Here is a 56,704-nt window from a genome sequence, read left to right on the forward strand (position 1 = left end):
ATGAAAATGGACGCAGATAGGCGTGAATTTAGATTATCTAAACAAAATACTATTGAAAAAATCAGTTATTGAAAATACGACTTGATCAAATGTATGAATCAAGAAATTATTATGGAATTTTTCATCTGCAAAAATATGTGAATGTGATTCTATAAGATCTATAGTTGCATGAGGATGACCATCTGCAACAAAATTAAACAAATGTTCACATGTACCACCTTGGCATTTTTATTTCACAGTAACGAGTATTCAATGGGTAGTAATCAACTAGTAAAAACATCCATGTGTAAATACTGATGTTGGAACCAGAACATAGAGTTATCATGAGATAACTACTTGGTTTTGATTACTATCTGTATTTACATAAAATTTCTAAACTCTTTGTTTTTCAAACTATTTTTGAAGAAAAATCAAACAAACGTTTGAAATTTTCATAATACGCTCTTGTATTAGTATGACATAGTTGTATCATGGTATATTCTAATGCATTGTATTTTGCATCACAGTTTGACAAATTGACTGAAGAAATACTCTTCACTTTTAGTGAAAAGCAGAAATCGCAAAAAAATATTAATTTAGATAAACTCAGATTAGACAAAATTTTGTTTACCCTGCGTAAAAAAGGGGATTTGAAAGAATTTGACTAGGACATTTCGGAGAAGGGATATAAAATTTCCAACAAGGGATGGAGACAGTAATCCCGTATGTAGAGATCCAAAATGCAAGGATTGCAACTAAAGGATGGATATTGGAGTAATTCTAAAAATTAGAAATCGTGCCTAAAAATTATTTTGGATTAAAATGTTGATTTTAACCATAAAATGTTCTGAATCAGAGACGAACATTACAACATGCATGAAAAATACAATTTTGGTTTAAATTATAACTTTATTCAAAAACAGTGAAAAGAATTAACAAATATTCAATATTTTTTAAATGACTTTTTATTCCAGGATTACATTATTAGTGTAGGTAGTAGTCAAGTAATGCCAAACATCACATGATTGAAAGGTGTTGTGATGAATTGTTGTCAATGGATAACAATGTGGTTTTGATTACTATCTAACATTTTTCAATTTAAGAATTACCAGTAAAATAACAATCCTTATTGAACTAAAAAGATTTTGAGTTTTTTGCTAAAATCAAAAGATTGCATTTTAATTTATTTTTCATCGTTCTGTGAAATTACAATATTTTCTCAAGTAAAATCTAAGACTTCTCCCTTCTCTAGTCTTTCCTTAAATTTTTCTTTGAATTTTTTTCTAGCTATTTCCTCATCATTTTCTTGTATTTTCTTCAACACGTTACCTTATGGTAATTATCAAATTTATTGTAGCTAGCTAGAATTCTTAAAACATGTTAAAAATTAATTAAATTTTTAAACAACTTGTTAGAAGGTGAAACACCGCGATTTGATTACTTAGATTGATAGTAACGCCTAGTATTACATAATATACTATCATCTCAGGTTCTGTTATAGATGGTTTAAAATTATCAATAAACTAAATTGTCATATAATGAATTTTTTTAAATTTTTTCCATAATCTTTACAATTATTAAGAAATTCATGAATTAAGGTTATTTTTAGGCTAGTGTTTTAAGAATTAATGAGAAATTTTGACAATTTTTATTCAGACAGTTATTTGAAATTTATTCAATTGGACGAATAAAAAATTATGAATTACACAAAACTTTGTTCATTAGTTTCAGGTTTAGAACCTGCTATTAGAGGGGTTTTTGTTTATCATTTTAGTGGGGAATTGTTAGCAGGAGGTATGTTAGAGGATGTTAAGTCATATCTACCCAATGAAGAAATTACAAAATCTATTCGCAACACTATCTCACGCTGGAAATCCCGTGAATCTCTTTATCCTTTTTTAGGTACTGGAAAATACTCTATCACTGAATATGAGAAAATAAAAAGAATCACGTTTCTTTTAGAAACACATGTTATTCTTGTTATAAGTATGGAGGTTGAAGTTGATCATGATCTTGTAATTAAAAAAGTACTTCAATTAATTAAGCAAAAAATATGAAATTACTGATTTTTTATATTGAAATTAAACATATGTTCATTATTTTTACAATATAATTTTTATTCCATATTAATACACAATATCTAGTAGTAATCAACTGAATGAAAACGTGGATACGCCAAGAATTATCAACGTGCAAGAGTTATGACCTTGTGTAAGTTTTCAGAAGATTACTACATCATAATTTATACATATAAAATATTATTTGTGATGATGACTATAATCAATTATGGGTGAAGAATCATCTAAAGAAATTGATGAAATTATGTTTGAGACGAATTATAAAATTATGACAATTGTAGATGAAATGAGGTTGTTCAAATTCTCAAAAATGGATGAGGGGGAAAAGCAGACCAAATATGATGCATTAAGAAAAGAATTTGAAAAAACTATGTACTTAGAAGAAGAAAAAGTCAAAAAAATCATGGAAGGTTTTCCTTAAATTTCAATATAGAAACTAGACACAAGATATATCAAAAACAAGAAATTTGTTTGATGAAATTCTAAAAAATGAATAAATTTTTACTTCTACTGTATTCTACTTTATTGGTAACAAAGTCATAATTACATCACATTGAATATTTACGATACAAAATCTCTTGTATGCTCTATTTGTAAAGAGGTGATTGGAGAGGTAGATTATGATGCGGAGATCATTCGTCCAAAATGTGGCCAGTGTTCAAATCCTACTCCTCATGTCAAAGATAAAATGCCTTATTTGGTCCCTCATTAGAAATTGTCTGATAGTAATGTATATGAAAATAGTTATAATTGTTTAATTTTTTATATATAATCTTAATATTTTTAAATATTTAATAGAGTTTTACTTAAATATTTTTTTGACATTTTTTGACTGTGGAAACTGCATATGTTTTAGTTAATTGCAAATTAGGTTCTGAGGAGAGTATTCTTGATTCTTTAAAATACTTGGAATCAGTCAAAGAAGTACAGGGAACATTTGGAGTATATGACATTATAGCAAAGATAGAAAATTCAGATAAAGACAAACTTCGAGAAACTGTCACTTGGGGAATACGCAAACTTGAAAATGTACGATCTACGCTTACACTAATGGGAATTGAAGGTCAAAATTAGGAGAACGTATGGACAAAGCATATGTTCTAATTGTTAATGAATCTGGAAAAGAAGATTCTGTAATATCTAATCTAAAAAATATCCCTAGCATAACAAATGCTTTTGGCACGTTTGGCTCATATGATATTTTGACAAAGCTAGAATCATCAAGTGAACAAAATATTCAAAATGATATTTCAAAAGGAATTAGAAAAATTTCAAACATAAGGGCAACACTCACATTATTGGTAGATAAAAACCCAGGAATAATAAAAACGAATGAAATTGAACGAGAAGTGTTAGACACTTACATGGCTCAAGCTTTTGTTACAATTCATTGTTTAAGATCATATGAATCAAAAATATTAGAATCACTAGAAAACATACCTGAGATAATAGAAGCTGACAGATTAATTGGAAATTATGAGATAATCTGTAAGATTGCAGCTCCTACGTATAATGAAATCTCTGAAATTATTAGCAAAAAGATTAGAAAGATACCTGGAATTAAATCTACAATTACAATGAACATAGTAAACAATCAAGGATTTAGCAGGCAGTCGTTTCTAAGTTAAATGATACTTTAGATTATTTACTGTTTTTTTGATTATTTCAGCCATTTTTTCATACATCTCCATGGTCTCCTTATCTACAAAAAGATCTTTTTGGAGTTTCCACTTTGATTGAATAATAATTTTTGAATTTGTCATAATTGTGTTTGACTCATGTCTTGGTTCATATCTGGAAACAGTGATTATTCTTTCTCCAAGCAAACATTTAATCATCAATTGTCTTAATCTTTTGTTCTGATCTAGGGGTTCAACTACATTGTCTCGCACTAAGCCTGGAGGTAATGTTGTGAGTTTTGGATAACCATTCCACATAAAATCCTCGATTTCTGAATGAAAAAGTCCTTTTTTAATAGTAGAAATTGTTCCTATATCAAATGGACCTATATGAATAGAATCTGCAAATGCTAGAAAAAAATTCATTTTCCACCAAGAATGTTTATGAATGCCCATTCCAACATGACTACCTACAGCAAAATCACAGTTTGCGTATTCTTGTTTTTTGATAATCTGAATATAATCAATAGGTGAATTTTCTAGTTTTAATGCCCCAACATTCCCAATACCATCTTTACCACCTAAAAGAGAGATATCTAAATAATCCGATTCAAAATCTAATTCTTTTTCAGATATTGTAGATTTTATTCCATATTTCATCAGATGGGTTTGAATCTTCTCTAATATCGGATCATAAGATAGTAATTGTTTCATTGTATATAATTACAAATAGATGATTATAAGGTATATTGCTATTTAACATTACATTTGTATGTAAAATATTAATATTCTTAAATATTTGTACAATTAATTTGTAATATGGAAATTGATGATAAAGATCTTCAAATTCTAAAACATCTTCTAGTTGATGCAAGACAATCTGCAAGACAACTCTCTCAAAGATTAGATGTATCTACAGTTACAATGATTTCCAGAATAAAAAAACTCGAAGAAAAAAAAATAATCAAAGGATATTCTGCTCGTCTTGATCATGATTTGTTAGGATATGACATCACTGCAATAATTGAAATTAAAACTAGTCAAGGAAAAATGTTGGAAGTTGAAGATATTATTGCAAAAGAGGACAATGTGATTTCTGTGTACGATATAACAGGAGATGCAGATACTTTGGTGATTGCAAAATTCAAAAATAGAAAGAATCTGAGTAATTTTGTAAAAAAATTATCAGCTATACCAAATATTGAAAATACTGTAACTCATATTGTACTAAATACGATAAAAGAAGACAGTAGATTAATCTGAGATTGATCATATAGATATGTACAAGTTCATCTTGCCAATCTTTCTTTGTTGATAATTTCACCTGAACGATTATCTACTTCCATTGCAATTTCCAAGTAATCATTACTTACAATAACACTAGTAATGTTTGGAGTATTTAGGGAGACTATTGACTTTAATTCAAAATTATTAAAACCGTCTTTATCTAATTCTTCTTTAATGATATCTAGTATTTTTTCATCATCAAATAATTTTGTTTTATCTTTTGATGCTCTTATTCCAAGTCCAATTAAAATTAGAATCAAAAGCAAACCAAATCCTACTTGAAACCAAAAAAGTATTGACATAGTCCACCAATTTCAATTATCTTAAATCGCTCCATTTAATTGGCTTTAAATTACATCTACAATTCTCTCTTTTGCCACATTTAGGACAATTACAATCACATAACAATAATGATGCATTACAACTAATGCATTTTGTATATTCTGCAAAATCTTCCTTCATCTCAACGTCGTATTGCAACATTATGAAAATTAAATGTTAAATTATTTTACTTAAAATTTATTCAAAATGGAATAATTTTTCTTTAAATTTTTCAACCTCCTGTTGCAGCATCAAACAATGCACATTCACAATCATCACGTTTTCCACAATAAGGACACTTACAATGACAATGTGGTAAGGGGTTATGACATGCATGGCAATCAGTATAATCATCAAATTCTTGAATGGATGTTTTTTGAGTCATAATGTTTTATCACCCTAATTTTTCATTCCTGTTGGTGTAAATGTAGTTTTGAGAGAAGGCAAACTTTTGATTTTACATGGAATGTCTTCTTGAAGAACATCAAGATAATTATTTGTCTCTTCTATAATGATTTCAAGAGATCCATGTACTTTTACGGATTTGATATTTTGTAATGAATGTAAAATATCATCTTCTTTTCCTAAATTACAATTAATTAATACATATGCTTTTTCCATAATCGTTGTTAAATTAAATCATATTTTAATTCGGTCAAAAAATTCTTTAAATATTTTTGAAAATTGAAAAATAATTTTATGAATTTACATTAAATTTTTGCCATACTTTTGTATGATTTTGTTTAAATAATCTTATGTCTGTGACAAAATCTGAAAAATATCATAAACTTTATGAAACGATTCAAAATCTTGATTCAAAAATTAGATTTGTAACTATAATTGATTATTCGGGTCGATTGCTATTTGGGGGTCAAAGAGAAGGTGTAACAGACTATCTAAAACCAGATTTACAAAAAGAATCTCTAAGACATGCCATGGACGCATGGAAACTTCGAAATAAATTTTCTGATTTTATTGGAAGAGGAAAATATGCAATTGCAGAATATGAAAAGCTAAAAAGAATTACCATCCCGTTAGAGCAAGATAAGTTGATTTACATTACATGTGAACCTCAAACTAATCATGATATGTTAATTAAATCGATTCTTAAATTAATTGAATAGACATTTTATTACAAAGAAATAGGATTAGTCAGAAAATATTGTCCTAATTTTTGCTTGATTTTTGTTAGAATATTAAAAATTTAATCTTCATCATCGTAATCTTCTTCAGGCTCATCATCTAAATCATTATCTTCCTTTTCTGAGGATTGTTCTTCTAAGGGTTTTTTCTGTTCAGGTATTACATCAGGTTCTATTTCACGCAAGTCTGACTTTACATCCTCAGATTCAGTTGGAATAAGAGTCAGTGTAGAATTAACATCATCTAGTTTTCGGATTTGATCAGAAATAATATTTTCAAGTTGGGATTTATCATCAGATTCTATTCTTGCTACAATATCATAAACACCATATGTTCCTTGAACATCAACTACATTTTTCATTTCCCTTAATTGCTTGAGAATAGAGGGTTCTTTACCAGGTTCACAATTAATTAAAACAAAAGCCTTGTCCATGATAATAATAAAGCATTATCAAATTTCTTCTTTGTGGTTAAACAGCAATTAATCTAAAATCATATAATCACGTACATGGAAAATTCACTGTGGTAACAGGCATACAGTTAATGGAAAAAGTTTTGTTTAAAATAGCAAAACAATGGATAGCAGGAAATTCCATAGATGATGCTCTAGTATCAGCAAAAGAAGCATACCAATTAGGACGATATGCAATTATCAATAAACTTGGAGAATATCATACTTCAAAAAAACAGATTTCATCAACAATAGATGAATATCAAAAAATCATAAACTCATTTAGAAAATGGAAGGTGCGTGGAGCAATATCAGTCAAACCAACACAGATAGGTCTTTCAATTAGTCAGAAAGAATGTTATCGCAATTTTGAGAAAATCATACAAAAGGCTCGTGATGCTCATGTCTTTGTTTGGTTGGACATGGAATCTTCTGAGCATACAGATGAGACAATAGAGATTTACAATACGTACTTTACAAAATATGAAAGGCTTGGAATTGCTCTGCAAGCAAATCTCAAGAGAACAGAAGATGATCTGATTAACTTGTTACAAATCGGTGCAAAGATACGTCTGGTGAAAGGCGCTTACAGAGAAAAGGCAAGTGTATCTTTCAAATCGAAAGAAGATGTGGATAAAAATTACATAAAACTTATGAGAACACTGTTCAAGAACGGTAATGAGTTTGCAATAGCATCACATGATGGAAAAATCATACAAAAGGCAGAAAACCTATCAAAAAAATATCCCAAAAAATTTGAATTTCAGATGCTAAAAGGAATAAGAGAAGAGCTAAAGCCAGAATTGATTAAAAAGAAGTTTGTTGTTTCAGATTACATCCCTTATGGCGCAAATTGGTTGCCATATTCAGTTCGACGAATCAAGGAAAGAAAAAGAAACATTTTATTGCTCGGGAGTTCGTGGATTCAATCACAACGAGTCTGAGTCTGACTGTGCATGAACTGTTGCAAATAGTTTTCACCACCTGCCCCTTTTCCAGTGGAGCCTGAATGTTTCCATCCAACAAAGGGCTGACTAGAAACTAATGCTGCAGTTGTTGCACTTGCAAAACGATTAGCATACACAACGCCTGCTTGAATTTTTGAAAAGAATTCTTCTAACTGTTTATCATCATTACTGAAAATTCCTGCAGTCAGTCCATATTCTGTCTTGTTTGCAAGTTTTATGGCATCATCAAAGGTATCATATCTTTGAATGCACAAAAAGGGCAAAAACAATTCTTCTTTGACAAGTTTGTGATCATCTGGTAATTTTGTAACTATTGTGGGTTCAACAAAATAACCATTCTCAAATTCTGAAGAAGACAGAACATTTCCTCCTGTAAGAACCTCTCCATCTTGTTTTGCAAGAGTTACGGCATTCTCAAATTTTGTTTTTGCACCCTTGTTAATTACAGGACCCAAGAATACATCCTGTTTCCAAGGCATTCCAATTCGTAGTTTCTTTGTCTTCTCAACAATCTTTGAAATGAATTGATCCGCAACATCATTTTGAACATAAACTCTAGAGCATGCACTGCATTTTTGTCCAGCAAATCCAAATGCCGCATTCATTATTCCATCAGTAGCTTTGTTCAAATCAGCATGCTTAGTAACAATCGCGGGATTTTTTCCGCCCATTTCAGAGATGAAAGGTTTTGCAGTCTCTTTTGTAAATTCTTGAAATCCTTTCATGCCAACCTCATAAGATCCAGTGAATGCTATACCATCAACGTCTTTGCTTTCAATGATGGTTTTTCCAACTGTTCCTCCAGAACCTGTAACAAAATTAATCGCACCATTGGGAATTTCAGAATAAATAATTTTTGCAAACTGAAATGAAGACAGTGGGGCATCACTTGCAGGTTTTAGAACAGCGGTATTTCCTGTAATTAGTGCTGCAGTAGTCATTCCTATCGCAATTGCAGAAGGAAAGTTAAATGGGGCAATTATTCCCCACACACCAAAAGGCTTCATTATAGTTTGAGTTTTCTCATAAGGGTTTGGATGAGTGGTTTGCTTGCAGAACCCTTGGTTTTTTTCTAGTTGTAGTGCATAAAATCGCATAAAGTCTATTGTTTCATCAATATCACCCATGGCTTCAAGGCGATTTTTTCCATTCTCAAATGTCATTAATGCGGACAAAAAGAATTTTTGTTTGGAAAACACATCAGCACAATTCCTGAAAATTTCAACTCTTTTTTGGTATGTAGTGCTACTCCACTTTTCAAATGAGTTTTTTGCACTAGATATGGCATTTTCGGTGTCATGAATAGATGTTTTTGGAAATTTTGCCACAACAATTCTAGTATCAGAAGGAGATCTTACTGTAAAGCAATCATCATAATAGATTTCTTGTCCATTAATGATTATAGGATATTTTTTGCCAAGTTCATCTCGGACTTTGTCAATTGCCTTGTCAAAATTTTCTTGGAATTTTTCAGTAGAATTACTTGCAACAGCCTTACCCCAAGTGTATTCATTTTGAAATTCAGACAAGTTATGTTTCTCCTGACGAATAAAGAGCCTCAGAGATTATTCGAGAAGCCAAGTGAGATGTCCTATCTTTTACATCAAAACTAGGACAAACTTCCATCATATCCATACCTACAATACCTTTCTTTACTATCTCTTTTAACAGATAGACGGCATCTGTACTGTTCAAACCCACAGGTACAGGAACAGAAACACCAGGAGCAAATGCTGGATCAATGCAATCCATATCAAATGAAATGTACACTTTATCACCTAATCTGCTTGTAACAGAGTTTGCCACTTGTTTGATTCCTTGTTCTCTTATGTCAAAAGGCGTAATCACTTTTAGATCGAATTTTTTAATATTGTCCAATTCCTCTTGTTCAGGGGCTCTAATTCCTATTTGAACACTAGAGGAAATTTCAATATTTGAAAGAATATCATTGACTACTGAGCCATAATAGTTTGTAGTAGAACTTACAAAGTCAGGATGAGCATCAAAATATACCAAAGAAATTTTCCCGTATCTTTTTGTTATTGTATTAATTATTTGTCGGGTAATAGAATGATCACCTCCAATCGAGATTGGGATTTTTGAAGATGCAGATATTTCATCATAGGTATTTTCAATCTGTTCTCGGTTTATGTTTCCCATATCATAGATTTTTTTTTCTGAGCCTTGAAAAGGACGACCAAGAGAGATTCGTCCACCATGTTCAAAAGAATCACGGAGATTAGAGATTTGTCTAATTTTAGATGGAGCTTCTTCTGTTCCTTTTCTTAATGCATGGGATTGGGATTCATCAGGAACGCCAATGACTACAAATTTAGACTCTTCAAAATTATCGGTATTTGCCCAACATATTTTTTCCATCATCTCTGTTAGCAAATTATAGAATTTGTGCTTTTAGTATAAGAGAATATTCCTAACAAGTGCAATCATCATCTTTCTTAGGATTACAAATTTCACAGTCTAACAAACACTTGTCTTCAGGGCAATAACCACAAAATTGCTTCTTTTTAGACTCCAATACTTTGCTTATTCCCTCAAATTAGAAAAGGATTTTCCAGATTTAGGCCATCAAAGGATCTTTGGCAAATTAAATTTAGGCATAAATCTTGGTAATAGAAATCCCAAATTTTAATGAGATAATCAGGAATAGGATTTTTGAAAAACGAATGAAATAAAAAACGAGGCCTATCGGAAAACATATCGAATTTATGATGCTGCCATCATTTCTCGTGTTTTCCTTTTGTTCTATCTGGCTGCATCCTCAAAGTCTTTTCTCCGATTCTACAGATATGATAGTTCCTCGTCGTTATTATTACACAAAAATAAGATTTAAGTATTTTTGATATTATTATAATATTTATTCATAATTTTATATTAAATTTATACAAATGTAAGTGGTATAGGGAATCCAGTTTATTATTTAATTTAGTAAACACTAAACGAAGACAAAATAATGGCACAGTATCTTATTGTCGTGTTACATGTCAATGCATGCAGCAAGGCAGAGTAAAGAACAACTCAAAAAACTATCTTCTAAACCCACATATCAATTTTAACGAAATTACCTTGTAGTGTTCAGATGGAGATTGCGATGATGAAATAAAACAAAATTAGATTTAATACATAAAGTTCAAAACATGGCACATGGGAACATAATTTATTTTAGTTAAAACAAGATCTACGTTATTTAATTCAGAATATTCAAACACTTTCAAAAGAATTAAAATTTCAAGTTATTTAATTTGTTAATTTTTGCTGCAAAAATTGTCAGTTCCTGTATGATTTATTGAAAATTCCATCATGCTCAAAATACACATGCATGTATTGTGATAGCCAACATTTTATCAAAAAAACTAATTCATTAAAATAAAATAAATCATAATTTTGTACTTGTTTGCGTCCATTTCTATCCCCAAAATGGGTGGACGTCATCATTAGATTCCACATCATCTAAGCTGTAGAGGTTACTTTAACAGCTCTATCTCTTTTACAAATAGCACAATACTCTTCTTTTGAATGACTGTTAATCGGAGTCAAACAATCACAACAATATTTCATGATTATAGGAATTGAACTGATTATATTAAGAATTTTCAAGATTACACATTTGATATAAACTGCAATTTCCGCTTTAAAATCTAGATTTCAGGAATTCAAGAATATGGGAGTTTGGAATCTAATCTTTATTTTTTTCATTGTATTTTTGTATTTCATCTAATGGTATAGTGATTGTTCTATCTGAGCCTTTACAATAATTTTTTCCTTTGAAATGTTTATGGATTTTAACTTTAGCCATCAAAATACTATCTATTCCATAGTTTCCATGATGATCTGTAATTTCCTGACTAACAATATGACAAGTTTTAGAAACATTACACCATTTACATATAATTTTCATTTTTTTATCATCAGTCACAAAGTTTCTAGTCTTAGATGGGAGTATTTGAGATTTGAATCTTATGAGTGCAAAACAGATGTAAAATGGAATTGTTACATGTTAATTAACTAGAACAGCCCTAGTATTGTATGGTACTTGCATCAAATACACTTACAGAATTATTAAATGAGATTGGAGATGAGCTTACCAATCAAATATCTTTAGCAAAAAATGCAGATGCGGTTATAGATACAAGAAAACTTTTTCATCAGTCAACTACACTAAATGATCTAATTATGACATCTGATCTATCTAATGAAAACAAATTGATGCTGCAGAAGTTCTCTGCCACTCTAGTACAAGATGATCCAGGGGTCAAAAGCTTAAGATATGAAAAACGAGATCTTGAAAGAGTACTTTCTAACTTAAGTGGAATCTAAAATATCATTATTCAATATTCTTAAGGAATTAGTAAAGGCTTGAATTTTTGTGTTAATTTTTGGTGGCTTTAACCAAATTAACAAAATATTTGTGAATTGCTAAATCCTCAGTCAGTTCTGGGTGAAAAGAAGTTCCAATTATGTTACCTTTTTTGATTGCAACGATCTTCTCGTTAAATTTTGCAAGAACTTCAATGTCATTTGAAGCAGTAGTTATTGTTGGTGCACGAATAAAGACGCCATTATAGTTAGAAATCCCAATAGAGTCCATTGAGATATTAGCTTCAAAGGATTCACGTTGTCTTCCAAAAGAGTTTCTCTCAAGATCAACATCTAGAAAACCAAATAGGGGTTGCTCGGTTTTGCCTATAACTTTGTCACTGGCATTGTTTGCAAGTAATACCATTCCTGCACATATTCCTAAAACAGGCATTCCTGATTCGACTTTTTGTTTAATTTCTTTCAAAGAGCCATTTACTAGAGATAATTGTCCAATAGTTGTGCTTTCTCCTCCAGGAATAATCAAACCATCTAGTTGGGAGATTTCTTCAGGAGTTTTTACAATATTTACAGTTGCATCTTGATTTAATTCAGTTACAGAATTCTCTAAAGAAGATACGTTTTCAGCAACATCGCCTTGAATAGCTAAAACACCTAGTTTTAGAGTCATGCAGAACCTCCACGATCTTGCATGCGTAATTCAAGAGTGTTTACATCTAATCCTATCATGGATTGTCTTTCATCAATCATTTTTTGTGCCTCTTTGACTTTATCAGATTCATTCCAAAAAGTAGTAGCTAAAACTATTGCACGTGCTCTTTCTCTTGCATCATCAGAATTAAAAATTCCAGAGCCGACAAATATTCCATCACACCCAAGTGACATAAGATATGCTGCATCAGCAGGGGTTGCTATTCCACCTGCAGCAAAATTTACAACTGGCAATCTTCCGAGTTTTGCAGTTTGTTCAACAATATCATAAGATACTTTGAATTCTCTTGCCATTCTAACTAAATCTTGATTGTCACCAGAATCATAAATTGATTTTATTGTTCTTAGTTCATCATTTACTTTTTTGATATGTTTGATTGCTTCAGCAACATTACCAGTTCCAGGTTCTCCTTTAGTTCTAATCATCGAAGCACCTTCTTCAATTCTTCTCAAAGCTTCAGCCAATGATCTTGCACCATTAACAACAGGTGTTGTAAAATCCCATTTCCAAATATGACGAAGTTCATCAGCAGGTGTTAAAACTTCAGATTCGTCAATCATATCAACATCGGTTTCTTGCAAAACTAGTGCTTCATTGACATGACCAATTCTACACTTTGCCATGACGGGGATGGTAACAGAATCCATTATGTCTTCAATAATTCTAATACTTGCAGTTCGTGCAACCCCACCGGCTTTTCTTACCTCAGATGGAAGCTTGTCTAATACCATAACAGAAACTGCACCAGCTTCTTCGGCTATTTGTGCTTGCTCCACAGTTGTAACATCCATTACAACTCCATTTTTTAGCATATGAGCAAAACCTCGTTTAACAGTAGAAGAACCACGTAAAGTATCAACGGAGTTTATTTTATCAAAAATAATTCCTTTAGCATCTTTTCGTTCACCAGATAATGGTAACATGTCCTAATTTTTCCTAGAGACTATTTGTATCTATTCACTAAATTCAGACATAATCTGATCTAGTTCAGATTCTACCATGGTGATTATCGGAGGGATAAAACCCTCAGTGACATTTTGTTGTGGCCAATGGATTTGATTGACTTTTCCATTAAGAGTCACTTTAACATTTGATTTTTGATATTCAGTTACATTCTCCATAACTGGAAAAGATTCAGAAGGAATTGAGATAAAACCGGTTTCTTTAATCAAAGCTTTGATCTTGTTTAGCTTTGCTTCATCTAATTGTGAGCGAACATCAGGTTTTAGATATCCGTTTTCAGTTACTGAATATTTTAATTCACCATCATTTTTGATGTAGAGAATTTCAGTTTTTTGTGCTCCAGTTCTTTCTGTGACACCGTAAGAGATTTTCTTTAACTGATGTTTAGTGTATTCAATTTCAATATTATCAGTATAGTTTGAAGCTGATGTAGGAATTTCATTTTTTAACAATAATGGAGTGACAAGTAGAAGAGCTACAATTACAGGAATAGCACCTAGTACCAAGTAAACTGGTCTTACCATTTTACTGCAAATACTGCCGTTTTGCAAATAAATCTTAGTAATAGTTAAAATTCAAGCAGAATATTTCGATTCTTGTGGGTCTGTAGTCTAGCCTGGTAGGACGATGGTCTCCAAAACCATCGGTCGTCGGTTCAAATCCGTCTGGGCCCACCATTATTTTATTATCTATTTCTCAAAACATTAAGAGCAGAACCAGCTTTGAACCACTCTATCTGAGCTTGATTGTAAGAGTGATTTAACATGATTTCTTCTTTGTTTCCATCATTGTGAGTAATGATGCATTTGACTTGTTTACCAGGTTGTAAGTTATTCAAGTCAACTAGACTGATTCTATCATCTTCTAGGATTTTTTCATAATCATCAGGATTGTTAAATGTCAATGCCAACAGACCTTGTTTTTTCAAATTGGTTTCATGAATTCTTGCAAGACTCTTTGTAATCACTGCAGCACATCCCAAGAATCGGGGAGTCATTGCTGCATGTTCTCTGCTGCTTCCTTCACCGTAATTGTTATCACCAATGATTACCCATCTCATCTGTTTTTCTTTGTACTGTCTTGCAATTTTTGAAAATGATTCAAGTTTATTGTTTAGAACGTTTTTGCCTTTTCCAACTTCATCATTAAATGCATTAACTGCACCAAGCAACATATTATCACTGAGATTATCCAAGTGTCCACGAAGAGACAACCATGCACCAGCAGGAGAGATATGATCAGTTGTACATTTTCCTTTGGCTTTCACCATAATTGGAAGTTCTTCAAAGTCATTTCCATCCCATTTTGTGAACGGTTCTAGTTTTTGCAATCGTTTACTGTTAGGATCAATAATTACTTCAACATCGTCAGAGTTTTCTGGCGGTGCAACAAAGATTCCTTCAGGTCTTACGAATCCCTCTTTAGGAACTTCAGGAGCAGGTTTTGGAGGTTCTAATTTGAATTTTGTTCCATCAGCTGCAGTTAGTTCGTCAACTAGTGGATTAAAGGAAAGTTTTCCGCCCAAAGAAAGTGCAATAATCATTTCAGGACTACCAATGAAGTTCAATGTATTTCGGTGTCCGTCATTTCTTCCAGGGAAATTTCTGTTAAAGGTTGTAACAATGGTATTTTTTTCATCATTATTTAGTTCAGGTCTGTTCCATTGACCAATACAAGGACCACATGCATTTGCTAATACAGTTGCACCAATGTCTTTTAGAGAATCCATCTGTCCATCACGTTCGATTGTTCCTCTAATTTGCTCAGAGCCAGGAGTAACTAGTAATGGGATTTTTGCTTTGATTCCTTTTTGTTTTGCTTGTTCAGCTAAACTTGCAGCTCTTGACATGTCTTCATAAGATGAGTTTGTACAACTTCCAATTAGTGCAACAGAGATTGGATCAACATAATCATTTGATTTTACATCATCAGATAATTCAGAAATGGAACGTGCCAAGTCAGGAGTGTGAGGCCCTACAATGTGTGGCTCTAATGTTGAAAGATTAATTTCAATTACTTTATCAAAGAATTTTTCAGGGTTTGATTCAACTTCAGGATCAGCTACAAGTGATTCTTTGTTTTGGTTTGCAAGCTCTGCAATGTCACCTCTGTTTGTATATTTGAGATAAGTTTCCATTCTTTCATCATATGGGAAAATAGAACATGTTGCACCAATCTCAGCACCCATGTTAGTGATTGTGGCTTTACCAGTACAGCTAATTGATTTTGTTCCAGGTCCAAAGTATTCAACAATAGAATTAGTTCCACCTGAAACTGTTAGTTTTTCTGCAACTTTTAGGATAATGTCTTTAGGTGCAGTCCAACCATTTAGTTCGCCAGTTAGTTTTACACCGATTCTTTTTGGATATAGTAATTCCCAAGGCATACCAGCCATTGTTTCTGCTGCATCTAATCCACCTACACCGATTGCAACCATTCCAAGGCCACCTGCATTTGGAGTGTGGGAATCAGTTCCAATCATCAGTCCACCAGGAAATGCATAATTCTCAAGAACAACCTGGTGGATAATTCCTGCTCCTGGTTTCCAGAAACCACAACCATACTTTGCAGCAGCTGATTGCAAAAATTTGAAAACTTCGCTGTTTTCATCAAGAGATACTTTCATGTCAATGTCACCTTGAACTTCAGCTCGAATCAAATGATCACAGTGAACAGTTGTTGGCAAAGCTGCTTGTTTGAGTCCTGCTTGCATGAACTGCAACATTACCATTTGTCCTGTTACGTCTTGTAATGCGACTCTATCGGGTTTTAGAAAAACATAATCTTTTCCGCCAGTATAATTTTTGTCATCGATTTCGTTGAAATGCCCAGATAGGATTTTTTCAGTAAGTGTTAGCGGTCTTCCAGTAACATTTCTGAATTTTGCAATATTTTCTTTTAATTTAGCATAAACACCAGAAACAAGTTCTGGAGTAGAATCAATATTCATATTATGCAAAAAATGTATCCCGAATTTAATATTTACAATTTAAAAATCAAGTAAATTGTTTCAATAGGCATGTAAATTCTTAACAATTATAAGCCAAAAGCCGCTTTTTAATACAGTGTTAGTCGGTAGATTTTCTATAGTGAGGTATAATCATGGTCAATAAAGGATTCCCTAAATTTGGCATGTCACAAGCTGGAGCATTTGTTGCAGCCCTTAAAAATTACAATTTGCCAGATTTTATTCTAGTCTTAGTAGCAAAAGAGTGTAAATCAGAACTACTTGAAAGAGGTCGAATTGATGACAGATTACAAAGTATGAATGATGATGCTTTAGAATTACTACACAAAGTATTTGTTGGCTGTGAAGAAGACGCTGCAGGAAAATATGCCCAATACCGATTCTATGCATATGTATCAAGCATGTACCACAAGTGTGAGGTTATAGTTAACGATACAATTCCTGGTGCATCAGGTAAAAATCATAAGGTTCCGGTTGCAGTTAAAAATAATGGAATGTACATAGCAGTTGCATTCAATAAAGCAACTGGAAATCCAGTAAATAAAAAAGAAACAGCCAGATTTTATGACATGGTTGACGATATCAAAAAAGGAGATCATGGAACAATGTTGACTGATGGAATTTACGGTTCTTCTGTAGGTTTTAGAGGGGATGCATTGGTAGAACTTGAAACACTTAGTAAATCAAGAAACGATGATCCTGAAAATAAATTAGATTTCAAAACTGCAAATTTTGAAAATAATATTTATTCAGTTACAAAATGTTAATTGTGTAAATTTTAATTATAAATTAAATTGTGTTGTGTCCATTGTTAGAAACATTGGCTTACCATCAGTTTTTTTAAAATCTTCACCATACTGTTCAAATTCTAATTGTTCAAAAAGATGTTTAGTCCAAACATCATGGACTTCTTGAATGAATTTTTTATGTCCTGTTACTCTCAATAATTCATGAAGTAATTCATGGGATACAGTAGTACAATTTTTTTCTGCAAGAAATAAAGTATCATTAGGTTCTTTTGGAGATTGCCAAAACACCATTCCAAAATTTTCAGCATGATATCCTTCACAAGTACAATCAGTCCACCATGGTCTGAAATGAGTTAGATAGAAATGAAAGATGTCTTTTCCTCTTTGTTCATGATCACGTACTAATGTATGAGTATCAAGACGTTGAAGAATGCTTCTAGATGTTGTGATCATCTCATCACATTGAATTTCATAATCTCTGTCAAATTTTTCTTTTATCCAAACCTGATAAAATTTGCTCATTTTCTTAATGTATTCAAATTCAAATTGTCGTTTTTCACGATCTTCTTCAGGCACTACAAAAATAAAATGTAGAATCATAATAAGAAAAAAGGGTGTTTATGTTTGGCCTTCAATACCCATCAAGGTAAGAGTTGAACGAATCTTTTCAATTTTTCGGATTTTCCAAGTAATTGTTTCTCTAAGTTTTTCAACAGTATCAGATTCGATCTTGGCCAAAATATCGTATGCACCAAAAGTTCCATGAACTTCCTTAACACCTTCTAAGCCCTTTAGTTGCTGAATAATAGCTTCTTCTGAACCTAGTTCACAGTTTATTAAAACATAAGCTGTTGCCATACAGAAATTAAATAAATCGACTATATCAATAAACCGATCATGGTCAGGTTTGAGATATCTTTAGGATTGCATCCCAGATTGGCTTTGGTACCGGCATTACAGACAATCTTGAAATTCTAATCAGTTCCCAATCTTTGAATTTTTTCTCTTTTTTCATTTCATCAAGAGTTACTGGTCGTTTTAGAGATCTTTTGTATTTTACATCTACTACAATAAAACGCTCAACATCTTCTTTCGGATTTGAATATGGTTTTGAAGTAACTTGCATTATTCCTACAGCTTGCCTTTCATCACCTGTATGATAAAATAAAACAAGATCACCTGGTTTCATTTCCCTCATATGTTTTAGTGCAAGATTATTGTGTACTCCATCCCATACTGTAGTTTTTTCTTTTTTCAGTTGTTCAAAATTATATCCTCTGGGGCCACTCGGTTCTTGTTTTGCTAACCAATAATTTACCATTTTATTTTCTGTATTATTTTCATGGTTTAATGGTTTTGAAAATAGAAATGTTCCCCGGTTCTGACTCGCACAAAATCATTGGTCATAGCCATACGCCTCCTCGCGTTCTAAAACCGGGGTTGCCCATAATGTAGCACACCTGGGTGAATTAGAAATCACTGGTATCATTACGATCGACTCATCCTAATCCGTCTGCATGCCTGCTCTTGGGCGATTAATTATAGAATCACTCCTACTAAAAACCATTGAAGGAATAATTTGTCAAAAAGGGTTTCTAAAATAATTAATTTTGATTTTTAAGAATAGATTCAGATAGAGATATTTCAAATCCTACTACAGGAACCCGAATTTTGTAATTTTCAACAATCTTTGAATTAATTTTTCCAATGGTTCCAATTGGTACATTATTTAGAGTAATTGATGCACAATGACCTTCTTCAAAAGTAGGATTTGCAGCAGTTTTTGTTTCAATTTGAATCCCAAATCCAATTTTTAATGCAGATTGGATTATTGATTTTATTTCAGTGAAATTTGCATCCTTATGAGCACTAATTCCAGAAAAATTAATTTTTTCAGATATAGGACTATCAAGAGTAAAAACAGTTCCAGTTTCAAACATTTTTTGTGGATAAGATTCATGAATATTTCTTGAAAGATTTTCTAGTAAACCAGGAAGGATAGAATCTCGTAAAATTGTGTGCTCTTGACTTTTTGAATCCAATACAGAAATTATTTTTGATGAATCTCTATTTGTCATATCATATAATACTCGTTTACTAGTCAAACTTGAATTCAAAGCTTCAAGAAAACCAAGTCCAATCATTGTTTGATCAAGAGATTTCAATTGTAATGATATAGGATTAGTTTTTCCTACGGTTTGTGAAGGAGACAATGTGGGTTCAAGATTTTGAATACCATATCCTAACGCAACTTCTTCAACCAAATCCATGGGTCCAAAAATATCGAATCTATATGGCGGGATTGTACAAATAATGTTTGATCCTTTAGAAGATGCATCTAATCTGGATTTCTTCAATGATGAAATTATTTTAGCAGTATTAAGATTCAAACCGAGAATTTGATTAATTAATGAAGAACTAACAGAGATTTTCTTTTGTTCTAGTTTTGGTGTTGAATTTTTTGCACCAGAAATTTTCACCGATTCCAAACTAAATCCAGCAGTTTGCAAAATTGTCGCTACAACAGCTAGCATATCTTCAGCATCTTCTTTATTTATTCCAGTTACCTCAACAAAGAGATTTTTCGTTTTGGTGGTTACTGTTGTGACTGCAGCGTTAATTATTGGTGGAAATGATACAGGGTTTTGATTTTCATCAAAAATAATAGGCACTTGAGAAGATTGTCCAAGTAAAGAACCATAATCTTTCCCAACATCGGTATTTTCAAGTATTCCAGAAATAGAAATTTCTTGTTCAGAAGCTAATGGAATGAATTTATGATTTCTATTTGTAGTAGTGTAGACCAAAGGAAATGAAATTTTATCTAAATCATGTATTCCAATCGAGGATTTTTTCCTCTTTCGTCCTATTCCAAAATGAAGATCTTCTTGCATTGTCATCAATTGTTTAATTGTTTTATCATCAATTTTGCCATTTTTTGCAACAATACCAGTTACAAATGGTCTAATCTTTGAAACATCAGATTTTACAGAAATTGGATATTTGTTAGATTTTTTGACATTAAGTTTTACCATACCAGTTTTGATTCCAAGTAAACCTTGCAAGCCAAGTGCTATTCCAAAATCGGTAGAATAGTCAGGTCTGTTTGGGCTGTATTCAATTCTAACCAGATCTTTATTTTCAGATTCTATATCCAATCCAAGAAAAGGTAAAGAATCAGAAATTTGTTTTTTAGATACTTTGCCTACCAATTTTTGAAGACGTGTATATGATAGTTCAACTACTGGCATTTTGTAGCACTCCTCAACCAACCTAAATTGTTGTTGTAAAATTCTCTAACATCATCTAGATCATATTTTAACATGGCAATTCTTTCAATGCCACCACCCCAAGCTAAAACAGGTTTGGTTATTCCAAGAGGTTTTGTGACTTCGGGTCTAAAAATACCCATTCCAAATAATTCAATCCATTTTCCTAATTTTTCATTATATACCATTGTCTGCAATGAGGGTTCAGTGTAAGGGAAAAATGTCGGCCAAAATTTTATTTTAGTTATTCCAATTCGTTTGTAAAACTCTCTCTGAATCCCCATTAGATTTCTTAAAGATGCATCTTTCCCTACTACGACTCCCTCAATTTGATTAAATTCAACAAGATGTTTGTAGCTGACCTTCTCATTACGAAAAACACGACCCAATGAGAAAATTCGTGCCTCATCTGGTTTATTTTCAGCTAAATGTTTGATTGTAACGCAAGTCGTGTGAGTTCTCAAAACCATCTTTCTTGCTTCATTGATATCCCATTGATATCGCCAATTTTTCTTATGAGATTCAGAAACTTTCCTAATTTGATCAGGTGTTCCAATTTTTTTAGCATTTATTTTATCTAGATAAAATGTATCTTGCAATTCTCTTGCAGGATGATCCTGTGGTGTGAATAGCGCATCAAAGTTCCAAAAGCTTGATTGAGTCATGTTTCCAAAAATTTCCGAAAAACCTAACGTAACAAATATTTCACGAATTTCGTTTATGGTATCTTTTAGAGGGTGAGTTCTTGCAACAAATACTTCTGGAACTTTAGCTTCAACATCAATTTCTCCAGCAGTATCTGAAAGTTCTATAGACTTGGCAGAATCAGATAAAGAAACTTCTTTGGACTTTATAATATCTTCAATAATAAAATCAGGTCTTTTTAAAAGTCCAGATAAATCGTTTGGATCAAGTTTATCTTTAGATAATTTTTCATTTCCAATAAGTTTGAGAGTTTTTTCACCAGGAAGTTCAGACGGGAAATTTTTAATAGAAATTTGATCAGATGATGCTTCAATCCAATTATTTTTTCGAGCTAATCCTATAGAAGGCCCAAAAACAAACCCCAGTTCTTTTTGTAAATCAGATAATTTTTTTGGTCCAGATTTTAGTAAATCCAGTAATCTTCTTTCAGGCAATCCTTTTTGAAAAGATTCAATCCCGTTTTTGCCTAGACTAATAACACTTGATTGTGATTCAGTAACAATAGCAAGATCTTTTAATTTTAACCACTCAATTCCACGTCTAATTTGATCCGGTGAAAGATGTGTAGATTTTTCTAATGATTCAGGAGTTTGTTTCGGATTATCTCTCAAAGAGGCAATAATTTTTTTTTCAATCTCATGAAAAACTTGCGACAACAGCAAAGAATTTGAAAAAGACTTTTTAAACCTTAACCTAAGTCAAGATGAATGTCAGCTGATGACTTTATTGTAACTCCTTGGCATGTTGAAGGCGATATCGACTATGACAAATTAATCAAGCAATTTGGGACTGAAAAGATTTCCTCAGAATTACTTGATAAAATTAAGAGAATTACAGGCGAGGATTATTTCATGCTAAGAAGAGGCATTTTCTTTTCTCATAGAGAAATGAATAGGATTGTAGATGAATATGAGAAAGGTAAAAAATTCTTTCTATATACAGGAAGAGGCCCATCAGGACACACCCATATTGGTCATTTAGTACCATGGGTGTTTGCAAAATGGTTACAAGAGAAATTTGATGTTAACATGTATTTTCAGCTTACCGATGATGAGAAATTTTATTCAAAATCGGATCTTACTTTAGAAGATACAAAAAAATTTGCATATGAAAATGCATTAGACTTTATTGCATTAGGATTCAAACCAGAAAAAACAAAAATTATCATCAATACAAGAAATATTCAATCATTATATCCAATTGCAGCTCAAGTAGCAAAGAAAATAAATTTCTCAAACACTAAAGCAACGTTTGGATTTACAAATGATACAAACATAGGAATGATTTTTTATACATCGTTACAATCAGCTCCTTGTTTTATTGAAGATAAACCAGTTCTTATCCCATTAGGAGTTGATCAGGATCCTCACTTTAGATTAACCAGAGACATTGCGCCAAAGATTGGGAAACAAAAACCTGCATTAATTCATAACATTATGATCCCTAGTTTGGAAGGACCAGGAGGAAAAATGTCAGCATCAGCTGAAAATGGAACGATATACACAACAGATTCTCCAGATGTAGTTAAAAAGAAAATTAACAAGCATGCATTTTCAGGTGGACAACCAGATATTGAACAACATAGAAAACTAGGAGGCAATCCAGACATTGATGTTTCATATCAATATCTTAGAATATTTTTTGAGCCAGATGATAACAAATTAAAAACAATTTATGAAGATTACAAATCTGGAAAATTACTTTCTGGAGAATTAAAAGCAATTTTGATTGAAAAGATTAATGCGTTTCTAAAGATTCATCAAGAAAACAGAGAAAAAGCTAAAAATCAGATTGACCAATTTCTATTTGAGAATAAATGAAAATCAGTATTGCATGTGATGATAAATATGAGGCTAAAAAATTAGCTAGTTTCATTTTCATCAAAGAGGGCAAAGAGACTTACATTACAGGAATACTAAATGTGATCAAAAATGAAATGGTAATTTCGTTAAAAGATAAATCTGCACATAGCATATTACTCAAGGATGAAGAAAATGTGGAAAATTTTGCAGATTTTATTCAATCAGTTATAGATAAAGAAAACATGTTAACGTCAACTGAAATAATTGAAAATGTTGTGGAAATAGTCAAAGAGTAATTTATAGACCAAATGCAGCATATAATGCCACAATTCCAACAACGACAATTAGAGAAATTCCTAATGCCTTGAAATCACTATTCATGTATTGATTCTAAAATAATTATAATTAAAGTGTTAATAAATTCTCAAAGATGATTCTGTTAGTTATCTAGGAAAATATTTACTCTTTTTTGATTTTGGTCTAGATCCTTCTCGAGTTTTCTTTGGGACAGGTTCTCTAATTTGATTACAATTTAGACAAAATACTCTTAATTCTTCTCTAGCAAGATCAGGTGCTGAAATATATTTTCCCCAAGAGGCCACATCACCTCCACGCCCTGAATTATCAGAAGTGACATTTTCAGAAATAGGGCTTATTCCTAAAGCTCTCTCATCCTTAAAGCCACAATTAGAACAAATTTTTCCACCCAAAATTTCATATAATTTTTCCTTGATAGTCTCAAAAAATTTGTCTGAACCACCTGAAAAAAAGCTCTCTTGTTTTCTCAAAAATTTATCACTTCGTGGCTTACTAGGTCTAGCATTATTCCTAGATTCCCTTCTTGATGAACGCCTGAATTTCTAAAAGAACGATATGGTTTGTTTTCTCGTCTGGAATTTCTTCCATCAGTTTTTCCGTCTGAATACTTTGATTTGTGTAGTTCCATGGATAGAGAATTTGGGATCGATTGGTTATAGATACCTAGAGCTTTGATTTGTGCCTAGAAGAAAAAAATTGTATTAAACTAGAGATTTATCCATTTCAGAAGACATTATTTCTTGTACTTTAAGAAAATAGAGTTTTGTTGAATAAGGCATATCGTCCAAATTATTGTCAACGACAATCATGAAATATCTAACAGCACGTTTTGAGATATCTAAGTTAAACTTCATAGTCAAGACCGGATCTTGATGAACCTTGATTTTGTCCTGAAGCCATGGAGGAGCCATTTCGATTGTTTCTTTGATGATTTTGTCATACCAATATGAAAGATTTTGAGGGTGCAGACCCTGTTTTAGATTCGCTACGTCAGTATCAATTTTTTTCATCATATGGTTGATGATTGCCATGAGCATCAATTCAGGAATTTTGTTTTATTCGAACTACTCAAAGTTCGATAAGCTACTTGTCAATTGATAGCAAGTTTCCATCAGCATCAATTTCTGAATTTTTGATTCTAGTCGTTGATATTCTAGTTCCATCTTTTGCCAGATACATTGGAACTATGACAATTTGAACTAAAGGAAGGTTCTTTTCTTTTCTTAATTCATTGAGTTTGTTGCCTTGATTGCTTGTCTCATCACTTACAATTAGAGCTTCAACTTCTTTTTCTAATACGGCAGGCCCAAAATCATTTTCTAATTTACTGATTTCAAAAGAGGCATTTGGAAATTCTCTAGAGATTACAGTTGTTAAATTTTCAAGACGTTGCTCATATTTGTTTGTGGTAATTTTTCCTCTTTTTGCAGCAAGCTCATCACTTGTAAGGCCTATGATTACTTTGTTTGAAATATCAAATGCATTTGATAATAATTTTAGATGACCTTTATGAATAAGATCAAAAGTTCCACCCATTGCAGTAAGAGAGTATTTCGACATGTAAATTGATAATTTTCTTTGAAAATAAATCTACTAGTAGGTTTTGAGTCTAAATCAGAGATTATTTTTATAATTTCATGAATCCTTCTTTTATTAAGAATTGAATTCCTTGTACAAATGAACTGTCATCTATATCACCAGCAGCCCACCATCCTGCATTGTTCTTAATCCAATCTGGGATTTTGTTATTTTGAGATGATCCTTGTTCAGTTATTGGAATTTTCATAAAGTTTTCTTTGATTAAAAATTGAATTCCTTGTACAAATGAACTGTCATCTATATCACCAGCAGCCCACCATCCTGCATTGTTCTTAATCCAATCTGGGATTTTGTTATTTTGAGATGATGTATTATCATTTGAATTCACTACAAACGAAATAATTGCAATTGTTGTTTTTGTATTTCCATATTGAGCCTTGACTGTAAATTTACCTTCACTAAATTTTTCATTCAGAGGAATCTCATGAGTGAATGTTCCATCAACATCTACAGGTGTTTTTTGAGTTACAGCTAGATTACTTCCACTAAAAATTGAAATTCGCAAACTTCTTTCTGCATCATACTTGTTGACATTACCTGAAAATATTACAGAATCCCCAAGTGAGTATGATTCATGATCAGATTTTATTTCCACAGTGTAGTTGTTGGCACTGGTTTGTTCAGGAGGTCCGCCATATCCTAAAACGTCAGGGCCAGAAGAAAATACAAAAAATAGAGAAATCACAGAAATAATGAAAAAATACTTTGTTATCATAATCAACATAGCACATTTGTTTCTGCATTTAAAGGGTGAGTAGATGAGAAATTAATGAAGTATTTCTAACTCACAACTACCAGAACAAATGGGCCTTGATCTGCAATTGGAACATTGTTTCTATCCCAGACAAAAGTTTCAATAAAGAACAATCCAGTTTTTTCTGGAATCCAATCAATTGTTTGAGTTTCTAGTCCGGTTCCAATAAAGCGTCCATCAAATTTCCCAACATATTCAACATAAGGTAATTTGCCAGATTCTTTTACCTGAACGTAGTAAGTATATGCTGTCTCATCAGATTGTTGATCTGCTGCAAATTGAATCCAAGTTTCACTCTTGATATTAACTGGCGAGCCAACGCTTAGTTCAGATAATTTGTTTCCGTTAGAATCTTCCAAGAATACATTAGAAATAGTTACCAGTTTATCAGGTATTTGTGATGGGGGAATTTTGATATCAACAAGATCAGAACTGAAAATATTTGATTCTGCAAATAAGAAAAATCCCACAGCTCTTGAATCAATAACTTCATTAAATTCAAAGGAAATCTCAGCGTTTGGATCTACATCACCAAGTTCTATTGTATATACTCCAAGAAATCGAGGGGGTTCAAATCCGTCATAAAATGCAAGATAGACATTTGTGTCAGAATTTGGAGCGCCTCCATTTTCAAGTATACCTGAAAATCTAAATGAATAATCTGAAAAGACACTAGTTGAATAAACGGTTAATCCTTTCTGTTTTGCTTCTGAAGAATCAAATCCCAAAAGAGAAACAGATGCCTGAGTTATGTTAGGATTTGGGGTTTGAGAGCGTATAGAATATGTAGACTTTCCATTAGGAGCAATTACTTCAAGTGTAGTATATCCCTGTACTACTTCTAAAGGAGCAGAGTCATAATCATCATAGAAGTTTACTTGAATTTTGACATTAGTCACAGGGGTTAGCGGATTTTTGTTTTCAGCGAGTCCAACGACAACCGTATATCCTTCTGCATCTTGATATACAAATTGAGATTCATTCTTCAGAGACACAGTTAGGGTAGAGGGAGTATCAGTAACTTCCGCAGAAAATGCTTGTGAAAAAGGAACCAAAAGCAAAATCAAAAATGTGCACAAAATCACCTTCATCATGATTTTCTTTAAGAAATGAGATTAATTTCAGGTAACATAACAAATAGTGAACAAGAAAGGTAACAACGTTAAACCTAGTTTACACTGATGGATAGTTAGAATAAAAATAAATTAAAAATAGATTTTAATTTTATTTTCTCTTTGCGGTAATTGCTAACCAGTAAATTAATCCTGGAGTTAAACCAACAATGAGTGGTATGAATACCGGCCATGCGTCTGCTGCACTTGTCATAAGTAAAAACGAAAACTTATCCTATTTAAATCCATCCAGTAGTCTGAATTCCTTTACAGATCGGAGAGACTGAAAAGTGGACCGGACGGAATTTGAATCCGTGACCCCCCGCGTGCAAGGCGGGTATACTACCAGGCTATACTACCGGCCCACACGAAGAATGAATAAAGTGTGGATTTTAATTGTTGTCTTCTTGGCAAGGATTTTATTTGAAAACATGATTGTTTGAACATGGTACTTTTAGAATCACAAATCAAGCTAAAAACTGGAGATATTGCACCAGATTTTGAATTGATGGGAATTGATGATAAAAAACATTCATTGAGTGATTATAACAATTACAAGGGAATTTTAATAATTTTCATGTGTAATCATTGTCCATATGTTAAAGCAAAAGTAGATGCATTAAACGAGTTATATGAAAAATGCGGCAAAGACATTGCAATGATAGGAATTAACAGCAATGATTCTACGGATTATCCAGAAGATAGTTTTGATGCCATGAAACAAACAGCAAAAGAGAAAGGATTTGAATTTGATTATTTAGTAGATGAAACACAAGAGGTTGCAAGGAAATATGGTGCAATGTGTACTCCAGATCCTTTCTTATTCAATGCACAAAAAGAGTTAGTTTTTCATGGAAAAATAGACAATGCTATGAAACCAGATGATGAGGCAACCGAGAAAACAATGATTGCCAACATAGAGAAATTATTATCTGGAAAAAAAATTGAAAAAGATTTTGACCCCTCAATTGGGTGTTCAATCAAGTGGAAAGAAAATTAAACTTAAATGAGTCTAGCCTAGAGATTTGTTCGTGGGCTCGTAGCTCAGCTTGGCTGGAGCGTTCGACTGATAATCGAAAGGTCATGTGTTCGAATCACATCGGGCCCATTTTTCATCATTTTAGATTTTCAGACACAGTTTGAGACCATTGTAAAATATCCTCAATTTTTTCAGAAATTAAATCGGCACGAATTTTAGATTTTTTGGATACTTTTCCACAAAGTGCTAATTTCATATTTTTTCCAGATTTTTCAACAATTGGATTTATGGAATCTGCAAAAAAGTTTAGGCCTTCATCAGTTTGAGAAAATACTACCACTATCAAGATTCCAGGTTTTTGTTTCCAAACTTTTCCTATCAACTTTTGAAAATCAAGATCAAACAACACATTGATTGAAGATGACATGTCCCCCAAATGAGAAACTCGCCAACCATCAGAATGATAAACTGTTGAAGATGCCTCAGAAGCCAATCTACTTTGTGTATCAGCTGCCATTACAATGACATTCTTTTTTGGATCAGACACTATCTGAATCTGGTTGAAAATTTGAAGTGATTTTGATATAGTGTTCATTAGTAGATTTTGTTCTGAAGTTCCAATCTTACCATCATCGTATAATTTTTTCACATGCTCAATTGATGGAAAAATTACTTCTAGTACCAGGCGATTTACAGTTCCTCCAGAATTCAAGCAATTACGAATTAATGAATATACTTGGTCTTCATTTCCCTTTACCAAGTATTCAATATACTGTGGGGATATTTTGAAATAATCATCAGGGAAGTTGAAAGACTCTTGTCCAGGTTCTAAAAACCACAAAGTTACATTTCCGATATTTTTTTGTCGGAGCAACCCTTCTGCTGCAAAAACTTTGAGATACTTTGACATTGTAATTCTGCTCACACCAATTTTTTCTGAAATTTCAACTCCAGACATACCAGAGACATTATCATCTAAAATTGAAATTAGTTTCTGCCTAATTTCTTCAGTTGAATATCCTTTTCCCATAGTGCTCTTGGACCATAGTATTCTATAAAGACTAATTTTGACTAATATGAGAAGGCATAATTTTTGAATAAAACATTATATAGTTGGGTACTGTATAGTACGGTAAGGAAAAGTAAATTGCCAAAAGCTGGATTCAAATCAATCACTGTTTCGGAAACTGTTTATGATAAATTCCACGAAGTTTATCAGAAGAGTAAAGACGACCTAACAATGAAGGGCGTCAACAGTTTTGCCGGTTATGTAACTTACATGTTAGAGGAGATGATGCAAAAGGACAAGACCTTTGCAAGATACGCTCCAAAGATTGAAAAAATTTCAATAGATGATGATCGTGTTGTACTAAAAGATAATATCAAAAATAGAATTGCAGAAGTTGCAATTCAAAAAGGCGAACTATTTTGCCAGCTCTGTGACGAAAAGGATTGTGTACATGTTGGTTTTGTATTCTCATTACCAGATGTTTACGAAGTTCTAAATTCTAGAGGAATTAAAAATCCAAGATAAAGTGGAGGAGGTGGGATTTGAACCCACGAACTCCTGAGAGACAGGATCACCCATTATTTGATCTTAAGTCCTGCATGTCCAAAAGCACAAAGTGCTTACTTTGGCCAGGCTTGATTACTCCTCCAAAAGGATAAAAATCTGAGTGAAATTTAACAGTTTAGAGTAAATTCGCCCAGAATGAAGAATTATAAGGATTTTCTACAGGGGGAATTTGTGCTTCGGTAGCTCAGTCTGGTAGAGCGTTACATTGGTAATGTAAAGGTCACGGGTTCAGATCCCGTTCGAAGCTCTGTATTCTTTACTTCATCATTATGAAATTTTGTAATGTCATTATTGAATTTCATCATTTTACGAAATTTGTATTTAAGCTATTGTGAGACTAGGAAAAAGTTAGTTCCAGATCAAATTATTTTATCTAAAGCACAGTTAATGATTTTTGCAATAGCAATCATTGAAGCAAGTTTATCGACAAATTGCAACTGCCCCAAAACCATTCGTAAAATGGGCAGGTGGAAAACGTCAACTAATTCCCATTCTAAATGAAAATCTCCCAAAATCCTTTGGAACCTATTATGAGCCATTTCTAGGAGGAGGTGCATTACTGTTCCATATGCTTACTGAGAGAAATGCTCAAAAATGCAGTATCTCTGATTTGAATTCTGATCTTGTTTTGACATACATTACAATTAGAGACAGAATTGATGAGTTAATTTCATCACTGAAAAATCACGAAAAAAACTATCAAAAAGATTCAAAGACATACTATTACTCAGTTAGGGAATCCAATCCAAGAAGTGAAATTGAAAAAACATCAAGATTGCTGTTTTTGAATAGAACTTGCTTTAATGGATTGTACAGAGTAAACAGCAAAGGAAAATTCAATGTCCCTCTAGGCAGGTACACAAATCCTAATATCGTAAATGAAGATAATTTACGCTCAGTTAGTGCTATTTTACACTCTAGCAAAGTTGCAATAAAATGCAGGGATTTTGAATCAGTTCTCCGAGATGCTAAAAAAGGAGATCTAGTTTACTTTGATCCCCCATACCAACCAGTTAGCGATACTGCCAACTTTACGAGTTATACAAATAAGAGTTTCACATATGATGATCTTCATAGATTATCCAAGCTTTGTTTGAAATTAGATTCTAAAGGATGCAAAGTTTTATTGTCAAATTCTGATTCAAAAGAAGTTGCAAAGATTTTCTCAGACAAACCTTGGAAAATAAATAAAATTCAAGCTAATCGCTCAATTAATTCAAATTCTAAAAAACGAACTGGGCACTTTGAATTACTGATTAAAAATTATTAGAGAAATTCAAAAACATTTTCTTAACTTTTCATTTTTCTAAATTACCAAATTTATCAAAAAAGTATCTATTATGACACCTAATTTCCCTATTTTTGTTCCTAACCATGCGTAAATTTTTTTTGTAAAAAATGAAAATTTAGATCCCAAAGTATAGAGAATACTCTAGGAGAAGATAATAAAATGAAAAGGAAAAGGTTGGAGTTTTAGTCCCACTTTGACCAGGCGGCCATCCATCGGTATGTCCAAGTATTCAATTTACAACCTAATGCTGCAAATGTACATGCCAATACTGCACCTGCACCTGCACCGAGTGCAACTGGGCTGTTATAGAATTTGCCTACTTGCGGTTCGATTGGTGTCATATATGGTGGCAATGTTGGTCTTGGATATTTGAATGCCGTCTCTAGTGGGTCTGCTACTGTTATCAGGTTTACCATGTTGAACAATGGTAAAGACATTCCTACTAGTACGCCGCCAAACAGTATCAAGGAGTGCTTGTTCTTCTTTGTAGCCCAGTAAACTAAGTCCAACAGCATTGCTGATGGTAACCAAACTGGAGTTACAATGAAGTCATATGGGTATCCTAGCGAAAACCATGCGGCTTTTGCTACCCATGTGTATACTGTCATAATTAGAGCGTAGTACGTTGCTGTGCCTGGAACGCCTGTAAATGTTAGGTAATATGTTGCACCTACAATAAGCATCAACGTTTGCGATATTGAGAATACCGTGTACGAAGTCCAAGCCCAGTCAGTGTAGAAGATGTAGTCTCCTGCATTAATTGTTAACAGTGTTGAGTTAACTGCAACTACTACTATGAATAAGTAGTGTGTACATCGTCTTAACCAGACCATATGAAGGTGAAGAAAGGGTCAGTATATAAAATTTTAGAGTATGATGAAGATCGTCATCCAAATAACAAAAACATGTACAGAATCATTGTTCTAAACTAAAATGAAAAAGAAAATTGCTGAAGGGGTTTTTCCTTCTAGTTACCATCCAACGTATAGTGATACGAATAGGCAAAATGCAGTTGCGCCGGCAATACTACCGCCAACTATGCCATTACTATTTTTGTTGGAACCTTCTTCCATGACTTTAACACAGAAGATGTAACCTATTGATATAATGATTGTAAGTACGATGAATGCAAAGTGACCACTTGCTGTTGGATATGCCCATGGATAATAGAAGTATCCAGCTGCAGTACCACCAAAAGTTGCCAATATTGCTGCCCAGAATGAAACTGTGATCATACCAGTCATGTTTTCAACGCGTTTTCCAATCATTCGTTCTATATCAGCACTTGATGAACCACCAGTGCCGCCAGAACCGAATCCCTTTGGAAGAGTCATTATGAAATAATTCTAATACAGAATCCTTTTAAATCTTTCTTAAATGCGCTGACTTGGTACGATCTACGTCGTTTTAAAAATAATAAAAGAAAAAAATGTGCTAATGCACTTTTTCTAAGGAATTGCTCTGCTGTACAATTTGCCTTCTAAGGCCATCTTGTACATCTCTGCAACGTATGGATTCTCTCCTGGAGTTTCTGCACCAAGTTCTACGAGTCGAGCATATACTCTAACTACGTATGCTAATGCACCCATGAAAGCCACTACGACTCCCATGTTAAACATCCAGTGATTTGGAACTGCAAAGATTTCTTCTACAAACCAGAAATGCCACATCTCATTGACACCAATTGTAAACATGGTTGCAAGGTAACCAAGAATGGTCATCTTCAATCCAGTATTCATTGAATTATTTGGGCCTCTAAGAACTGGGATTTTTCTATCATAGATTGCTGCTGCTCCCCATCCAAGTGGTAATGTAATGAAGTGGGAGTATAGCCACCAGTGAGCTGGTGTAAATGCACTATCTCTGATAGAGGTTTGATGTAAAGAACCATCAACGAAGTTATCAACTTCGACTGATGCTGCAGTAGAACCCATAGCAATAACGATGAGCCAGACTTTCTTTAGTCTCTGGATCTCAACTTCTTTTGGGATTAATGCGGGCATCTGTGCCATGGATAACATCATGTCAATTCGGAATATAAAGTAAGAGTTTCAAATAGGAGTTATTCTATGCAATTTATTATAATAAATTAAAAATAATATCAAAATATTACACATAATTATATTTAAAACAATGCAAATTTGAAGATTTTTTTATGGATTTTAATGTTATACATCAATGATTAACATACTAAAGGATCGATCCTCGTTACTAAGGTAAAACATATAACGACGTGTTTTATCTTCTCACTTTAGGGATAACTATGGTCGAAAAAAGAATTTTCGTATTTGGACTTGCTGTAGTACTTGCACTAGGAACCTTAGGTTTCAACTGGGTTGAATCCGTACTTCCAACTGCAGATGCACACGGTGTCCAAGCACAACTCCAGAGTCGTTTCATCAGAATTGAGGATGAAACCTTCAACAGACAATCCCTGCAAACTGGCGAAACCTTGACACTTCAAGGAACATTAGTCAGTTTAGTAGAAAGAGACCTTAGAGGATGGCTATCCATTTTCACAGAGTCTACCAACGCAGGTAACAGATGGGAGATGTTGGCAAGAGATCCACCAGGAAACGTCTTTGACATTCCAGGTAACTCAGTTGTCGATTACTCACTATCAGCCAAAGCACTTGAAGCAGGTGTATACCACGTACACACCCAACTCAACATTGCAAAAGTTGGTCCAGGACTCGGTCCAGGTCAAACAGTAGTAGTTGAAGGAGATCCAATACTCAAAGATATTCCATACACTAACATCGCATATCAATCAATTATGATCGGTGTCGGTTATGTCATTACCTTTGCAACACGACCCTGGCAAGTAATCTAAACAACCCAACCTTTTCCTTTTCATTTTCTAGATACTCTTTACGTCTAACGTAAACCAAGTTTTATCTTCTAGAAAACAGTAGAGAAAATATGTTAAGTTTCAAGATAACGAAATTAGATATTTTTCAAAGTTATTTTTTTGGAGAAACAGAATTTCGTTCTGACAAATACAAAGTAAACATACAAAATCAAAGAAGAGGAAAAGTTCTGAAATTACCTTTTGAGATAAAACCTAAAAATGAAAAAATTGTTGTCAGAGTATTAGGGACTGGGGATTTGTTTGTTGAAGACTATCTTCCATACAAGGGAGAATCAGAATGGCTTGAAATTGATTCTGATGAGATCACATACTTTCTAGCAGATCATCAAGATCAATGCGATACAATTGAAATCATGTACGAATAAAGGAAAGGACTTTAAGGAATCTGGTCAAAGGCATCACGATGAAATATCCTGGAATGGGGGATCCATACAAGAGAAATAAAACTCTCAAATTTCTAGCAATTACGGCTGTAATAGCAATAGCAGTTGGAGCTACCAGTTCTATCCTCCAAGGTCAGTTTAGTCAAAACGATCCTCTCAAAGTCTGTATTAACGATAGAGAGACGCCTTACAAAATGAAGGTCACTTTGGAGTTAATTATTGATGGTCTTCCAACACCAATTCCTGCTAATATTAACGCAGGATTGAATGATGATTGTAAAAGAACAATGTATACCCTAACCGATGATGGAACTATCTATGTAGAATGGGAAGAAGAATACCCATGGCAAATTGGTCACTTTTTGTGGATGTGGGATTTTCCTCTAAGAGATATGGATCAGGATAAATCAACAATCTATGTTAACGATAAAGAATCTACTCAGTTCATCAATACTCCATTACAAGATGGATACCACTACAAGGGAGTATTCACTACAAAGGACTATGATTCATCCAAAGACAAAGATTTCCTTCCAGAATTAGAAAATTAACAGTTGTGGACTTTGGAAAAAACAAATTTCTAAATTCAATATAGTTTTCACTAAAAGATGTTAAAAATAATGAAAAGATGAAAGTTGGTAATTTTACCAGTATTTGCCGTTGTCTGGAATAAGACCGATACCTTCTCTTTCAAAGTGTCTGTCTAATTCGTCAACCCATCTCTCACGGTTGTCTTTGTAAGCCCAGCCGTGTACACGTAACCAGAATGAAATAATTCCAAGAAGGAATATTGTGAACATAATGGTTCCGAAGATGTAAATCATTACATCGTAGAATAATGGGTCGTAGTTTGGTCCTAGTTGTCCTGTAATTGAAGACAGGATGCTAAGGAAAGTACCTACGATAGGAATCATAATAATTTGGCTCTATTTGTGCGATATATACATTTCTTTTATTATCAGAAAGTACGAGATCAGTATCAGACAAGGGTAAAAAATAGAGATTCAGTTTACACTAGGAATAGATAATAAAATAAGAGAAATGTGAGGTTTGTTTATCCTCTTCCCATTGCTGCGTATTTACCAGATCTTCCTCTTAGGAAGAATGCTCCAGCAATACCACCGAATACTGCACCTGCAATAACTGCTGCACCAACTACACCACTGGCATCAAGATATGGAGTTCCTGAACCAGAAGATGGATTTGCTTCAGCTGCTGCGATTCTTCTTGCTTGAATCTCAAGTGCTTCTTCTAATGTGTATGATCCGGTTTGTCCTTCACTACCGACATTACCCATGTATTGAGCAAATGCTACTGCATTCTCTGCATACATTCCGATTGTGAAGACAGCGATTAAGGATGCTGCGAATAGTATTTTTGTATTCATACCGTTTACCTGCTCGTTTTGGCGCCAGAGACTTATTTAACTTTTATTCTGAACCCCAAATTCGGGTTCAATGTACGAGATCAGTATAAGTAACGTTTAATTCTGTTCTATAATGAGCCAAATCATGGGACGAATGCATACACATAGACACGGAAAATCACATTCAATTAGACCAGCTACACTTCGTGCACCTTCTTGGATAACTCAGAGTCCTGCAGAAATTGAAGAATTAGTAGTAAAATACACAAAAGATGGTTTGACTCCTAGTCAAATCGGAATTAAATTAAGAGATCAACATTCCATTCCTTTAATCAAACCAATTACCAAAAAAAGCATGGGGCAGATTTTAGAGGAAAATGATTTGAAAGCTGAAATGCCAGAAGATCTTGAAAATATTGTTAGAAAAGCAATAGGTCTTCAAAAGCATCTTAAAGCAAACAAAGGGGATAATAGAAATGTCAGATCCTTGGAATTAATCGAGGCCAAGGTTCACAGACTATCAGTCTATTACAAAAGAATTGGAAGAATTTCAAAAACATGGAAGTATAAATCCGTGGTTGCTCAACTAGAGTAATGACAAAATCACTTGATGAATCACTTTCTTATTTCAAAGATAAAATTTTAGATTGTATAAAATCAAAAAAATCGATTTCCGTTACAACTCATATAGATTGTGATGGATTAACATCGGGGAGTATTATCACTAAAGCTCTAATCAGAGCAGGGGCAAACTGCACAGTTAGAACATCAAAAGAATTTAGTAAAAATGTCCTAGAGTCTTTCAAAACAGATTCCAGAGATTTTCATATAGTAACTGATCTAGGAGGGGGTTTTGCAAATGAATTAGATAAAACATTAGGAGATAATTGGGTTGTTTTAGATCATCATCAAATCCCAGATAACGAATTAGATAATCAAAATGTAATCAATTCATGGAAATATGGAATCGATGGCGGAGTAGATATCTGTGCAGGAGGAATGGCGTATTTGGCATCAGCTGCACTAGATGAAAGAAATTCAGATTTATCTGCAATTGCTATTGTTTCAGCTTTGGGAGACAGACAAGACCAAGGAGAAAGAAAGTCATTTACAGGCAAAAATTTCGAGATTGCAAATATTGCCAAAGAGCAAGGATTGGTAGATATTGATTTAGATTTATTGTTGGTAGGAAGGGAAACAAGGCCACTTGCTGATGCTTTAGCATTTACCTCTCAGCCATTTATTGAAGGACTAACCTGGAATAGGGATGCATGTCTCTCAATCCTCAATTCATCAGGAGTCAATCTCAAAGAAGAGGGAAGATGGAGAGTGCCAGCAGAACTAAATGAGGAAGAAAAAAGACTAGTGATTGAAGCAATTACAAAATTTACTTCAGGTAAAAATGCAACTGAAATAATGTCAGAATTAATTGGATATACCTATACATTTCCAAGAGAAGATAACAGGAGTTTCTTACGGGATGGGAGAGAGTTTTCAACTATGCTCAATTCATGTGGAAGAATTAATCGTTCAGGTGTTGGAATGGCAGTTTGTATGGGAGATAGAAATAAGATTCTAAGAGAAGCTGAAACGATTCTAATAGATTATAGAAAAATGATTAGAGAATACATGAATATTTTATCCAATGAAAGATGGAGAATTTCAGAAAGTGAGACATGTATCATGGTAAATGGTGAAGACATTGTTCCAGAAACAATGACAGGCACCATTTCATCATTAATAGCAGGATCACCTAAAAACTCAGGAAAAATCATAATATTAAGAACCAAGGCCGAAGAAAATACTATCAAGTTTTCATCAAGAAAATCATTTGGGTGTACATCCGATATCAATCTAAGTGAAATAATGAGAACTGGTGCTGAGAAATTTGATGGTATTGGTGGAGGTCATAATGCAGCTGCTGGAGCAAAAATAACTAAAGACAAATTGGATGAGTTTCTTAACTATTTAGAAGTAAATGTCGTTAACGTGCCAAGTTCAAGTAATTCTCAATAACATATCAAAAGAAAAAGCTGAAACGGTCAAAAAAGCCTTAGAACCAGACAATGTAAATTTTCCAGAAGGGTTGAGTCTTTATGTTGAAAATATTGATAACAAACTAGTTTTTAATTTTGAAAGTAAGAAGAACATGAAACATCTAACAGGAACAGTTGATGAGGTGATGGAGCACATCCAGGTTGCTCTAAAGGTGATTGAGTAATGTTAGATCCAAAATTAATCAAAGAAAAACCTCAGATTATTCGGGATATGTTAAAAGCTAGATCTGTGGATTTTAATTTGGACGGATTAATAGAATCAGATCAAAAAAGACGTGAATTTATTATTAAAACTGATGAGTTGCGAAAAAAGAAAAATCAGGTGGCTTTAGAAATTTCTCAAAAAAAGAAGGCAGGCGAAGATGCATCATTGATTTTGTCAGAAATGAAAAACGTTTCAGCTGAGCTTGCAAAGTTAGAATCAGAACAAGAAAATATTGAAAATACCTATTCCAGATTAGCATTAACCATTCCAAATCTTGTTCACGATTCAGTTCCTATCGGAACAGATGAGAGTGCAAATCAAGAAGTTAGAAAATGGGGGAATGTTCCAAATTTTGATTTCAAAATTAATGATCATATTGATATTTCAGAAAATTTGGATTTAGTTGACCTTGAAAGGGCTGCCAAAGTAGCAGGGGCCAGATTCTATTATTTGAAAAATGATCTTGTAAGATTAAATCAATCATTAATTCACTATGGGTTAGATTTTCTAGCAAAAAAAGAATATTCTCTTGTTCAGCCGCCCTATATGATTAACAGAGAATCTATGGAAGGTGCAGTTATTGCAGATGACTTTGAAGAAGTAATCTACAAAGTTGAAGATGAGGATCTTTACATGATTGGAACATCTGAGCACGCCATGGCAGCAATGAGATCAAAAGAAATCCTAGAAGGAAAAGATTTGCCTTTAAGATATGCAGGTGTTAGTCCATGTTTTAGAAAAGAAGCCGGCGCACATGGAAGGGATCAGAAAGGAATTTTCAGAGTACATCAATTTGATAAGATTGAACAATTCGTATTTTCAAGACCTGAAGACTCTTGGAAAGAACACGAAAGAATGTTATCAGTTGCTGAAGAATTTTATCAAAACTTGGAAATTCCACATCGGGTGATGCTATTATCAACTGGTGATATGGGAAAAGTTTCAGCAAAAACGTATGATATTGAGGCTTGGATGGCAGGACAAAATGCCTATAGAGAAATTGTCTCATGTTCAAACTGTTTAGACTATCAAGCAAGAAGATTGAAGATTAGGTTTAGGGATAAAACAAATGAAGACACACAGTATGTGCATACACTAAACAGCACTCTGATAGCAACGACTAGAATTTTGGTATCAATTATGGAAAATTTCCAAACTAAAGATGGACACATAAGAATTCCTAGCGTTTTACAGAATTACATGGGAAATCAGAAAGAGATCTAGTGACATACCCTTATATTTTGGGTTCAAAGGTCGTTAATAATTGGCACGTAGAAAAGGTCGAGTAAAGGACAAGTGGCGAGAAAAACGCTGGATCACAGTACATGCACCAGATTCATTCAACAATGTTCCTATTGCCTATGTTCCAATCACAGACGATGAAAATGCAGCAGGCAGAGTTTTAGAAGTTACACTATATGATATTCTAAAAGGAGACCCATCCCAACATCAATACAAAATCTATTTCCAAATTGATAAAGTTGAGGGGGACAAAGCAACAACAATTTTCAAAAGATACGAGTATTCAAAAGAATTTTTGCGTAGTTTAGTTAGACGTGGTTCATCAAAAATCAATTTCATTGTAGATATCAAAACAAAAGACGGCTACATCTTTAGAATAAAATTACTTGCTCTAACACATAGACAACTTAACACATCAAGACAACATGCCCTTAGATTAATTGCAAGAGACGTAATTAACAAAACAATTCCAGAAATGACAATTGATCAATTCGTTCAAGCAACATGTTATAGTAAAATTAATTCAGATATTATGGCAGCATTCAAGAAAGTAATTAGGGTAAGACATGTAGGTCTTGAGAAAGTAAAACTCATCAGAACTGCAGACAAAGAAACAAAATTACTTGAAGCATAATCAAAAGAGTTATTCTTTTACAATAATGGTTCACAAGATTGAGATAACAATTGATGTAATTGTTCATGCTACAGAAGACATTTCAAAAATTTTCCAATCTTTTGAAGACATTTTAGGTGTTAAAGAAGAAGATTTCACAATCAAAGAAACAGAAGGGCATTATGAAAATCCAATTATTTTATTGAATGCAAAAATTGTAAAAAAACAGGCTCAAAATTTTATGAAAAAATTACTTGAATCATTACCAAAAGAATTGGTAAATGAGTTAATTGATGAAATTGAAGAAAGAACAGTAGATTCTAGATTTCATATGAGATTAGATAAACAAGAATTAATCAAGGGAAATCTAACATTTAGGGAAAAAGACACTATACAATTAAAAATACACACGCCAATTTACAATAAAAAAGATACTGTCAAAACATTTACAGAAATTTTTCAGATTGCCAACTAGATTAAATAGGAATAAAAGAACTATACAATTTGGGAATGAGGAAATAACAGCCGCTCCAGTCTGAGCGAAAGCTTTGAAGACGCCGCGACGAACCGACCCCTTTTATCGATCAATAGTTTTGATAATGGATTTTCTAGCACATTTCATGGTATTATTTTAAATACGGATAGACAAACCGGAATATCGTGTCAGATTATGATGTGATAGTTGCTGGAGGCGGTCTTGCAGGTACAATTACAGCACAAGCAATTTCTCATTATTCAAAACAAAATCTGAAAATTTTAGTTGTTGATAGAAATACAGAATTTTTTCCAGGTCGAAAATCATTAGCAGGATGGGTATGTGGAGATGCATGCTCTAAAGAAGCAGTTGATTTTATGGCAAAAAGAATCAAAGTTGAGTGGACCAGACCTGAAATTGAACATGATGTAAAGGGAGTCATGGCATTTTCACCAGATAAAGAAACTGCAATTCCATTTGATGGTGCAGGATATATGTTAAATCGTCAAAAATTACCAGAAATTCAAAATGAAAGATGTAAAAAAATGGGAATCGAATTTGAATATGAAGTTAATCTCACAGGTCTTATTTATGAAGGACAGCAAGTAGTGGGAATTCAGGGAGTAGATAACAAAACAAAACAACCATTCAAGAAAACGTCAAAAATTGTCATTGATGCTACAGGAGTTACATCCATGCTTAGAAATGGACTACAAAACTCTACCAAAGTTGAAAAAAGAATCGATAGACGAGATTTAGAATCAACTGGAAGATACATCATGCATTTCGAACCAGGAAAAAAAGAACTTTCAGAATTTGATCCAGATTATTGTATAATACATTTAGATCAAGACATAGCACCAGGTGGATATGGATGGGTATTTCCCAAAGGTGAAACCAAAGTCAACATAGGTTTAGGAGTTGAAAAATCTCTTTTAGATAAAAGAAACAAAAGATTAGGCAAAAAAGACAATGTTGAATCACTAATGAAAGAATATCTTCATAGAAATGTTGCAATCAAAAATGCAAAATTGTCAGAAGACCCAGAAGACATTAACAATAATTCAGGAGTCTTCCAAGTTTCAGTCAGAAGACAAAACGATTGTATGGTATCTGGTGGATATATGATGGTTGGAGATTCTGCATGGATGCCAAAACCAATTGATGCAGGTGGAATTGGACCAGCATTGATTGCAGGTACAATTCTAGGAAATAATGTTGCACAAGCATTAGAGGCAAATGATGTTTCTGAAGCAGGCCTATGGCAATACAATTTAGATTATATCAAAGAGTACGGATACAAAACAGCAGGTCTTGAACTTTTTAGAAGGCTAGTACAACAAATGTCAAATGAGCAAATAAGTTATGGTATGAAACACTTTTTGGGAAATATGGATGTTGAATCAATTAGCAAAGGTGAACACCCAGACTTTTCGGGATTAGGAAAAATTGGAATGATCATCAGAGGTGCAATGAATAAAACAGTTGCAGATGGACTCAGATATACATCCAAACAAAATCAATGGTTAGTAGAACATTACAATAATTATCCAAAAGATCCTTCCGGATTTGACGAGTGGAATAAAACATTACATCAAAAACTTGATGAAGCTTTTACAAAAATAGAAGCTTTTGATTCTAAGATCTAATATTAAATATTGTGAAAATCAACGAAAACATACTTTGGAAGAAGCACAATATCTTGATTGGAACAATTCAAATCATATTCTAAACAAAGCATATGAAGCTGGTCTTTTTGTGCTCATTATAGGCCCTAAAGGTACTGGAAAGACATCTTTAGTTCGAGATTTTGCTAAAAAAAAGAATGTGAATTTAGAATCAATTAATTTTAGTCTTAGAACTAGAGAAAGTCATTTGGTTGGCACAAAGACACTGACAGATGGAACAGTAAGCTTTGATGAAGGATTGTTGATCAAATCAATGAGAAATGGAGATATGCTTTATCTTGACGAAATAAATTCAGCAGAAGCAGATGTTTTACTTAGACTAGATGAAGCATTAGATGATAGACGTCAGATTGCATTAAAGGAATCAACTGGGGAAATAGTCAAAGCAAAAGACAATTGGTTTGTTGTGGCAACAATTAATCCATTAACACATAGTGGAACAAAAGAATTACCACCTCAATTACTTAGTAGATTCCCAGTACGAATTAGATTAGAATATCCTCCAGAAGATATAGAATTAGAGATTGTTAAAAAACATGTTTCAGGAAATTATGAATCTGAAATAATTCAAGCAATCAAACTTGCAAATACATTAAGGCAGGCTGCTGCAGTTGAAGAATTATTTTATTCACCTAGTTTAAGAGAAACCATTGCTTTTGGTAAATTGTTAGATAAAGGAATGTCACCAAAAGAAGTTGCAGATATTGTTTTTGGAAATGTCTATACGCAATGGGGTAATATAGAATATCAAAAAGTTAGGGACATCATAACTTCGATGTTTGGAAATTAAATGCAAGCAATTCAACTTCAAAACGATTCTTTAGTAGAAATAGCAACATTTCTTGTTAGGCGATGGTCTGAAAAAGAAAACATCATAGTAGAAATTTCAGACAAGACAGAAACCAAGACAAGGCTCAAAGAAAACAAGGTAATCTTAACACCACTAGAGAAAAGAATAGGCAATGATTTTCAAAAATATCGACAATTTAGAACATCATTATGGTATGAAGCAATGAGAATAAAATACTGCAAAAAAATTCTTAGCAATGACCATGCATTTGGTTTTATTCTCAATACAATGGAAACTCAAAGAGTAGAACAGTTAGGAAGAAAGATTTGGAAAGGGATGGATGCTGAAATTATTTTCAATTATACGTACATGCTCGTTGCCAGACCTCAATTACATACAGTTTATGGAAAAGCAAGGATTGTGGAGGCATTTTATCAATATTTTATGTTTGGTGTGATAAAAGGAGAGATTCAATCAAGTAATTTTGAAAAAATAAAAAAAGCAACTACATTTGCCAAAGAAATTGTCAACAAAGCAATTGATGAAAATCGAGATACAAGTTGGATTGAAAAAAACGTATCAGAAATAATAAAAATACTAGATATCGATTCTTTACTGACAATTCCAGTATCTTTACCATTTATGAAAGCTGGAATGGCATTATCTGAAGAAGAGTTGTTAAAAGTCTTAAAAATAATTTCAAAAAATAAAGAGGGAGATTTGGGAACTATGGACCCAAAATCGGTCATTAGAGGTGATGATGTGTATGATGAATACAAAGTATTACTTGATGAAAATAAAAAAACAGAAAACAAGGGTTTAGCTGCTGAAACAGTAGGAATCCAGACACCATCTACAAAAAATATTGATGAAACAACAATCTATGACTTGGGATTGATAAACGGATTAAAAATGAAATTTAAGGAATGGAAATCAGGATGGAAAGAGCAACATCTAAGATCAGGAGATGAATTTGACGAAGAAAGTTACATTGAAGGTAATGAACCATTTTTTACAGATGTTAAAAAATCAATTAAAACAAAAATTGTGATATTGTTAGATCATTCATCTAGTATTGCATCAGATGCGATAGAATACAAAAAAGCTACTTTAGCACTTTGTGAGGTATTATCTTTTCTCAAAGTAAAATTTGCAGTGTATGCATTTAGTACAGAGAATAGATCAATGGTATGTTGGTCAATAAAACCAGAAAATGTCAAATGGAATAGCATTACTGCAAAAAGGTTGGCACAAATCGTTGCTAATGGTTCAACCCCATTGGCTGAAGTTTATGATAAAATGTTTCCAATTTTGCAGTCAAAAAGACCAGATATTTTTTTGACATTAACTGATGGGGAACCATCAGATCCAGATGCTGTAAGAAATATGACTAAATCATTCAAAGGATTAGGAATTCGCATGGTTGCTTTAGGATTAGGTCCAAATACTGTCAGGGCTACAACCATTGCCAATAATCTGAAACATTTAGGATATGAAAAAACTATGGCTGTAAGCAGACTAAATGATATACCAAATAAGGTAATTAGCATTTTAGATGGATGAATTTTTGATCTTTCTATCAGGATATTTTATATGAAGTAAAAAATCAAAGCCATCTAGTTAAAAGACATGTCAGAAAATAATTTTGATAAACCATTACTTGAAAAATTTGAACGTGAAATTTGGAGTAAAATTCCACATTTAGAAGATGGAAAAGTGGTCAATGCAACGCCATTGATTGATTTAACTAGGGATCTTAAAGAATGTGCAAAAAATCTTTACAAACTAGATATTTCAGATTTGGATCTAAAAGTGTATGGAAAATTTGATTCTAATTTGGTGTCAGGTTCAATCAAAATTAGACCAGCAATTCACATAATGCATGACGCAATTAAAACCGGGAAGTTAAAAAGTAATCAGACAATAATTGAGGCAACATCAGGAAATTTTGGAATAGCTCTTGGACAAATGTCAAAACTTGGATTAACTGTGGTTTCACTTGTTTCAAGAAAATTGCAAGAAGGAGTCTTCAAGGAATTGAGAAATGAGAATATTCGTATAATGGATTTGGATATGGATATTTGTCCTGCTCCTGGAATGAAAGATAGTGAGGCTGATGCACTAGTTGCAAAGGCAACTGCAGCAAACATTCGTTCTCAGTTAATTGAATTAGGTTTTGATCCAACAAATTACGATAATTCGATTTCAGAGGTTGAATCGTTGTTGGCAGCACAAGACATTATCAATTTGGCAAAATTACTTTCAAAAATTTATGATTGTTTTTGTCCAGAACAATACGATAATGAATTAAACATTGATGCTCATAGAACAATTACAGCTGTAGAGATTGAACAGCAGTTACAGGAAAAAGGGGATTCATTAGAAGATTATAGAATAATTTGTTCATTTGGAACAGGTGGTACATCAGGAGGATTAAGTAGATACATGAATGAAAAGTATGACAAAAAGGCAATACATGTAGTATTTCCAGCTCCAGGTCAAGATGTTGCAGGAATCAGAACAAAGGCTAAAGCAGATGGGCTAAAGTTGTACAATCCAGAAGCATATGCTGCTGAGCACGAAGTTGATTTTGGACAGGCAAGACATTTACTAAAATTCTTTGTAGACAAAGGTCATAATATTGGCGAAAGTACTGCACTTGCCATGTATGCCATATTAGAAATGCTAAGTGAGGGAGAAAAAGGAAAATTCATTGTTGTAGTTGCTGACGGTATAGAAAAGTATAGAAAAAATCTAGAATCAGCATCATCTAACCAGCGTATTCAAGTTTCATTAGAAGATGCAGCATCAAGTGTTCAAGATTACGATAAAATAATCTGGGTTCATACACAATATACGCCAAAAGAAGAAGGAATTGAAATGATTGCTAAATCCTTAGGTGTAAATAAAGAAAAAATTGTGATACCAAAAGCAAGCACCATTAATCAATTATTATCTACACAGCAAATTCCAGATGAGCTTAACAAAGATCTGGACGGCTCTAAAGGTAAATCATTACTAATTTGCATGGCTGGAAATACATCATTAATGACTGCCCAAGTACTTGCAAGTAAGGGCATTGTAACTGAAAGCTTGAATGGGGGAATAACAAATTTGCCTGAAGGCAGAGGCAAAAATCCAGGCGAATTTATCAAAGCTGCAACTGATTAATTATATCTTGAAATGCCTTTCGATTTCTCAACCATTTGCTGATTTAATAATTTCAGGTAAAAAAAGTATTGAGTTAAGAAATTGGAATACGAATTTTCGGGGAGAGTTTTTGATTCATTCTCCATTAAAAATTAGAATTGAAGATGCTAAAAGATTAAAGATTGAAAAAAAATTTGTCATAGGAGCAATCATTGGAAAAGCCCAAATCTATGACGTAAAAAAATACCATTCAATAAAAGAAATAAAATTAGATCAAAAATTTCATTTTGCATCAAAAAAATTTCAAAACAAAACTTTTGGGTTTATGTTAAAAAATGCAAAACCATTTAGAATTCCAATTCCATGTAAAGGTCAATTGGGATTTTTTGAAGTAGATATTCCAAAAACAAAGATCAAAAACAAAAAAATAGTTTCAGATATTATAGATGAAGAATATCGTTATCAATGGATTGGACATCATTAGAAAATTTAAAGATCAGAAAAATATGACTAGTATATATAAAGCTCATATTTAAAGCACCTCGTTATGCCTCAAACAAAGCCAATTGTTAGTGTAGAAAATGTTGTTGCATCAGCATCAGTAGATCAAAAAATAGATTTAATCGAAATTACCGAAAAATTTCCAGATACAGAATATCATCCAGAACAATTTCCAGGTCTTGTATTTAGATTGACTAATCCACGAACTGCCACACTCATCTTTAGAACAGGAAAGATGGTATGTACTGGAGCTAAATCTGAAGAGATGGCAATTAAAGCTGTTAATACAGTTGTTCAAAAATTAAGAAAAGGTAAAATCAAAATTAAAAAAGATGCGGTCATTACAGTTCAAAATATCGTTGCAGCAATTAATTTAGGTGGAAAAATTCATTTGGAAAAAGCTGCTAGAACCCTACCTAGAAGTATGTATGAACCTGAACAATTTCCAGGATTGATTCATAGAATGCTAGATCCAAAAACAGTGATATTGTTATTTGCATCAGGGAAATTAGTGTGTACAGGAGCAAAAAAAGAATCAGATGTTTATCGTTCTGTTCATAACTTACATGCATTATTAGAAGAAAAAACCCTAATGATTTATGATCAATGATTTTTAATTATCCTAAAAATTGACTAAAGACATTTTTGAAGATGAAAAGGTTAAGTTAACTCCCGATACAGGATTTAATTTGGTAGGAATAGATTATTTTGGAGAACCTGGAAACCAACTGTATTTAATTGAGCATTTTGAAATGTATCAAGATGCTTTGAATGCAAAAAAAGATAGAAAAAATCAAGATGAATATTTTATACTGTATAAAGGAACAGGGGATGAGTTTTTCTGTAGATAGATTAGAAAAATGATAAAACTTTACTAAATTTTACAAAATCTCTTATCATTCAGTTTAAAATTCAAAAAATATTGCCTAATGATACAAGTGATTTAATTGACACTTTATATCAAAAGGAAAATCCAGTTAAATCAGAACAAATATCCAAGCAAATTGTTCGTAAAAGTGCAAAAGGAAAACATCAAATTTTTGATGAGACAGAATTTACGCGTGGGAGGGAGGTTCTAGGAGATTTAATCGTTCATGGCATGATAGCCTCAGGTGGAACCGATATTGACTGGCTTGTTGAACATAAAGGAGGTTTCATCATACTAGAATTCAAAGGATTTCATAATGACAAAATCAACATTGCAAAAGGCCAAATGATTGCATATGAAAAACTCCATGAAAAATTAAACATGGCAACAAAATGCTATCTATACGTTGTTGGATGTGATGATATTGATTTTTCTAATCCAGATTCAACAATATGGATTTTTGAGATGAATCAATGGAAATCAGGAGCAATACCAAAAAACACTTCTGATATTTATGGAGATGATACAGGTAAACAAAATAAATTCATTGTTTATCGTGAATATATGCATGAAATTAGTGTAGAAAAATTACGAGATTTGGTAGATTCACATTGGAAAGAATTTGAACGAATTATGAAGTAAATGAAAACGTACTTGAGATTGTTTCTTTACCATTATCTACTTTAACAGTATAAGTTCCAGAATTTTCCCATCCAGGACCTCCTGCTATAGCTAAAGTTGAGAATTGCCCATTATTTTTCAATGAAACTTGTTCTGCCCATACAAGTTCATTATTTTGATTTTCTATTGTAAGATTTACATTTCCAGTTGTATCAGATGTACCACTAATTGAAATCAAATCTTTTTTGTTGTATGATTTTAAATCAGTTTGTACAGATAGTGAGATTGGCACATTATTTGTGGTAGTGTCAATTTTGACAGTACCATCAGTGATTCCACTGAAAGATATTACAGCAGCAATAACTAACACTAGAGCAAAACTGCCTATGCCAAAAATAATTTTTTGTTTTTGGTTTAGTGTAAGAAATTCTTGGTGATTCAGTTTGAAGTGATTGTGTTTGTTGGATAGGTTTAATCTCAGGAAGTACAACATCTGGAACTTGTTGTTTTTCTTCAACATGAGGTGTTTGAGTAAATTCTGGTTTTTTTCCTAGGTGTTTTTCAGCTAATTTTCTAACATAATTTCTTTCATAATTGCTAATTACTTCATTATTTTCACAAGCCCTACAAATCTGTTTTAGAATTCGATCATCTCCAAAATCTTTATCCAAGAGAGCTTTTACATCATCCAATAACGGATCTGTCATGTTTATTTCCTCTCAAATTGATTATTTATGAATATATGTCAAAAAGCTACTTTGAATAGATTTTTTGGGCTTGAATTATGACAGTTCTAATGTAATCCTTGGCAGTTGAATCCGTTACGCCCATTTGTTTTGCTCTCTGATAAAGATCGTTTTCTTTAGGATTTGTCAAATAATACTTTAATAGATAATTGAGTCTGTGGGATCTTTTTTCGTCACTTTTCATGATTTTGTTTTTCTTTGGTACTAAAAAGGCCAGAGGATAATGACATAACCAATCAAAAATTATAGTATCATAAAATTTGAATAAAAACATATGATCTTTTTTAAACAATACGAAAAAAAGAATGCAAATGAAACGAATTGAGGCAACTATTCAAGCAACTAAAATTGGTGCAGTATCTGAGGCAATAACCGGTATTGTTGGAGGATTCTCCATCATGGAAGGAAAGGGTAGAGGTTCTGGGGTCAGACATGAAATGAGATCTGGCAGGGGAACAGGTACCATAACTGCAGAATACAACAATGTTGCGTATGTTAGTACAGTTGTAAATGACTCAGACGTAGAAAAAGTTTCCACAGCAATTGCTGATGCAGCTTTTACAGGTAAAGGCGGAGATGGCATTATTGTAGTATCCAATGTGGATAGCGTCATGAATATAGCAACTAAAAAGAGTGGTTCTGAAGCCCTCTAATCATTTTCTTTTATCAAAACAATATGCAATGTTGATTAATGTGAATTTAGCTGCTGAGAGGTTAACTACTCCTCTCAGGGTCGTTATCCCTTTGGGGGACATATTTTTGAAGGGATGTATTACTATTACAATTTGAGTATAAAAGCAAAGGATTTTGAAGAATTATTGTTGACCTTCAATTCCCATTAATGTCAGTGTTGATCTAATTTTTGGGATTTTTCGAATCTTCCAAGTAATGGTCTCTCGTAGTGCTTCGACTTGACTTGATTCTACTTTAGCCAGAATATCATATGCACCAAAAGTTCCATGTACTTCAATAACACCTTCAATTGATTTTAATTCTGAGATTACTGATTCTTCAGAACCTAGCTCACAGTTTATGAGGACATAAGCTGTTGCCAATTATGATTCAACTCCTATTGTCATACCTAAAATGCACTCTTGAAATATATAAGAATAGTCCAATTTACTTAAAAATTCACCATCAAATAAGATAATTTCATAAACAAATGTAAAGAGATTTAGAATAATTTAAGACTAAGACAAATATGCACCATTCATAATTTTTTCCAACTCTTCAATATTTTTTGAAAGAGTGATTTTAGAGCGTAGTTTAGAGCCACCCTTCATACCTTTAGTAAACCTCATAGCTTGACCTTTGATATTTGCAAATTTGATTTTATATTGACTAGTTAGATGTAGGTAATCAAAAAATGAATCTAGTCGATCTTTGAAAGAGTATTCTTTATAGGAATTTGTCTTCAAATAATCATTAATTTGCTCAAACAAAAATGGATTACCCATTGCTCCTCTCCCAATCATTACATAGTCACAGTTAGTACTATCAATCATATTTTTAGCATCTTCAGGAGTAGTTATATCACCATTTCCAACAATTGGAATACTAGAAATTTCTTTTAGTTCTTTTATCATATCCCAATCAGCAGTTCCAGAATAACCCTGACTAACAGTTCTTGGATGCAGTGTAATCATTTTAATTCCCTCATCTTCAGCAATTTCAGCAATTTCTCTAAAGAGGAATTTACTAGCATTAGTAACTCCAGAACGAATTTTTAGGGTTACAGGTTTTTTTACAGAATTTACAAGTGTGTTAAAAATTTGTTGTGTTAGATTAACTTCTTGTAATAATGCTCCTCCTGCCATTTGTTGTGTGATGTGGGGTGCAGGACACCCCATGTTATAATCAATTATATCAAAAAAAGGTTCTACAATCTTTGCTGCTTTTTCTAAAGCACAAAGATCAGAGCCAAATAATTGAATAGAGAGTGGACGCTCTTCTTCAGAGTATTCAATAAATTCCTGTATGGTTTTCATTTTTTCTTTAAGCTGATTTTCTTTTGCAATAATACTGTGAATGTTTGTAAATTCAGTTACCACCAATCCAGCTCCCATTTTTTTACATTGTAAACGAAGAGCAGGATCACTTACTCCAGCCATAGGTGCTAGAAATGCCCTACTAGAGAATTTTGGAAGCATATTCAAACTTTATAGATTGAATATATTTATCATTCAATGGATTTTGTAAAAATCAATTAGTTATCAGGGCAACCGTCTAAATCGCGGTCACCGTCATAATCTTCAGGATCAAGAGGACACAGATCTTCATCATTTATGATACCATCTAGATCATCATCATGGACAAATCTTTGTTGTTCTGGAGCAGTATCAGGGCAACCGTCATGATCATTGTATTTATTCCATGTTTCAGGGCTTGTTGGACATGAATCAATTGCATCATAATATCCATCACCGTCAGAATCAATTCTTGTAGGGGTTGTAGATTCTGCAGCTAATACATCAGGACAACCGTCCCAGTCTAGATAACCATTGAAGTTTTCCTGTACATCAATACATGCATCCCATCTATCATCTATGCCATCACCGTCAGTATCTGGAAAACTATATGATGGGACAACAGATCCAGTTGAATCTGGACAACCGTCTTCATCTTGATAGAAATTATAAGTTTCAGGTTCTAGTGGACATGCGTCAGATACATCTACAATTCCATCTTGATCAGAATCAAGTGTAAACATAAATTTATCTGGACAGCCGTCTTTGTCCTCAAAGCCATTAAATGTTTCAGCCTGACCAGGACATTGATCTATATTATCTGGAATTCCATCGCCATCAGAATCAAATGAAAGTTTGTTATCAGGAATTGAATCTGGGCAGCCGTCTTCATCTAGATATCTGTTGTAAGTCTCTTTAGCATCAGGGCACTGATCTATGTTATCAGTGATACCATCAAAATCAGAGTCTCCAAATGAGTCATAAGCTATAGTGTCAGGACAACCGTCTTCATCTTGGAATCCATTATACCTCTCTGCTAAAGTTGGACATTCATCAAATATGTCAGGAATTAAATCATAATCAATATCAGATAATGCAGGTTTGGAGATTCCAGGAACATCTGGGCAGCCGTCATGATCTAGATAATCATTGTAATTTTCTTTTTCATCAAGACATGCATCCCATCTATCATCTATGCCATCACCGTCAGCATCTGGAAATAGATACGATGAAGTCATTGTATCTTTGGAATCAGGGCAGCCGTCTTCATCTTGATAGAAATTATAAGTTTCAGGCTCTAGTGGACATTCATCGGAAATATTTGAAATGCCATCCATATCAGAATCAAGTGTTGAATTAAGATTATCTGGACAACCGTCTTCATCTTGGAATCCATTAAATGTTTCAGGTTGGTTTGGACAGTGATCTAAATTATCAACAATTCCATCACCGTCAGAATCATAAGTCGATTTATTATTCACAATAGAATCTGGACAGCCGTCTTCATCTTGGAATTTATTGTAAGTTTCTTTGTTATATGGACAAATATCAAATTGATTTAAAATTCCATCACCGTCAGAATCTCCAGATACTGCATAATCAATTTCATCTGGGCAGCCGTCTTCATCTTGGAATCCATTAAAATTTTCACGATCTAATGGGCAAGCATCTACAGAATCAAGTATGCCATCATAATCAGAATCAATCAAACCATTAGAAGCAGCACCAAGTACATCTATGCATCCATCCCAGTCTAGATAACCATTATAATTTTCTGGTTCATTCAGACATTGATCCCATCTATCATCTATGCCATCACCGTCAGCATCTGGGAAATTATATACAGAAATTACATTATCAATTAAATCGGGGCAGCCGTCTTCATCTTGATAGAAATTATAAGTTTCAGGCTCTAGTGGACATTCATCTGATGTATCTGAAATTCCATCTCTGTCAGAATCTCTTAAACTAGATGTATTATCTGGGCAGCCGTCTTTATCATCTATACCATTGAATGTTTCTGGTTGGTTTGGACACTTGTCCATATAATCAGGATATCCATCACCGTCAGAATCTGCTATGGCTTTCCCAGTTTCAGGAGACAAATCTGGACAACCGTCTTCATCTTGGAATTTATTGTAAGTTTCTTTTACAGTTGGGCAATTATCAACATGATCTTGAATTCCATCATAATCTGCATCATACCAAGGAACAAAGTCTGCAGGACAACCGTCAATATTGTTACCATACTGAGGGTCATAGTCTTCTAAAAGATGAGGACAAAAATCGAGATCATTTGGAACTCCATCACCATCTGAGTCAATTGATTCAGCAGCAAAAGCACCACTTGGCATCATGCCAATTGTAGAAGTAAGCAAAAGTAAAAATCCTAAAAGATATTGTTTTTTCATTCTCTATGACTCCGCTATTATCAAGTATTTATTAAGTCTCACGTTGAAGAGATTCTCGAAAAATTGTAAGATTATGGATCTGGACAACCGTCTAAATCGCGGTCACCGTCATAATCTTCAGGATCAAGAGGACACAGATCTTCATCATTTATGATACCATCTAGATCATCATCATGGACAAATCTTTGTTGTTCTGGAGCAGTGTCTGGACAGCCGTCCCAGTCTAGGTATTTATTCCAAGTTTCAGGACTTGTTGGACATGAATCAATCACATCTGGATATCCATCACCATCTGAATCTGCATATGTAGGAGTGGTGGATTCTGCACCAGGAACATCTGGGCAGCCGTCATGGTCTAGATAACCATTGTAGTTTTCTGGTTCATCAATACATGAATCCCATCTATCTTCAATACCATCACCGTCAGTATCAGGGAATGTGTATTGTGGATTTACAGTGTTATTGGAATCTGGGCAGCCGTCATGGTCTAGATATCTATTGTAAGTTTCAGGCTCTAATGGACATTCATCTAAGATGTCTGGAATTCCATCTTGATCAGTATCAAGTTTTGAAGATTGTTTATCTGGGCAGCCGTCTTCATCTTGGAATCCATTAAATGTTTCAGGTTGGTTTGGACACAAATCTAAAACATCTGGAATGCCATCATCGTCGGTGTCAGAAGTGATTTTATTATCTGCTATGTAGTCAGGGCAGCCGTCTTCATCCAGATATCTGTTGTAAGTCTCTTTTGCAAATGGACATAAATCTAAATCATCAGTAATTCCATCGCCGTCAGAATCACCAACTGATTTGTAATCAATACTATCAGGGCAGCCGTCTTCATCTTGGAATCCATTATACCTCTCTGCTAAAGTTGGACATTGATCTAGATGATCTGCAATACCATCATAGTCAGCATCTAACATAGCACCTGCTGTTGTACCTTTAATGTCAGGGCAGCCGTCATGGTCTAGATAACCATTGTAGTTTTCTGGTTCATCAATACATGAATCCCATCTATCTTCAATACCATCACCGTCAGTATCAGGGAATGTGTATTGTGGATTTACAGTGTTATTGGAATCTGGGCAGCCGTCATGGTCTAGATATCTATTGTAAGTTTCAGGCTCTAGTGGACATTCATCTGATGTATCTGAAATTCCATCTCTGTCAGAATCTCTTAAACTAGATGTATTATCTGGGCAGCCGTCTTCATCTTGGAATCCATTAAATGTTTCAGGTTGGTTTGGACACAAATCTAGATTATCAATTATCCCATCACCATCGGTATCAAATGCAAATTTGTTATCTGCAATATAATCTGGGCAGCCGTCATGGTCTAGATATCTATTGTAAGTTTCAGGACTAAACGGACACAAGTCATTATGATCTGCAATGCCATCACCATCAGCATCACCAGTAATCATGATCTGCAATTCATCTGGGCAGCCGTCTTCGTCTTGGAATTTATTGTAATTTTCACGATCTAATGGACATTCATCTACATCATCTGGAATTCCATCATAATCAGCATCTGGTGCTTCTAATGAAGTGACGCCAGGAACATCAGGGCAACCGTCATGGTCTAGATAGTCATTATAGTTTTCTGGTTCATCAATACATGAATCCCATCTATCTTCAATACCATCACCGTCAGTATCAGGGAATGTGTATTGTGGATTAATAGAATCAATACTATCAGGGCAACCGTCTTCATCTAGATATCTATTGTAAGTTTCAGGCTCTAATGGGCATTCATCTGATGTATCTGAAATACCATCACTATCAGTATCTTTTGAAGTCATTGGATTATCAGGGCAACCGTCTTTATCATCTATACCATTGAATGTTTCTGGTTGGTTTGGACACTTGTCCATATAATCAGGATATCCATCACCATCTGAATCTGCTATGGCTTTCCCAGTTTCAGGAGACAAATCTGGACAGCCGTCTTCATCTTGGAATTTATTGTAAGTTTCTTTTACTGTAGGACAATTATCAACATGATCCTCAACACCATCATAATCAGCATCATACCAAGGAACAAAGTCTGCAGGACAACCATCAATATTGTTACCATACTGAGGGTCATAGTCTTCTAAAAGATGAGGGCATTGATCGAGATCATTTGGAACTCCATCACCATCAGAGTCAATTGATTCAGCAGCAAAAGCACCACTTGGCATCATGCCAATTGTAGAAGTAAGCAAAAGTAAAAATCCTAAAAGATATTGTTTTTTCATTCTAAGATACTCCTAAGGGTCAGGGCAACCGTCTTCATCTTGGAAATTGTCATAATCCTCAGGTTCTAGAGGACATAGGTCATTTTCGTTTATTATTCCATCCAAATCAGCATCATGTTTGTATCTAGATTGTTCTGGAGCAATATCAGGGCAGCCATCGTGATCTTGGAATTTATTATAAGTTTCTTTGGAAGTTGGACATGCATCTACATCATCATATATGCCATCTCCGTCAGTGTCAACTCTAAGATTTCCAGTTGGTACTGTGTCAGGGCAACCGTCATAGTCAACATATCTGTTCCAAACTTCACTTTGATTTGGACACATATCCATTACATCTGGAACTCCATCACCATCAGAGTCAGGTTGAGTATTATCACTATCTGGGCAACCGTCTTCATCTTGGAATCCATTGTAAGTTTCGGCAACTAGAGGACAATCATCAAAAATATCATTTATGCCATCATTATCAGAGTCAACTACAAATGATTTTGAAACAGAGTCAGGGCAGCCGTCATCATCTTGGAATTTATTGTAAGTTTCTTTGGCAGTTGGACATGCATCAATTGCATCTGGAATACCATCCATATCTCTATCATTCTTTCCAATGTAATTATCTGGACAACCGTCTCTGTCTAAAATACCATTATAGGTTTCTGGTTGGTTTGGACAATGATCATTATAATCATTAATTCCATCGCCATCAGAGTCAGGAGTACCTTTGTTATCTGCCACATAATCAGGGCAGCCGTCTTCATCTTGGAATTTATTATAAGTTTCAGGAACTAGAGGACATTGATCATTTTCATCAGGTATTCCATCATAATCAGAATCTAAACTGGTAATATATGGTGGATAATCAGGGCAACCGTCTTCATCTTGGAATCCATTGTATCTTTCTCTAACCAGTGGACATTGATCTAATGAATCTCTAATGCCGTCACCATCAGAATCTGCTTCAGTTGGATTATCAGGACAACCGTCATGATCAAGATAACGATTCCATGTTTCAGGTTCAGTTGGACATTGATCTAATGAATCTCTAATGCCGTCACCATCAGAATCTATAACAGATACATCAGGACAACCGTCATGATCAAGATAGCCATTTACTGTTTCGGCATCAAGTGGGCATCTATCATTCAAATCAGAAATTCCGTCACCATCATAATCTTGTCCTAGTACTCCAGATACACTATCCGGACAACCGTCATGATCATTAATTCCATTGTAAGTTTCTTTAACAGTAGGACATTGGTCTAAATTGTCTGGAATGCCATCCCCATCTCTATCAGTTGTGAAATCAGTATCAGGGCAGCCGTCTCTATCAAACACACCGTTGAAAGTTTCTGGTTGGTTTGGACATAAATCGAGATAATCATTTATTCCATCGCCATCAGAATCCGGAATTCCCTTATTAGAAGCTACAAAGTCAGGGCAGCCGTCCAAGTCTTGGAATCCATTGTAAGTTTCTTTTACATTAGGACATTGATCAATACTATTTGGAATTCCATCAAGATCAGAATCT

At 33.5% G+C, this 56,704-nt stretch carries 69 protein-coding genes, 5 tRNA genes and 1 pseudogene (1 of these 75 only partly in view); 36 read left to right on the top strand and 39 right to left on the bottom strand.

Annotated elements, in window-relative coordinates; all coding sequences use genetic code 11:
* The first annotated feature begins 1,676 nt into the window (after positions 1-1,676).
* The 5 genes from NSED_RS08100 to NSED_RS08115 all read left to right on the top strand — a co-directional run bounded on the left by NSED_RS08100 (position 1,677) and on the right by NSED_RS08115 (position 3,685).
* A complete protein-coding gene (locus NSED_RS08100; RefSeq protein ID WP_014965777.1) occupies positions 1,677-2,036 on the top strand; it encodes a DUF6659 family protein in 360 nt (119 codons plus the stop codon).
* A 229-nt stretch (positions 2,037-2,265) separates the two neighbouring features.
* Positions 2,266-2,478 carry a hypothetical protein gene (locus NSED_RS08105; protein WP_014965778.1) on the top strand — a complete coding sequence of 71 codons (213 nt, stop codon included), beginning with the start codon at positions 2,266-2,268 and terminating at the stop codon, positions 2,476-2,478.
* A gap of 132 nt (positions 2,479-2,610) precedes the next feature.
* Complete coding sequence (locus tag NSED_RS10605) at positions 2,611-2,769, top strand: hypothetical protein (protein ID WP_016940203.1); 159 nt, start codon at positions 2,611-2,613, stop codon at positions 2,767-2,769.
* Positions 2,770-2,891: 122 nt separating this feature from the next.
* Entirely contained in the window at positions 2,892-3,131 is a 240-nt protein-coding gene (locus tag NSED_RS08110) for an Lrp/AsnC ligand binding domain-containing protein (RefSeq protein ID WP_016940202.1), read from the top strand.
* A gap of 8 nt (positions 3,132-3,139) precedes the next feature.
* Positions 3,140-3,685 carry an Lrp/AsnC ligand binding domain-containing protein gene (locus tag NSED_RS08115; RefSeq protein ID WP_014965780.1) on the top strand — a complete coding sequence of 182 codons (546 nt, stop codon included), beginning with the start codon at positions 3,140-3,142 and terminating at the stop codon, positions 3,683-3,685.
* Here the strand turns inward: NSED_RS08115 and NSED_RS08120 are convergent.
* The gene (locus NSED_RS08120) at positions 3,677-4,390 is read right to left on the bottom strand and encodes a hypothetical protein (protein WP_016940201.1); all 714 of its coding nucleotides are present in this window, start codon (positions 4,388-4,390) and stop codon (positions 3,677-3,679) included. The two genes, NSED_RS08115 and NSED_RS08120, sit on opposite strands and share 9 nt — an antisense overlap.
* A gap of 105 nt (positions 4,391-4,495) precedes the next feature.
* Between NSED_RS08120 and NSED_RS08125 the strand changes: the two genes are divergently transcribed.
* On the top strand, positions 4,496-4,939 hold the full coding sequence (locus tag NSED_RS08125; RefSeq protein WP_014965782.1) for an Lrp/AsnC family transcriptional regulator: 444 nt from the start codon (positions 4,496-4,498) through the stop codon (positions 4,937-4,939).
* A 26-nt stretch (positions 4,940-4,965) separates the two neighbouring features.
* On the opposite strand, the gene NSED_RS08130 is transcribed toward NSED_RS08125, so the two are convergent.
* The 3 genes from NSED_RS08130 to NSED_RS08135 form a co-directional block, all read right to left on the bottom strand.
* Complete coding sequence (locus NSED_RS08130) at positions 4,966-5,265, bottom strand: hypothetical protein (protein WP_014965783.1); 300 nt, start codon at positions 5,263-5,265, stop codon at positions 4,966-4,968.
* 251 nt (positions 5,266-5,516) lie between these two features.
* Positions 5,517-5,669, bottom strand: coding sequence for a hypothetical protein (locus NSED_RS10610; protein WP_016940200.1), 153 nt, complete (start codon positions 5,667-5,669; stop codon positions 5,517-5,519).
* A gap of 14 nt (positions 5,670-5,683) precedes the next feature.
* The gene (locus NSED_RS08135) at positions 5,684-5,905 is read right to left on the bottom strand and encodes a hypothetical protein (RefSeq protein ID WP_014965784.1); all 222 of its coding nucleotides are present in this window, start codon (positions 5,903-5,905) and stop codon (positions 5,684-5,686) included.
* A gap of 134 nt (positions 5,906-6,039) precedes the next feature.
* Between NSED_RS08135 and NSED_RS08140 the strand changes: the two genes are divergently transcribed.
* The gene (locus NSED_RS08140; RefSeq protein WP_014965785.1) at positions 6,040-6,408 is read left to right on the top strand and encodes a DUF6659 family protein; all 369 of its coding nucleotides are present in this window, start codon (positions 6,040-6,042) and stop codon (positions 6,406-6,408) included.
* 80 nt (positions 6,409-6,488) lie between these two features.
* Here the strand turns inward: NSED_RS08140 and NSED_RS08145 are convergent, their stop codons facing one another.
* Positions 6,489-6,860 (bottom strand): Lrp/AsnC family transcriptional regulator, encoded by a 372-nt coding sequence (locus NSED_RS08145; RefSeq protein ID WP_014965786.1) that lies wholly within the window; start codon positions 6,858-6,860, stop codon positions 6,489-6,491.
* An 89-nt stretch (positions 6,861-6,949) separates the two neighbouring features.
* Between NSED_RS08145 and NSED_RS08150 the strand changes: the two genes are divergently transcribed.
* Positions 6,950-7,822: a proline dehydrogenase family protein gene (locus NSED_RS08150; protein WP_232212356.1), complete on the top strand. Its 873-nt coding sequence runs from the start codon at positions 6,950-6,952 to the stop codon at positions 7,820-7,822.
* Here NSED_RS08150 and NSED_RS08155 read toward each other — a convergent pair.
* The 3 genes from NSED_RS08155 to NSED_RS08165 all read right to left on the bottom strand — a co-directional run bounded on the left by NSED_RS08155 (position 7,804) and on the right by NSED_RS08165 (position 11,780).
* Entirely contained in the window at positions 7,804-9,375 is a 1,572-nt protein-coding gene (locus NSED_RS08155; protein ID WP_014965788.1) for an aldehyde dehydrogenase family protein, read from the bottom strand. The two genes, NSED_RS08150 and NSED_RS08155, sit on opposite strands and share 19 nt — an antisense overlap.
* 1 nt (position 9,376) lies before the next feature.
* Entirely contained in the window at positions 9,377-10,225 is an 849-nt protein-coding gene (locus tag NSED_RS08160) for an arginase family protein (protein WP_026090078.1), read from the bottom strand.
* Positions 10,226-11,540: 1,315 nt separating this feature from the next.
* On the bottom strand, positions 11,541-11,780 hold the full coding sequence (locus tag NSED_RS08165; protein ID WP_014965790.1) for a hypothetical protein: 240 nt from the start codon (positions 11,778-11,780) through the stop codon (positions 11,541-11,543).
* Between the two features lie 110 nt (positions 11,781-11,890).
* On the opposite strand from NSED_RS08165, the gene NSED_RS08170 reads away from it, so the two are divergent.
* Entirely contained in the window at positions 11,891-12,181 is a 291-nt protein-coding gene (locus NSED_RS08170; RefSeq protein WP_014965791.1) for a hypothetical protein, read from the top strand.
* 52 nt (positions 12,182-12,233) lie between these two features.
* Here the strand turns inward: NSED_RS08170 and pdxT are convergent, their stop codons facing one another.
* The 3 genes from pdxT to NSED_RS08185 are packed head-to-tail and all read right to left on the bottom strand — an operon-like array spanning position 12,234 to position 14,380.
* Entirely contained in the window at positions 12,234-12,851 is a 618-nt protein-coding gene (gene pdxT, locus NSED_RS08175) for a pyridoxal 5'-phosphate synthase glutaminase subunit PdxT (protein WP_014965792.1), read from the bottom strand.
* Entirely contained in the window at positions 12,848-13,816 is a 969-nt protein-coding gene (gene pdxS / locus NSED_RS08180) for a pyridoxal 5'-phosphate synthase lyase subunit PdxS (RefSeq protein ID WP_014965793.1), read from the bottom strand. The genes pdxT and pdxS overlap by 4 nt, the downstream gene beginning before the upstream one ends.
* A gap of 30 nt (positions 13,817-13,846) precedes the next feature.
* Positions 13,847-14,380 carry a hypothetical protein gene (locus NSED_RS08185; protein WP_014965794.1) on the bottom strand — a complete coding sequence of 178 codons (534 nt, stop codon included), beginning with the start codon at positions 14,378-14,380 and terminating at the stop codon, positions 13,847-13,849.
* A 76-nt stretch (positions 14,381-14,456) separates the two neighbouring features.
* Here NSED_RS08185 and NSED_RS08190 point away from each other — a divergent pair.
* Positions 14,457-14,533: transfer RNA gene (locus tag NSED_RS08190), tRNA-Trp, on the top strand.
* A gap of 8 nt (positions 14,534-14,541) precedes the next feature.
* Here NSED_RS08190 and NSED_RS08195 read toward each other — a convergent pair.
* Positions 14,542-16,806 carry an aconitate hydratase gene (locus NSED_RS08195; protein WP_014965795.1) on the bottom strand — a complete coding sequence of 755 codons (2,265 nt, stop codon included), beginning with the start codon at positions 16,804-16,806 and terminating at the stop codon, positions 14,542-14,544.
* A 152-nt stretch (positions 16,807-16,958) separates the two neighbouring features.
* On the opposite strand from NSED_RS08195, the gene NSED_RS08200 reads away from it, so the two are divergent.
* On the top strand, positions 16,959-17,591 hold the full coding sequence (locus tag NSED_RS08200; RefSeq protein ID WP_014965796.1) for a hypothetical protein: 633 nt from the start codon (positions 16,959-16,961) through the stop codon (positions 17,589-17,591).
* A 15-nt stretch (positions 17,592-17,606) separates the two neighbouring features.
* Here NSED_RS08200 and NSED_RS08205 read toward each other — a convergent pair whose 3' ends face one another.
* The 5 genes from NSED_RS08205 to pheS all read right to left on the bottom strand — a co-directional run bounded on the left by NSED_RS08205 (position 17,607) and on the right by pheS (position 22,203).
* The gene (locus tag NSED_RS08205) at positions 17,607-18,173 is read right to left on the bottom strand and encodes a hypothetical protein (protein ID WP_014965797.1); all 567 of its coding nucleotides are present in this window, start codon (positions 18,171-18,173) and stop codon (positions 17,607-17,609) included.
* Positions 18,174-18,191: 18 nt separating this feature from the next.
* Positions 18,192-18,431 (bottom strand): Lrp/AsnC ligand binding domain-containing protein, encoded by a 240-nt coding sequence (locus NSED_RS08210; protein ID WP_014963852.1) that lies wholly within the window; start codon positions 18,429-18,431, stop codon positions 18,192-18,194.
* A 43-nt stretch (positions 18,432-18,474) separates the two neighbouring features.
* Positions 18,475-18,894, bottom strand: a complete 420-nt coding sequence (locus NSED_RS08215; RefSeq protein ID WP_014965798.1) for an EVE domain-containing protein — start codon at positions 18,892-18,894, stop codon at positions 18,475-18,477.
* 283 nt (positions 18,895-19,177) lie between these two features.
* A complete protein-coding gene (gene pheT / locus NSED_RS08220) occupies positions 19,178-20,824 on the bottom strand; it encodes a phenylalanine--tRNA ligase subunit beta (RefSeq protein ID WP_014965799.1) in 1,647 nt (548 codons plus the stop codon).
* On the bottom strand, positions 20,815-22,203 hold the full coding sequence (gene pheS / locus NSED_RS08225; RefSeq protein WP_014965800.1) for a phenylalanine--tRNA ligase subunit alpha: 1,389 nt from the start codon (positions 22,201-22,203) through the stop codon (positions 20,815-20,817). Before pheS ends, pheT begins: the two co-directional genes overlap by 10 nt.
* A 51-nt stretch (positions 22,204-22,254) precedes the next feature.
* Between pheS and NSED_RS08230 the strand changes: the two genes are divergently transcribed.
* Positions 22,255-23,367: a tryptophan--tRNA ligase gene (locus NSED_RS08230; RefSeq protein ID WP_014965801.1), complete on the top strand. Its 1,113-nt coding sequence runs from the start codon at positions 22,255-22,257 to the stop codon at positions 23,365-23,367.
* Positions 23,364-23,645, top strand: a complete 282-nt coding sequence (locus tag NSED_RS08235) for a hypothetical protein (RefSeq protein WP_014965802.1) — start codon at positions 23,364-23,366, stop codon at positions 23,643-23,645. The genes NSED_RS08230 and NSED_RS08235 overlap by 4 nt, the downstream gene beginning before the upstream one ends.
* Before the next feature lie 147 nt (positions 23,646-23,792).
* On the opposite strand, the gene NSED_RS08240 is transcribed toward NSED_RS08235, so the two are convergent.
* The 7 genes and pseudogenes from NSED_RS08240 to NSED_RS08265 form a co-directional block, all read right to left on the bottom strand.
* Positions 23,793-24,137 carry a hypothetical protein gene (locus NSED_RS08240; protein ID WP_014965803.1) on the bottom strand — a complete coding sequence of 115 codons (345 nt, stop codon included), beginning with the start codon at positions 24,135-24,137 and terminating at the stop codon, positions 23,793-23,795.
* Positions 24,134-24,295 carry a hypothetical protein gene (locus NSED_RS10360; protein WP_157861921.1) on the bottom strand — a complete coding sequence of 54 codons (162 nt, stop codon included), beginning with the start codon at positions 24,293-24,295 and terminating at the stop codon, positions 24,134-24,136. Before NSED_RS10360 ends, NSED_RS08240 begins: the two co-directional genes overlap by 4 nt.
* Positions 24,296-24,368: 73 nt before the next feature.
* Positions 24,369-24,698: a hypothetical protein gene (locus tag NSED_RS08245; protein ID WP_014965804.1), complete on the bottom strand. Its 330-nt coding sequence runs from the start codon at positions 24,696-24,698 to the stop codon at positions 24,369-24,371.
* A 52-nt stretch (positions 24,699-24,750) separates the two neighbouring features.
* Positions 24,751-25,227 carry a phosphopantetheine adenylyltransferase gene (locus NSED_RS08250; RefSeq protein WP_014965805.1) on the bottom strand — a complete coding sequence of 159 codons (477 nt, stop codon included), beginning with the start codon at positions 25,225-25,227 and terminating at the stop codon, positions 24,751-24,753.
* 67 nt (positions 25,228-25,294) lie between these two features.
* Positions 25,295-25,561, bottom strand: a pseudogene (locus tag NSED_RS10810) (hypothetical protein); the annotation flags it as partial.
* 485 nt (positions 25,562-26,046) lie between these two features.
* Positions 26,047-27,087 carry a hypothetical protein gene (locus tag NSED_RS08260; RefSeq protein WP_237737687.1) on the bottom strand — a complete coding sequence of 347 codons (1,041 nt, stop codon included), beginning with the start codon at positions 27,085-27,087 and terminating at the stop codon, positions 26,047-26,049.
* A 336-nt stretch (positions 27,088-27,423) separates the two neighbouring features.
* A tRNA-Ala gene (locus tag NSED_RS08265) sits at positions 27,424-27,497 on the bottom strand.
* A gap of 80 nt (positions 27,498-27,577) precedes the next feature.
* Between NSED_RS08265 and NSED_RS08270 the strand changes: the two genes are divergently transcribed.
* Entirely contained in the window at positions 27,578-28,132 is a 555-nt protein-coding gene (locus NSED_RS08270; protein ID WP_014965808.1) for a thioredoxin family protein, read from the top strand.
* Between the two features lie 33 nt (positions 28,133-28,165).
* Positions 28,166-28,240: transfer RNA gene (locus tag NSED_RS08275), tRNA-Ile, on the top strand.
* A gap of 7 nt (positions 28,241-28,247) precedes the next feature.
* On the opposite strand, the gene NSED_RS08280 is transcribed toward NSED_RS08275, so the two are convergent.
* Positions 28,248-29,141, bottom strand: a complete 894-nt coding sequence (locus tag NSED_RS08280) for a winged helix-turn-helix domain-containing protein (RefSeq protein WP_014965809.1) — start codon at positions 29,139-29,141, stop codon at positions 28,248-28,250.
* Positions 29,142-29,258: 117 nt separating this feature from the next.
* On the opposite strand from NSED_RS08280, the gene NSED_RS08285 reads away from it, so the two are divergent.
* Positions 29,259-29,645, top strand: a complete 387-nt coding sequence (locus NSED_RS08285; protein ID WP_014965810.1) for a hypothetical protein — start codon at positions 29,259-29,261, stop codon at positions 29,643-29,645.
* A gap of 2 nt (positions 29,646-29,647) precedes the next feature.
* Here the strand turns inward: NSED_RS08285 and NSED_RS08290 are convergent.
* Positions 29,648-29,769 (bottom strand) — tRNA-Leu (locus NSED_RS08290).
* 91 nt (positions 29,770-29,860) lie between these two features.
* Here NSED_RS08290 and NSED_RS08295 point away from each other — a divergent pair.
* Positions 29,861-29,934 (top strand) — tRNA-Thr (locus NSED_RS08295).
* A gap of 162 nt (positions 29,935-30,096) precedes the next feature.
* Positions 30,097-30,957, top strand: a complete 861-nt coding sequence (locus tag NSED_RS08300) for a DNA adenine methylase (protein WP_014965811.1) — start codon at positions 30,097-30,099, stop codon at positions 30,955-30,957.
* Between the two features lie 203 nt (positions 30,958-31,160).
* Here NSED_RS08300 and NSED_RS08305 read toward each other — a convergent pair whose 3' ends face one another.
* The 3 genes from NSED_RS08305 to NSED_RS08315 form a co-directional block, all read right to left on the bottom strand.
* Positions 31,161-31,811: an ammonia monooxygenase family protein gene (locus tag NSED_RS08305; RefSeq protein WP_048103518.1), complete on the bottom strand. Its 651-nt coding sequence runs from the start codon at positions 31,809-31,811 to the stop codon at positions 31,161-31,163.
* 138 nt (positions 31,812-31,949) lie between these two features.
* The gene (locus NSED_RS08310; protein WP_014965813.1) at positions 31,950-32,312 is read right to left on the bottom strand and encodes a hypothetical protein; all 363 of its coding nucleotides are present in this window, start codon (positions 32,310-32,312) and stop codon (positions 31,950-31,952) included.
* 114 nt (positions 32,313-32,426) lie between these two features.
* Positions 32,427-32,990 carry a methane monooxygenase/ammonia monooxygenase subunit C gene (locus NSED_RS08315; RefSeq protein WP_014965814.1) on the bottom strand — a complete coding sequence of 188 codons (564 nt, stop codon included), beginning with the start codon at positions 32,988-32,990 and terminating at the stop codon, positions 32,427-32,429.
* A 251-nt stretch (positions 32,991-33,241) separates the two neighbouring features.
* Here NSED_RS08315 and NSED_RS08320 point away from each other — a divergent pair, with 251 nt between their 5' ends.
* From NSED_RS08320 to NSED_RS08330, 3 genes are all read left to right on the top strand, one after another.
* Positions 33,242-33,811 (top strand): methane monooxygenase/ammonia monooxygenase subunit B, encoded by a 570-nt coding sequence (locus NSED_RS08320; protein ID WP_014965815.1) that lies wholly within the window; start codon positions 33,242-33,244, stop codon positions 33,809-33,811.
* Positions 33,812-33,900: 89 nt separating this feature from the next.
* Positions 33,901-34,215 (top strand): hypothetical protein, encoded by a 315-nt coding sequence (locus tag NSED_RS08325; protein WP_014965816.1) that lies wholly within the window; start codon positions 33,901-33,903, stop codon positions 34,213-34,215.
* 38 nt (positions 34,216-34,253) lie between these two features.
* Positions 34,254-34,784 (top strand): hypothetical protein, encoded by a 531-nt coding sequence (locus NSED_RS08330; protein ID WP_014965817.1) that lies wholly within the window; start codon positions 34,254-34,256, stop codon positions 34,782-34,784.
* A gap of 93 nt (positions 34,785-34,877) precedes the next feature.
* Here the strand turns inward: NSED_RS08330 and NSED_RS08335 are convergent, their stop codons facing one another.
* A complete protein-coding gene (locus NSED_RS08335; RefSeq protein ID WP_014965818.1) occupies positions 34,878-35,147 on the bottom strand; it encodes a hypothetical protein in 270 nt (89 codons plus the stop codon).
* A 140-nt stretch (positions 35,148-35,287) separates the two neighbouring features.
* Complete coding sequence (locus NSED_RS08340) at positions 35,288-35,620, bottom strand: hypothetical protein (protein ID WP_014965819.1); 333 nt, start codon at positions 35,618-35,620, stop codon at positions 35,288-35,290.
* A 124-nt stretch (positions 35,621-35,744) separates the two neighbouring features.
* Here NSED_RS08340 and NSED_RS08345 point away from each other — a divergent pair, with 124 nt between their 5' ends.
* From NSED_RS08345 to NSED_RS08410, 14 genes are all read left to right on the top strand, one after another.
* The gene (locus NSED_RS08345; RefSeq protein WP_014965820.1) at positions 35,745-36,194 is read left to right on the top strand and encodes a 30S ribosomal protein S15; all 450 of its coding nucleotides are present in this window, start codon (positions 35,745-35,747) and stop codon (positions 36,192-36,194) included.
* Positions 36,194-37,615 carry a RecJ family nuclease gene (gene recJ / locus NSED_RS08350; RefSeq protein ID WP_014965821.1) on the top strand — a complete coding sequence of 474 codons (1,422 nt, stop codon included), beginning with the start codon at positions 36,194-36,196 and terminating at the stop codon, positions 37,613-37,615. The genes NSED_RS08345 and recJ overlap by 1 nt, the downstream gene beginning before the upstream one ends.
* Complete coding sequence (locus NSED_RS08355; protein ID WP_014965822.1) at positions 37,578-37,820, top strand: KEOPS complex subunit Pcc1; 243 nt, start codon at positions 37,578-37,580, stop codon at positions 37,818-37,820. Before recJ ends, NSED_RS08355 begins: the two co-directional genes overlap by 38 nt.
* On the top strand, positions 37,820-39,085 hold the full coding sequence (serS, locus tag NSED_RS08360) for a serine--tRNA ligase (protein WP_014965823.1): 1,266 nt from the start codon (positions 37,820-37,822) through the stop codon (positions 39,083-39,085). The genes NSED_RS08355 and serS overlap by 1 nt, the downstream gene beginning before the upstream one ends.
* A gap of 40 nt (positions 39,086-39,125) precedes the next feature.
* Entirely contained in the window at positions 39,126-39,737 is a 612-nt protein-coding gene (locus NSED_RS08365) for a 30S ribosomal protein S3ae (RefSeq protein WP_014965824.1), read from the top strand.
* 25 nt (positions 39,738-39,762) lie between these two features.
* The gene (locus NSED_RS08370) at positions 39,763-40,191 is read left to right on the top strand and encodes an RNA-binding domain-containing protein (protein WP_014965825.1); all 429 of its coding nucleotides are present in this window, start codon (positions 39,763-39,765) and stop codon (positions 40,189-40,191) included.
* Between the two features lie 185 nt (positions 40,192-40,376).
* Positions 40,377-41,840: an NAD(P)/FAD-dependent oxidoreductase gene (locus tag NSED_RS08375; RefSeq protein ID WP_014965826.1), complete on the top strand. Its 1,464-nt coding sequence runs from the start codon at positions 40,377-40,379 to the stop codon at positions 41,838-41,840.
* Between the two features lie 34 nt (positions 41,841-41,874).
* Positions 41,875-42,669, top strand: a complete 795-nt coding sequence (locus NSED_RS08380) for an AAA family ATPase (protein ID WP_026090077.1) — start codon at positions 41,875-41,877, stop codon at positions 42,667-42,669.
* Positions 42,670-44,232, top strand: a complete 1,563-nt coding sequence (locus tag NSED_RS08385; protein ID WP_014965828.1) for a vWA domain-containing protein — start codon at positions 42,670-42,672, stop codon at positions 44,230-44,232.
* A gap of 66 nt (positions 44,233-44,298) precedes the next feature.
* Positions 44,299-45,840: a pyridoxal-phosphate dependent enzyme gene (locus NSED_RS08390; RefSeq protein ID WP_014965829.1), complete on the top strand. Its 1,542-nt coding sequence runs from the start codon at positions 44,299-44,301 to the stop codon at positions 45,838-45,840.
* A gap of 7 nt (positions 45,841-45,847) precedes the next feature.
* Positions 45,848-46,303 (top strand): ASCH domain-containing protein, encoded by a 456-nt coding sequence (locus NSED_RS08395; RefSeq protein WP_014965830.1) that lies wholly within the window; start codon positions 45,848-45,850, stop codon positions 46,301-46,303.
* 63 nt (positions 46,304-46,366) lie between these two features.
* Positions 46,367-46,930 carry a TATA-box-binding protein gene (locus tag NSED_RS08400; RefSeq protein WP_014965831.1) on the top strand — a complete coding sequence of 188 codons (564 nt, stop codon included), beginning with the start codon at positions 46,367-46,369 and terminating at the stop codon, positions 46,928-46,930.
* A gap of 19 nt (positions 46,931-46,949) precedes the next feature.
* Positions 46,950-47,171 carry a hypothetical protein gene (locus tag NSED_RS08405; protein WP_014965832.1) on the top strand — a complete coding sequence of 74 codons (222 nt, stop codon included), beginning with the start codon at positions 46,950-46,952 and terminating at the stop codon, positions 47,169-47,171.
* 71 nt (positions 47,172-47,242) lie between these two features.
* Positions 47,243-47,830, top strand: coding sequence for a hypothetical protein (locus NSED_RS08410; protein WP_014965833.1), 588 nt, complete (start codon positions 47,243-47,245; stop codon positions 47,828-47,830).
* Here the strand turns inward: NSED_RS08410 and NSED_RS10815 are convergent.
* From NSED_RS10815 to NSED_RS10615, 3 genes are read right to left on the bottom strand one after another with little or no spacing between them, the layout of a single operon-like run.
* On the bottom strand, positions 47,820-48,179 hold the full coding sequence (locus NSED_RS10815) for a hypothetical protein (RefSeq protein ID WP_014965834.1): 360 nt from the start codon (positions 48,177-48,179) through the stop codon (positions 47,820-47,822). The two genes, NSED_RS08410 and NSED_RS10815, sit on opposite strands and share 11 nt — an antisense overlap.
* The gene (locus tag NSED_RS10820; protein WP_014965835.1) at positions 48,136-48,516 is read right to left on the bottom strand and encodes a hypothetical protein; all 381 of its coding nucleotides are present in this window, start codon (positions 48,514-48,516) and stop codon (positions 48,136-48,138) included. Before NSED_RS10820 ends, NSED_RS10815 begins: the two co-directional genes overlap by 44 nt.
* A gap of 46 nt (positions 48,517-48,562) precedes the next feature.
* Positions 48,563-48,739 (bottom strand): hypothetical protein, encoded by a 177-nt coding sequence (locus NSED_RS10615; RefSeq protein ID WP_016940193.1) that lies wholly within the window; start codon positions 48,737-48,739, stop codon positions 48,563-48,565.
* A 121-nt stretch (positions 48,740-48,860) separates the two neighbouring features.
* Here NSED_RS10615 and NSED_RS08425 point away from each other — a divergent pair, with 121 nt between their 5' ends.
* The gene (locus NSED_RS08425; protein WP_014965837.1) at positions 48,861-49,208 is read left to right on the top strand and encodes a P-II family nitrogen regulator; all 348 of its coding nucleotides are present in this window, start codon (positions 48,861-48,863) and stop codon (positions 49,206-49,208) included.
* Between the two features lie 162 nt (positions 49,209-49,370).
* On the opposite strand, the gene NSED_RS08430 is transcribed toward NSED_RS08425, so the two are convergent.
* The 5 genes from NSED_RS08430 to NSED_RS08450 form a co-directional block, all read right to left on the bottom strand.
* The gene (locus NSED_RS08430; protein ID WP_014965838.1) at positions 49,371-49,610 is read right to left on the bottom strand and encodes an Lrp/AsnC family transcriptional regulator; all 240 of its coding nucleotides are present in this window, start codon (positions 49,608-49,610) and stop codon (positions 49,371-49,373) included.
* A gap of 135 nt (positions 49,611-49,745) precedes the next feature.
* Positions 49,746-50,705, bottom strand: a complete 960-nt coding sequence (gene dusB / locus NSED_RS08435; RefSeq protein ID WP_014965839.1) for a tRNA dihydrouridine synthase DusB — start codon at positions 50,703-50,705, stop codon at positions 49,746-49,748.
* Positions 50,706-50,761: 56 nt separating this feature from the next.
* Positions 50,762-52,933: a thrombospondin type 3 repeat-containing protein gene (locus NSED_RS08440; RefSeq protein ID WP_014965840.1), complete on the bottom strand. Its 2,172-nt coding sequence runs from the start codon at positions 52,931-52,933 to the stop codon at positions 50,762-50,764.
* Positions 52,934-53,004: 71 nt separating this feature from the next.
* A complete protein-coding gene (locus NSED_RS08445) occupies positions 53,005-55,176 on the bottom strand; it encodes a thrombospondin type 3 repeat-containing protein (protein ID WP_014965841.1) in 2,172 nt (723 codons plus the stop codon).
* 12 nt (positions 55,177-55,188) lie between these two features.
* Positions 55,189-56,704: the 3' portion of a thrombospondin type 3 repeat-containing protein gene (locus NSED_RS08450; protein WP_026090075.1), read on the bottom strand. Its footprint extends 863 nt past the window's final position; only the last 1,516 of its 2,379 coding nucleotides appear in the window; its start codon lies beyond the right edge, outside the window — the gene reads right to left on this strand; the stop codon is at positions 55,189-55,191.

This window comes from Candidatus Nitrosopumilus sediminis (assembly GCF_000299395.1).
Classification (GTDB): domain Archaea; phylum Thermoproteota; class Nitrososphaeria; order Nitrososphaerales; family Nitrosopumilaceae; genus Nitrosopumilus; species Nitrosopumilus sediminis.

Bases quoted from the DNA above. Each gene is read 5' to 3' on its own strand.
- NSED_RS08100 (WP_014965777.1), top strand. From the start codon at position 1,677: ATGAATTACACAAAACTTTGTTCATTAGTTTCAGGTTTAGAACCTGCT.
- NSED_RS08105 (WP_014965778.1), top strand. From the start codon at position 2,266: ATGGGTGAAGAATCATCTAAAGAAATTGATGAAATTATGTTTGAGACG.
- NSED_RS08115 (WP_014965780.1), top strand. From the start codon at position 3,140: ATGGACAAAGCATATGTTCTAATTGTTAATGAATCTGGAAAAGAAGAT.
- NSED_RS08120 (WP_016940201.1), bottom strand. From the start codon at position 4,390: ATGAAACAATTACTATCTTATGATCCGATATTAGAGAAGATTCAAACC.
- NSED_RS08125 (WP_014965782.1), top strand. From the start codon at position 4,496: ATGGAAATTGATGATAAAGATCTTCAAATTCTAAAACATCTTCTAGTT.
- NSED_RS08130 (WP_014965783.1), bottom strand. From the start codon at position 5,265: ATGTCAATACTTTTTTGGTTTCAAGTAGGATTTGGTTTGCTTTTGATT.
- NSED_RS10610 (WP_016940200.1), bottom strand. From the start codon at position 5,669: ATGACTCAAAAAACATCCATTCAAGAATTTGATGATTATACTGATTGC.
- NSED_RS08135 (WP_014965784.1), bottom strand. From the start codon at position 5,905: ATGGAAAAAGCATATGTATTAATTAATTGTAATTTAGGAAAAGAAGAT.
- NSED_RS08140 (WP_014965785.1), top strand. From the start codon at position 6,040: ATGTCTGTGACAAAATCTGAAAAATATCATAAACTTTATGAAACGATT.
- NSED_RS08145 (WP_014965786.1), bottom strand. From the start codon at position 6,860: ATGGACAAGGCTTTTGTTTTAATTAATTGTGAACCTGGTAAAGAACCC.
- NSED_RS08160 (WP_026090078.1), bottom strand. From the start codon at position 10,225: ATGGAAAAAATATGTTGGGCAAATACCGATAATTTTGAAGAGTCTAAA.
- NSED_RS08170 (WP_014965791.1), top strand. From the start codon at position 11,891: ATGGTACTTGCATCAAATACACTTACAGAATTATTAAATGAGATTGGA.
- pdxT (WP_014965792.1), bottom strand. From the start codon at position 12,851: ATGACTCTAAAACTAGGTGTTTTAGCTATTCAAGGCGATGTTGCTGAA.
- pdxS (WP_014965793.1), bottom strand. From the start codon at position 13,816: ATGTTACCATTATCTGGTGAACGAAAAGATGCTAAAGGAATTATTTTT.
- NSED_RS08185 (WP_014965794.1), bottom strand. From the start codon at position 14,380: ATGGTAAGACCAGTTTACTTGGTACTAGGTGCTATTCCTGTAATTGTA.
- NSED_RS08195 (WP_014965795.1), bottom strand. From the start codon at position 16,806: ATGAATATTGATTCTACTCCAGAACTTGTTTCTGGTGTTTATGCTAAA.
- NSED_RS08200 (WP_014965796.1), top strand. From the start codon at position 16,959: ATGGTCAATAAAGGATTCCCTAAATTTGGCATGTCACAAGCTGGAGCA.
- NSED_RS08205 (WP_014965797.1), bottom strand. From the start codon at position 18,173: ATGATTCTACATTTTATTTTTGTAGTGCCTGAAGAAGATCGTGAAAAA.
- NSED_RS08210 (WP_014963852.1), bottom strand. From the start codon at position 18,431: ATGGCAACAGCTTATGTTTTAATAAACTGTGAACTAGGTTCAGAAGAA.
- NSED_RS08215 (WP_014965798.1), bottom strand. From the start codon at position 18,894: ATGGTAAATTATTGGTTAGCAAAACAAGAACCGAGTGGCCCCAGAGGA.
- pheT (WP_014965799.1), bottom strand. From the start codon at position 20,824: ATGCCAGTAGTTGAACTATCATATACACGTCTTCAAAAATTGGTAGGC.
- NSED_RS08230 (WP_014965801.1), top strand. From the start codon at position 22,255: ATGTCAGCTGATGACTTTATTGTAACTCCTTGGCATGTTGAAGGCGAT.
- NSED_RS08235 (WP_014965802.1), top strand. From the start codon at position 23,364: ATGAAAATCAGTATTGCATGTGATGATAAATATGAGGCTAAAAAATTA.
- NSED_RS10360 (WP_157861921.1), bottom strand. From the start codon at position 24,295: ATGGAACTACACAAATCAAAGTATTCAGACGGAAAAACTGATGGAAGA.
- NSED_RS08245 (WP_014965804.1), bottom strand. From the start codon at position 24,698: ATGGCAATCATCAACCATATGATGAAAAAAATTGATACTGACGTAGCG.
- NSED_RS08250 (WP_014965805.1), bottom strand. From the start codon at position 25,227: ATGTCGAAATACTCTCTTACTGCAATGGGTGGAACTTTTGATCTTATT.
- NSED_RS08270 (WP_014965808.1), top strand. From the start codon at position 27,578: ATGGTACTTTTAGAATCACAAATCAAGCTAAAAACTGGAGATATTGCA.
- NSED_RS08280 (WP_014965809.1), bottom strand. From the start codon at position 29,141: ATGGGAAAAGGATATTCAACTGAAGAAATTAGGCAGAAACTAATTTCA.
- NSED_RS08305 (WP_048103518.1), bottom strand. From the start codon at position 31,811: ATGGTCTGGTTAAGACGATGTACACACTACTTATTCATAGTAGTAGTT.
- NSED_RS08310 (WP_014965813.1), bottom strand. From the start codon at position 32,312: ATGACTCTTCCAAAGGGATTCGGTTCTGGCGGCACTGGTGGTTCATCA.
- NSED_RS08315 (WP_014965814.1), bottom strand. From the start codon at position 32,990: ATGGCACAGATGCCCGCATTAATCCCAAAAGAAGTTGAGATCCAGAGA.
- NSED_RS08320 (WP_014965815.1), top strand. From the start codon at position 33,242: ATGGTCGAAAAAAGAATTTTCGTATTTGGACTTGCTGTAGTACTTGCA.
- NSED_RS08325 (WP_014965816.1), top strand. From the start codon at position 33,901: ATGTTAAGTTTCAAGATAACGAAATTAGATATTTTTCAAAGTTATTTT.
- NSED_RS08330 (WP_014965817.1), top strand. From the start codon at position 34,254: ATGAAATATCCTGGAATGGGGGATCCATACAAGAGAAATAAAACTCTC.
- NSED_RS08335 (WP_014965818.1), bottom strand. From the start codon at position 35,147: ATGATTCCTATCGTAGGTACTTTCCTTAGCATCCTGTCTTCAATTACA.
- NSED_RS08340 (WP_014965819.1), bottom strand. From the start codon at position 35,620: ATGAATACAAAAATACTATTCGCAGCATCCTTAATCGCTGTCTTCACA.
- NSED_RS08345 (WP_014965820.1), top strand. From the start codon at position 35,745: ATGGGACGAATGCATACACATAGACACGGAAAATCACATTCAATTAGA.
- recJ (WP_014965821.1), top strand. From the start codon at position 36,194: ATGACAAAATCACTTGATGAATCACTTTCTTATTTCAAAGATAAAATT.
- NSED_RS08355 (WP_014965822.1), top strand. From the start codon at position 37,578: ATGTCGTTAACGTGCCAAGTTCAAGTAATTCTCAATAACATATCAAAA.
- serS (WP_014965823.1), top strand. From the start codon at position 37,820: ATGTTAGATCCAAAATTAATCAAAGAAAAACCTCAGATTATTCGGGAT.
- NSED_RS08370 (WP_014965825.1), top strand. From the start codon at position 39,763: ATGGTTCACAAGATTGAGATAACAATTGATGTAATTGTTCATGCTACA.
- NSED_RS08385 (WP_014965828.1), top strand. From the start codon at position 42,670: ATGCAAGCAATTCAACTTCAAAACGATTCTTTAGTAGAAATAGCAACA.
- NSED_RS08390 (WP_014965829.1), top strand. From the start codon at position 44,299: ATGTCAGAAAATAATTTTGATAAACCATTACTTGAAAAATTTGAACGT.
- NSED_RS08400 (WP_014965831.1), top strand. From the start codon at position 46,367: ATGCCTCAAACAAAGCCAATTGTTAGTGTAGAAAATGTTGTTGCATCA.
- NSED_RS10820 (WP_014965835.1), bottom strand. From the start codon at position 48,516: ATGACAGATCCGTTATTGGATGATGTAAAAGCTCTCTTGGATAAAGAT.
- NSED_RS10615 (WP_016940193.1), bottom strand. From the start codon at position 48,739: ATGAAAAGTGACGAAAAAAGATCCCACAGACTCAATTATCTATTAAAG.
- NSED_RS08425 (WP_014965837.1), top strand. From the start codon at position 48,861: ATGCAAATGAAACGAATTGAGGCAACTATTCAAGCAACTAAAATTGGT.
- dusB (WP_014965839.1), bottom strand. From the start codon at position 50,705: ATGCTTCCAAAATTCTCTAGTAGGGCATTTCTAGCACCTATGGCTGGA.
- NSED_RS08440 (WP_014965840.1), bottom strand. From the start codon at position 52,933: ATGAAAAAACAATATCTTTTAGGATTTTTACTTTTGCTTACTTCTACA.
- NSED_RS08445 (WP_014965841.1), bottom strand. From the start codon at position 55,176: ATGAAAAAACAATATCTTTTAGGATTTTTACTTTTGCTTACTTCTACA.